This window comes from Streptomyces sp. NPDC037410, from assembly GCF_055602235.1.
The window spans coordinates 107,392-163,279 of the sequence record NZ_JBVJWR010000019.1; the positions used below are offsets into that span (position 1 = coordinate 107,392).

The 55,888-nt window shown below is 72.7% G+C and carries 52 protein-coding genes and 2 pseudogenes (2 of these 54 running past the window's edge); 21 read left to right on the forward strand and 33 right to left on the reverse strand.

Translation table 11 applies throughout. The features are described from left to right. The 5 genes from ACZ7HT_RS28190 to miaA form a co-directional block, all read right to left on the reverse strand. Positions 1-494 carry the 5' portion of a M1 family metallopeptidase gene (locus ACZ7HT_RS28190; RefSeq protein ID WP_471171069.1) on the reverse strand. Its footprint begins 997 nt before the window's first position, so the window shows 494 of its 1,491 coding nt (coding positions 1-494); it begins with the start codon at positions 492-494; its stop codon lies beyond the left edge, outside the window. 178 nt (positions 495-672) lie between these two features. Next, complete coding sequence (locus ACZ7HT_RS28195; RefSeq protein ID WP_471171071.1) at positions 673-2,826, reverse strand: RelA/SpoT family protein; 2,154 nt, start codon at positions 2,824-2,826, stop codon at positions 673-675. A gap of 175 nt (positions 2,827-3,001) precedes the next feature. Further along, positions 3,002-3,880, reverse strand: coding sequence for a diaminopimelate epimerase (dapF, locus tag ACZ7HT_RS28200; protein WP_471171073.1), 879 nt, complete (start codon positions 3,878-3,880; stop codon positions 3,002-3,004). A 205-nt stretch (positions 3,881-4,085) separates the two neighbouring features. Beyond that, a complete protein-coding gene (locus ACZ7HT_RS28205) occupies positions 4,086-4,598 on the reverse strand; it encodes a hypothetical protein (RefSeq protein WP_471171167.1) in 513 nt (170 codons plus the stop codon). Positions 4,599-4,706: 108 nt separating this feature from the next. Further along, positions 4,707-5,645, reverse strand: a complete 939-nt coding sequence (gene miaA, locus ACZ7HT_RS28210; protein WP_471171075.1) for a tRNA (adenosine(37)-N6)-dimethylallyltransferase MiaA — start codon at positions 5,643-5,645, stop codon at positions 4,707-4,709. A gap of 151 nt (positions 5,646-5,796) precedes the next feature. On the opposite strand from miaA, the gene ACZ7HT_RS28215 reads away from it, so the two are divergent. Together ACZ7HT_RS28215 and ACZ7HT_RS28220 are read left to right on the forward strand one after the other, a co-directional pair. Further along, positions 5,797-6,042 carry a hypothetical protein gene (locus ACZ7HT_RS28215; RefSeq protein WP_471171077.1) on the forward strand — a complete coding sequence of 82 codons (246 nt, stop codon included), beginning with the start codon at positions 5,797-5,799 and terminating at the stop codon, positions 6,040-6,042. A gap of 82 nt (positions 6,043-6,124) precedes the next feature. After that, positions 6,125-6,382 carry an antitoxin gene (locus ACZ7HT_RS28220; RefSeq protein ID WP_471171079.1) on the forward strand — a complete coding sequence of 86 codons (258 nt, stop codon included), beginning with the start codon at positions 6,125-6,127 and terminating at the stop codon, positions 6,380-6,382. 90 nt (positions 6,383-6,472) lie between these two features. Here the strand turns inward: ACZ7HT_RS28220 and ACZ7HT_RS28225 are convergent, their stop codons facing one another. The 5 genes from ACZ7HT_RS28225 to ACZ7HT_RS28245 all read right to left on the reverse strand — a co-directional run bounded on the left by ACZ7HT_RS28225 (position 6,473) and on the right by ACZ7HT_RS28245 (position 12,417). Further along, complete coding sequence (locus ACZ7HT_RS28225; protein WP_471171081.1) at positions 6,473-7,177, reverse strand: class III extradiol ring-cleavage dioxygenase family protein; 705 nt, start codon at positions 7,175-7,177, stop codon at positions 6,473-6,475. A gap of 147 nt (positions 7,178-7,324) precedes the next feature. Further along, positions 7,325-8,848 carry a tRNA (N6-isopentenyl adenosine(37)-C2)-methylthiotransferase MiaB gene (gene miaB / locus ACZ7HT_RS28230; RefSeq protein WP_471171083.1) on the reverse strand — a complete coding sequence of 508 codons (1,524 nt, stop codon included), beginning with the start codon at positions 8,846-8,848 and terminating at the stop codon, positions 7,325-7,327. 169 nt (positions 8,849-9,017) lie between these two features. Beyond that, a complete protein-coding gene (locus ACZ7HT_RS28235; protein WP_471171085.1) occupies positions 9,018-9,926 on the reverse strand; it encodes a polysaccharide deacetylase family protein in 909 nt (302 codons plus the stop codon). Next, positions 9,923-11,092 carry a maleate cis-trans isomerase family protein gene (locus ACZ7HT_RS28240; protein WP_471171087.1) on the reverse strand — a complete coding sequence of 390 codons (1,170 nt, stop codon included), beginning with the start codon at positions 11,090-11,092 and terminating at the stop codon, positions 9,923-9,925. The genes ACZ7HT_RS28235 and ACZ7HT_RS28240 overlap by 4 nt, the downstream gene beginning before the upstream one ends. Beyond that, on the reverse strand, positions 11,089-12,417 hold the full coding sequence (locus ACZ7HT_RS28245) for an MFS transporter (RefSeq protein ID WP_471171089.1): 1,329 nt from the start codon (positions 12,415-12,417) through the stop codon (positions 11,089-11,091). Before ACZ7HT_RS28245 ends, ACZ7HT_RS28240 begins: the two co-directional genes overlap by 4 nt. A 155-nt stretch (positions 12,418-12,572) precedes the next feature. Here ACZ7HT_RS28245 and ACZ7HT_RS28250 point away from each other — a divergent pair, with 155 nt between their 5' ends. The 3 genes and pseudogenes from ACZ7HT_RS28250 to ACZ7HT_RS28260 all read left to right on the forward strand — a co-directional run. After that, a complete protein-coding gene (locus ACZ7HT_RS28250) occupies positions 12,573-13,244 on the forward strand; it encodes a GntR family transcriptional regulator (protein WP_471171091.1) in 672 nt (223 codons plus the stop codon). A gap of 166 nt (positions 13,245-13,410) precedes the next feature. Then, a pseudogene (locus ACZ7HT_RS28255) lies at positions 13,411-13,784 on the forward strand (DedA family protein); the annotation flags it as partial. Continuing rightward, a pseudogene (locus tag ACZ7HT_RS28260) lies at positions 13,781-13,954 on the forward strand (LuxR C-terminal-related transcriptional regulator); the annotation flags it as partial. The pseudogenes ACZ7HT_RS28255 and ACZ7HT_RS28260, both read left to right, overlap by 4 nt. 75 nt (positions 13,955-14,029) lie before the next feature. Here the strand turns inward: ACZ7HT_RS28260 and ACZ7HT_RS28265 are convergent. The 6 genes from ACZ7HT_RS28265 to ACZ7HT_RS28290 form a co-directional block, all read right to left on the reverse strand. After that, positions 14,030-14,443: a tautomerase family protein gene (locus ACZ7HT_RS28265; RefSeq protein ID WP_471171093.1), complete on the reverse strand. Its 414-nt coding sequence runs from the start codon at positions 14,441-14,443 to the stop codon at positions 14,030-14,032. A 79-nt stretch (positions 14,444-14,522) separates the two neighbouring features. Beyond that, positions 14,523-15,470: a DMT family transporter gene (locus ACZ7HT_RS28270; RefSeq protein ID WP_471171095.1), complete on the reverse strand. Its 948-nt coding sequence runs from the start codon at positions 15,468-15,470 to the stop codon at positions 14,523-14,525. A gap of 157 nt (positions 15,471-15,627) precedes the next feature. After that, positions 15,628-16,539 carry a LysR family transcriptional regulator gene (locus ACZ7HT_RS28275; RefSeq protein ID WP_471171097.1) on the reverse strand — a complete coding sequence of 304 codons (912 nt, stop codon included), beginning with the start codon at positions 16,537-16,539 and terminating at the stop codon, positions 15,628-15,630. Between the two features lie 82 nt (positions 16,540-16,621). Further along, positions 16,622-17,995 (reverse strand): hypothetical protein, encoded by a 1,374-nt coding sequence (locus tag ACZ7HT_RS28280; protein WP_471171099.1) that lies wholly within the window; start codon positions 17,993-17,995, stop codon positions 16,622-16,624. Between the two features lie 17 nt (positions 17,996-18,012). Continuing rightward, a complete protein-coding gene (locus ACZ7HT_RS28285) occupies positions 18,013-18,963 on the reverse strand; it encodes a hypothetical protein (RefSeq protein ID WP_471171101.1) in 951 nt (316 codons plus the stop codon). Between the two features lie 51 nt (positions 18,964-19,014). Then, entirely contained in the window at positions 19,015-19,500 is a 486-nt protein-coding gene (locus ACZ7HT_RS28290) for a hypothetical protein (protein ID WP_471171103.1), read from the reverse strand. 665 nt (positions 19,501-20,165) lie between these two features. On the opposite strand from ACZ7HT_RS28290, the gene ACZ7HT_RS28295 reads away from it, so the two are divergent. The 4 genes from ACZ7HT_RS28295 (at position 20,166) to ACZ7HT_RS28310 (ending at position 24,877) form a co-directional block, all read left to right on the forward strand. Next, complete coding sequence (locus tag ACZ7HT_RS28295; protein WP_471171105.1) at positions 20,166-21,392, forward strand: RCC1-like domain-containing protein; 1,227 nt, start codon at positions 20,166-20,168, stop codon at positions 21,390-21,392. 14 nt (positions 21,393-21,406) lie between these two features. After that, positions 21,407-22,564 carry an RCC1 domain-containing protein gene (locus tag ACZ7HT_RS28300; RefSeq protein ID WP_471171108.1) on the forward strand — a complete coding sequence of 386 codons (1,158 nt, stop codon included), beginning with the start codon at positions 21,407-21,409 and terminating at the stop codon, positions 22,562-22,564. Positions 22,565-22,579: 15 nt separating this feature from the next. Further along, on the forward strand, positions 22,580-23,761 hold the full coding sequence (locus ACZ7HT_RS28305; protein ID WP_471171109.1) for an RCC1 domain-containing protein: 1,182 nt from the start codon (positions 22,580-22,582) through the stop codon (positions 23,759-23,761). 117 nt (positions 23,762-23,878) lie between these two features. Continuing rightward, positions 23,879-24,877 carry a TAXI family TRAP transporter solute-binding subunit gene (locus tag ACZ7HT_RS28310; protein WP_471171111.1) on the forward strand — a complete coding sequence of 333 codons (999 nt, stop codon included), beginning with the start codon at positions 23,879-23,881 and terminating at the stop codon, positions 24,875-24,877. Between the two features lie 41 nt (positions 24,878-24,918). Here ACZ7HT_RS28310 and ACZ7HT_RS28315 read toward each other — a convergent pair whose 3' ends face one another. Together ACZ7HT_RS28315 and ACZ7HT_RS28320 are read right to left on the reverse strand one after the other, a co-directional pair. Then, entirely contained in the window at positions 24,919-26,313 is a 1,395-nt protein-coding gene (locus ACZ7HT_RS28315) for a sensor histidine kinase (protein WP_471171113.1), read from the reverse strand. A gap of 18 nt (positions 26,314-26,331) precedes the next feature. Further along, the gene (locus tag ACZ7HT_RS28320) at positions 26,332-27,045 is read right to left on the reverse strand and encodes a response regulator transcription factor (protein ID WP_471171115.1); all 714 of its coding nucleotides are present in this window, start codon (positions 27,043-27,045) and stop codon (positions 26,332-26,334) included. A 294-nt stretch (positions 27,046-27,339) separates the two neighbouring features. On the opposite strand from ACZ7HT_RS28320, the gene ACZ7HT_RS28325 reads away from it, so the two are divergent. The 8 genes from ACZ7HT_RS28325 (at position 27,340) to ACZ7HT_RS28360 (ending at position 33,774) form a co-directional block, all read left to right on the forward strand. Then, on the forward strand, positions 27,340-28,125 hold the full coding sequence (locus ACZ7HT_RS28325) for an amino acid ABC transporter ATP-binding protein (RefSeq protein WP_471171117.1): 786 nt from the start codon (positions 27,340-27,342) through the stop codon (positions 28,123-28,125). Positions 28,126-28,180: 55 nt separating this feature from the next. After that, on the forward strand, positions 28,181-28,999 hold the full coding sequence (locus ACZ7HT_RS28330; protein WP_471171119.1) for a glutamate ABC transporter substrate-binding protein: 819 nt from the start codon (positions 28,181-28,183) through the stop codon (positions 28,997-28,999). A gap of 121 nt (positions 29,000-29,120) precedes the next feature. Next, positions 29,121-29,795, forward strand: coding sequence for an amino acid ABC transporter permease (locus ACZ7HT_RS28335; RefSeq protein ID WP_471171121.1), 675 nt, complete (start codon positions 29,121-29,123; stop codon positions 29,793-29,795). Beyond that, complete coding sequence (locus ACZ7HT_RS28340) at positions 29,792-30,682, forward strand: amino acid ABC transporter permease (RefSeq protein WP_471171123.1); 891 nt, start codon at positions 29,792-29,794, stop codon at positions 30,680-30,682. The genes ACZ7HT_RS28335 and ACZ7HT_RS28340 overlap by 4 nt, the downstream gene beginning before the upstream one ends. 220 nt (positions 30,683-30,902) lie before the next feature. Next, positions 30,903-32,576, forward strand: coding sequence for an FAD-dependent monooxygenase (locus ACZ7HT_RS28345; RefSeq protein WP_471171125.1), 1,674 nt, complete (start codon positions 30,903-30,905; stop codon positions 32,574-32,576). 47 nt (positions 32,577-32,623) lie between these two features. After that, a complete protein-coding gene (locus ACZ7HT_RS28350) occupies positions 32,624-32,695 on the forward strand; it encodes a putative leader peptide (protein ID WP_310851512.1) in 72 nt (23 codons plus the stop codon). 90 nt (positions 32,696-32,785) lie between these two features. Next, entirely contained in the window at positions 32,786-33,370 is a 585-nt protein-coding gene (locus ACZ7HT_RS28355) for a cupin domain-containing protein (protein WP_471171127.1), read from the forward strand. Continuing rightward, a complete protein-coding gene (locus ACZ7HT_RS28360; RefSeq protein ID WP_471171129.1) occupies positions 33,367-33,774 on the forward strand; it encodes a rhodanese-like domain-containing protein in 408 nt (135 codons plus the stop codon). Before ACZ7HT_RS28355 ends, ACZ7HT_RS28360 begins: the two co-directional genes overlap by 4 nt. Positions 33,775-33,822: 48 nt before the next feature. On the opposite strand, the gene recX is transcribed toward ACZ7HT_RS28360, so the two are convergent. From recX to ACZ7HT_RS28380, 4 genes are all read right to left on the reverse strand, one after another. Then, positions 33,823-34,389, reverse strand: coding sequence for a recombination regulator RecX (recX, locus tag ACZ7HT_RS28365; protein WP_471171131.1), 567 nt, complete (start codon positions 34,387-34,389; stop codon positions 33,823-33,825). 4 nt (positions 34,390-34,393) lie between these two features. Next, complete coding sequence (gene recA / locus ACZ7HT_RS28370; protein WP_471171133.1) at positions 34,394-35,527, reverse strand: recombinase RecA; 1,134 nt, start codon at positions 35,525-35,527, stop codon at positions 34,394-34,396. A gap of 228 nt (positions 35,528-35,755) precedes the next feature. Next, entirely contained in the window at positions 35,756-36,865 is a 1,110-nt protein-coding gene (locus ACZ7HT_RS28375; RefSeq protein ID WP_471171135.1) for an AI-2E family transporter, read from the reverse strand. Positions 36,866-37,151: 286 nt separating this feature from the next. After that, positions 37,152-37,346 carry a DUF3046 domain-containing protein gene (locus ACZ7HT_RS28380; RefSeq protein WP_471171137.1) on the reverse strand — a complete coding sequence of 65 codons (195 nt, stop codon included), beginning with the start codon at positions 37,344-37,346 and terminating at the stop codon, positions 37,152-37,154. 79 nt (positions 37,347-37,425) lie between these two features. Between ACZ7HT_RS28380 and ACZ7HT_RS28385 the strand changes: the two genes are divergently transcribed. After that, entirely contained in the window at positions 37,426-38,355 is a 930-nt protein-coding gene (locus ACZ7HT_RS28385) for a hypothetical protein (protein ID WP_471171139.1), read from the forward strand. Between the two features lie 55 nt (positions 38,356-38,410). Here the strand turns inward: ACZ7HT_RS28385 and ACZ7HT_RS28390 are convergent, their stop codons facing one another. From ACZ7HT_RS28390 to ACZ7HT_RS28400, 3 genes are read right to left on the reverse strand one after another with little or no spacing between them, the layout of a single operon-like run. Continuing rightward, positions 38,411-38,719, reverse strand: a complete 309-nt coding sequence (locus ACZ7HT_RS28390) for an AzlD domain-containing protein (RefSeq protein ID WP_471171141.1) — start codon at positions 38,717-38,719, stop codon at positions 38,411-38,413. Beyond that, positions 38,716-39,456: an AzlC family ABC transporter permease gene (locus ACZ7HT_RS28395; protein WP_471171143.1), complete on the reverse strand. Its 741-nt coding sequence runs from the start codon at positions 39,454-39,456 to the stop codon at positions 38,716-38,718. The genes ACZ7HT_RS28390 and ACZ7HT_RS28395 overlap by 4 nt, the downstream gene beginning before the upstream one ends. A 1-nt stretch (position 39,457) precedes the next feature. Next, on the reverse strand, positions 39,458-40,345 hold the full coding sequence (locus ACZ7HT_RS28400; protein ID WP_471171145.1) for an AraC family transcriptional regulator: 888 nt from the start codon (positions 40,343-40,345) through the stop codon (positions 39,458-39,460). A gap of 91 nt (positions 40,346-40,436) precedes the next feature. Between ACZ7HT_RS28400 and ACZ7HT_RS28405 the strand changes: the two genes are divergently transcribed. From ACZ7HT_RS28405 to ACZ7HT_RS28415, 3 genes are all read left to right on the forward strand, one after another. Next, positions 40,437-45,086, forward strand: coding sequence for an Lhr family ATP-dependent helicase (locus ACZ7HT_RS28405; protein ID WP_471171147.1), 4,650 nt, complete (start codon positions 40,437-40,439; stop codon positions 45,084-45,086). Between the two features lie 79 nt (positions 45,087-45,165). Further along, positions 45,166-45,981, forward strand: a complete 816-nt coding sequence (locus tag ACZ7HT_RS28410) for a DNA-formamidopyrimidine glycosylase family protein (RefSeq protein ID WP_471171149.1) — start codon at positions 45,166-45,168, stop codon at positions 45,979-45,981. Between the two features lie 32 nt (positions 45,982-46,013). Then, a complete protein-coding gene (locus ACZ7HT_RS28415; protein ID WP_471171150.1) occupies positions 46,014-46,793 on the forward strand; it encodes an SDR family NAD(P)-dependent oxidoreductase in 780 nt (259 codons plus the stop codon). A gap of 581 nt (positions 46,794-47,374) precedes the next feature. Here the strand turns inward: ACZ7HT_RS28415 and ACZ7HT_RS28420 are convergent. The 8 genes from ACZ7HT_RS28420 to ACZ7HT_RS28455 form a co-directional block, all read right to left on the reverse strand. Beyond that, a complete protein-coding gene (locus ACZ7HT_RS28420) occupies positions 47,375-47,758 on the reverse strand; it encodes a helix-turn-helix domain-containing protein (protein WP_471171151.1) in 384 nt (127 codons plus the stop codon). Positions 47,759-47,867: 109 nt separating this feature from the next. Next, positions 47,868-48,389, reverse strand: coding sequence for a CinA family protein (locus ACZ7HT_RS28425; RefSeq protein ID WP_471171152.1), 522 nt, complete (start codon positions 48,387-48,389; stop codon positions 47,868-47,870). Further along, entirely contained in the window at positions 48,386-49,057 is a 672-nt protein-coding gene (gene pgsA, locus ACZ7HT_RS28430; protein ID WP_471171154.1) for a CDP-diacylglycerol--glycerol-3-phosphate 3-phosphatidyltransferase, read from the reverse strand. The genes ACZ7HT_RS28425 and pgsA overlap by 4 nt, the downstream gene beginning before the upstream one ends. Next, entirely contained in the window at positions 49,054-50,535 is a 1,482-nt protein-coding gene (gene rimO / locus ACZ7HT_RS28435; RefSeq protein ID WP_471171155.1) for a 30S ribosomal protein S12 methylthiotransferase RimO, read from the reverse strand. Before rimO ends, pgsA begins: the two co-directional genes overlap by 4 nt. Before the next feature lie 100 nt (positions 50,536-50,635). Beyond that, complete coding sequence (locus ACZ7HT_RS28440; protein WP_471171157.1) at positions 50,636-51,463, reverse strand: helix-turn-helix domain-containing protein; 828 nt, start codon at positions 51,461-51,463, stop codon at positions 50,636-50,638. A gap of 311 nt (positions 51,464-51,774) precedes the next feature. After that, entirely contained in the window at positions 51,775-54,579 is a 2,805-nt protein-coding gene (locus ACZ7HT_RS28445) for a DNA translocase FtsK (RefSeq protein ID WP_471171158.1), read from the reverse strand. 138 nt (positions 54,580-54,717) lie between these two features. Then, positions 54,718-55,392, reverse strand: coding sequence for a response regulator (locus ACZ7HT_RS28450; protein ID WP_389236536.1), 675 nt, complete (start codon positions 55,390-55,392; stop codon positions 54,718-54,720). 292 nt (positions 55,393-55,684) lie between these two features. Then, positions 55,685-55,888, reverse strand: the 3' end of a protein-coding gene (locus tag ACZ7HT_RS28455) for a HAMP domain-containing protein (RefSeq protein ID WP_471171159.1). 5,274 nt of this gene lie beyond the right edge of the window; the window shows 204 of its 5,478 coding nt (coding positions 5,275-5,478); its start codon lies beyond the right edge, outside the window — the gene reads right to left on this strand; its stop codon occupies positions 55,685-55,687.

Consider the following 55,888-nt stretch of genomic DNA (forward strand, 5'->3'; position numbering starts at 1 on the left):
GCGGCGTCGGCCTGGTTGGCCATGGCGAGGCCGTCGCCGGTGCGGACCCAGCCGCCGGTGGCGGCGGGGCCGGTGGGGTCGCTGGTGTGGGTGACGGTGATCTCGACCTCCTCGCCCGCGTCGATCGGCACGACGGGGGTGACGACGAGGTCCTCGCCGCTGCTCGCGTACCGGGCGGGCACTCCGTCGACGGTGACGGCGGAGACCGTGCCGTGCGTGAAGTCGAGGTTGAGCCGCTCCAGCTCCTCGGTGGCGCGCGCGTCGATCCGGGTGACGGCGGCGAGCGGCTTGGTGTTGGCCCCCGGATAGGTGAGGTCGAGCGTGTACGCGAGGACGTCGTAGCCGGGGTTGCCGAGCTGGGGGAAGAGCGGGTCGCCGATGCCGAGCGGCGGGGGTGCGGGCAGTGCGGCGGCGACGAGCCCGGCCGAGGCGGCGACCAGGACGGCGGAGCGGAGCCACCGCGCGCGGGGCAGGGGCGTTCGGACGAGCGGCATGGGCCAGGGCCTTTCCGGAGGAATGGCCCTACGGCTACCAGGGCGGCCGCCCCACCCCGGGGCGGCGCGCGCACCGACCACCCGAAGGAGGTCACCCGAAGCCGGTCACCCCAAGGAGGTCACCCGAAGCCGGTCACCCGAAATCGGTCACCCGACGGGGGTCACCCGAGGCCTGTCGTCAGCTCACGCCCCGCGACGGGTGGGCGCGGCTGACGTCGTACACCCCCGGCACGTCCCGCATGGCGCGCATGAGGGCGGCGAGGCCGGTCACGTCGGGGAGGTGGAGGGTGTACGTGTGGCGGACCCGCTGCTCGCTGGGCGGCTCGACGTTCGCCGAGACGACGGCGGCGCCGAAGGTGGCGATGGCCTCGGTGAGGTCGGCGAGCAGCCCGGGCCGCCCGAAGGACTCGGCGACGAGGGTGACCCTGCCCTGCGGGGTGTCGCCCCAGCGGACGGTGACGGGTTCGCGGCCGAGGCCGCGCATGGCGTCGGCGGCCGAGCAGCGGGCGCGGTGGACGGTGACCGATCCGCCGCGGACGCGGAAGCCGGTGATCTCGTCGGGCGGTACGGGGGTGCAGCAGCCCGCGGGGCGGACGGCGGCGGGCTGCTCGCCGTCCAGGTCGGCGTGGAGCTCGGCGCCGGAGCGGCGGTCGGCGGGGACGCTGACCTGGGGGCGGGGGTCGGTGGGGGCGGGGGGCGCGGCGCTCTCGGGGTGGGCGCGGAGCCAGCCGGTGATCGCGATCCGGGCGGCGGGGGTGCGGGCGTGGTCGAGCCACTCCGGGGACGGCCCGGACACGGCGTCCTGGGCGAGCAGCAGCTGGACGGTGTCCCCGTCGCCGAGGACGGTGCTGAGCGGGGCGAGCCGGCCGTTGACGCGGGCGCCGAGGCAGGCGTGGGCTGCCTCGCCGTGCTGTGCGTACGCGGCGTCGACGCAGCTGGCGCCGGCGGGCAGGCTGATCGTGCCGGGGGCGCTGCCGTCGGCGCGGAAGACGGTGATCTCGTCGTCCTCGGCGAGGTCGGCGCGGAGCGAGGTCCAGAAGGTGTCGGGGTCGGGGGCGGACTGCTGCCAGTCGAGGAGGCGGGAGAGCCAGCCGGGGCGGGTGGGGTCGACGCGCTCGCCGTCGTCGGCCACCGGAAGGCCGGTGGCCGAGCCTGCGGTGTCCGGCTCCTGGCCGACATGGGGGTTGCCGAGGGCGACGACTCCGGCCTCGGCGACCTTGTGCATCCGGTGGGTCCGGATGAGGACCTCGGCGACGGCGCCGTCGGGGGCGGCGATCGCGGTGTGCAGGGACTGGTAGAGGTTGAACTTGGGGGCGGCGATGAAGTCCTTGAACTCGGAGATCACCGGGGTGAAACAGGTGTGGAGCTCGCCGAGGACCGCGTAGCAGTCGGCGTCCTCGGCGACGAGGACGAGGAGCCGGCCGAAGTCGCAGCCGCGCAGCTCGCCGCGCTTGAGGCGGGCCCGGTGGACGGAGACGAAGTGCCGGGGCCGGACGAGGACTTCGGCGCCGATGCCGGCCTCGCGCAGGACGGCGGTGACCTGTTCGGCGACGGCGCCGAGGGCGTCGCCGGCGCCGGGGTTGCCGGCGACGAGCGCGCGGGTGGTGTCGTACTCCTCGGGGTGGAGGATCGCGAAGACGAGGTCCTCGAGCTCGGTCTTGAGGGCCTGGACGCCGAGGCGCTCGGCGAGCGGGATGAGGACGTCGCGGGTGACCTTGGCGATCCTGGCCTGTTTCTCGGGGCGCATCACGCCGAGGGTGCGCATGTTGTGGAGGCGGTCGGCGAGCTTGATCGACATGACCCGGACGTCGCTGCCGGTGGCGACGAGCATCTTGCGGAAGGTCTCGGGCTCGGCCGCGGCGCCGTAGTCGATCTTCTCGACCTTGGTGACGCCGTCGACGAGGTAGGCGACCTCGTCGCCGAACTCGCGGCGCACCTGGTCGAGCGTCACCTCGGTGTCCTCGACGGTGTCGTGGAGGAGGGAGGCGGTCAGGGTGGTGGTCTCCGCGCCGAGTTCGGCGAGGATGAGGGTGACGGCGAGCGGGTGGGTGATGTAGGGCTCGCCGCTCTTGCGGAACTGGCCGCGGTGCGAGGACTCGGCGAGGACGTACGCCCGGCCGAGGACCGACAGGTCGGCCTCGGGATGCTGGGCGCGGTGCGCCTCCGCCACATGGCCGATGGCGTCGGGCAGGCGGTCACGGGGTGCCGGTCCCGCGGTGGCGTTCAGCAGGGCGGCGCGGCCGAGGCGGCGCAGGTCGATCCGGGCACGTCCGCGTCTGCGGACGGCCACGTCGGTGGGGGCGGCCTCGGGGTTGGTGGCCTCTGCGCTCATGGGGCACCTCCGGCAACATGGACCGGCGGTGGGCGGGCCAGGCGTGCCCGGGGGGCCGGTGCTTGATGCTACCGACCCCACCACGTGGCGCAGTCACGCTCTCGCTCAGCGTGAATCGGATCACCCATTCGAGCGATAAATGAGTCGTTGACAGTTTCGATTCCGTCGCGGTCGATCACGACGTCGGGCGGAGCCACTCCGGGTCGACGGTGCCCTCGGCGACGATGACCGCGGGTCCCGTCATGTCGATCCGGCCGTCGGGGTGCTCGGTGATGACCAGGGTCCCGCCGAGCACGTCGACGGTGTACGTGACGGGGGTGCCGCTCTCGGCGGGGTCGACGCCGTCCCGGCGGGCGGTGGCGACGGCGACGGCGCAGGCGCCGGTGCCGCAGGAGCGGGTCTCGGACGCCCCGCGCTCGTGGACGCGCATGGCGACGTGGCGGGGGCCGCGGTCGACGACGAACTCGATGTTCACCCCGTCCGGGTAGACGGCGGCCGGCTCGTAGGGCGGCTCGTCGTACAGGGTCCCGGCGTGGGCGAGGTCCTCGACGAAGGCGACCGCGTGCGGGTTGCCCATGTTCACGTTGCGGGCGGGCCAGCTGCGGCCGTCGACGGTGACGGTGACGCCGGCCTCGGGGAGCACGGCGCGGCCCATGGCGACGGTGACGGAGCCGTCCTTGTCGAGGTGGACGTACTTGACGCCGCCCCGGGTGGCGACCGCGACCTCGCCCGCGGTGACGTGCCCCGCGTGCTCCAGGTAGCGGGCGAAGACCCGGACGCCGTTCCCGCACATCTCGGCGACCGAGCCGTCGGCGTTGCGGTAGTCCATGAACCACTCGGCCTCGTCGGCCAGGTGGCGCGCGTCGGGGTGGGCGGCGCTGCGCACGACGTGCAGCAGCCCGTCGCCCCCGATGCCGGCCCGCCGGTCGCAGAGCCGCGCGACGACGGCGGGCGGCAGGTCGACGGCGTTCTCCGCGTCGGGGACGATCACGAAGTCGTTCTCGGTGCCGTGGCCCTTGAGGAAGGGGAGCGGCGAGGTCTGCGTGCTGGTCACACGATCAACTGTACGGGCCACCCCCGACACCCCGCCCACCCGTCCACAGCCCGGACCCCGCCGCCCAAGGCCCACCCGGCCCCCTCCACCCCGGGCCCATGCCCGCACAGGGCCGGGCCGGGCTTCCTGCGGGGCGGGGAGATCCGTACGGACCAAGGCGCCGATGGCGCGCTGACGGCGTCGGCCCCCGCGCGCGTCCCGCCGCTCAGCGCAGGCGCGCCACGCGCCAGACGGCCAGGGCGACCAGGGCCGCGATCGTCGTCAGGTACAGGGCGAGGACGCGCCAGTTCGGGCGCTCGCCCGAGCCGCGCTGCGGGAGCCCCGGCCAGGTGTAGCCGACCTTGCGGGCGGCCATCATGCCCCAGCCCGCCGCGCAGGAGCTGATCAGCAGTCCGAGCATGGCGACGACGGCGCCGCCGTCCCCCGAACCGAAGGCGAGCGGGAAGGCGAACATCAGCGAGCCGACGGCGGCCAGGCCCACGATCGGGGCGAGCTGCCAGATCCGCAGCCGGCGCTGGGGGCGCAGCTCGACCTCGACCTCGTCGGTGTCGACCTCGACGGCCGTGCCCACGGCGTCGTCGGGACCGTCCGGGGTCAGCCCCGGGGCCGCGACGGGTGCGTCGTCCGTCGGGTGGCCCGGCGTGTCGACCGACGGATCCGCCGTCGGGTCACCCAGGGCCGCCTCGTGCTGTTCTCTGTCGCGAGGGCCGGCCTCCATCGCCACGCGCCCTCCCCACTCGGACTTCACTTGGTCGATCGATGCTCGATGATGGCACGCTCATGACCGCCGAAATGACGGGCAGTGCGTCCCGATGCCATCACGTGATCAGGCTGTAACCGCTCGTTCGACCAACGACAGCGCCTCCCGCGGGAGTTCCCCGCGGTGATCGGCGGCTCCGCTGAGCCAGTGCACCCGCGGGTCCCGGCGGAACCACGAGTCCTGGCGGCGCGCGAAGCGCTTCGTGGCCCGCACGGTCTCCGCGCGCGCCTCGTCCTCGGTGCACTCCCCCGCGAGCGCCGCGAGGACCTGCTGGTAGCCCAGGGCGCGGGCCGCCGTGCGTCCCTCGCGCAGCCCCCGCGCCTCCAGGGCGCGCACCTCGTCGACGAGACCGGCCTCCCACATCCGGTCCACGCGCGTGGTGATCCGCTCGTCGAGCTCGGGGCGGGCCACGTCGACGCCGATCTGGACGGTGTCGTAGACGGAGTCGGGGCCAGGGAGGTTGGCCGTGAAGGGCTTGCCGGTGATCTCGATCACCTCGAGGGCCCGGACGATGCGGCGGCCGTTGCTGGGCAGGATCGCGCGGGCCGCCTCCGGGTCGGCCTCGGCGAGCCGGGCGTGCAGGACGCCGGATCCGCGCTCCTCCAGCTCGGCCTCGAGCCGGGCCCGGACGGCGGGGTCGGTGCCGGGGAACTCCAGGGCGTCGACGGCCCCCCGCACGTAAAGACCGGAACCGCCGACGAGGACCGGGGTGCGGCCCGCGGCGAGCAGCCGGTCGATCTCGGCGCGGGCGAGCCGCTGGTACTCGGCGACGCTGGCGGCCTCGGTCACGTCCCAGATGTCGAGGAGGTGGTGCGGGATGCCGCCACGCTCCTCGGGCGTCAGCTTGGCGGTCCCGATGTCCATCCCCCGGTAGAGCTGCATCGAGTCGGCGTTGACGACCTCGCCGCCGAGCTGCTGGGCCAGGAATACACCCAGATCGGACTTTCCGGCTGCCGTGGGGCCGACGACGGCGATGACCCGCGGGGCGGGAGCTGCGCTTCTCACCGTCCCAGTCTCGCAAACCTCGGGGGCGGTCCCCGAACGAGCTACGTGACGGGCCTGATCCGGCTTCGTTGCCAGTTGCGAGGTTCCGACCGTCGATCCCCCTGTCGATCGCCTCGGAGCCGCTCCCATCCGAGTACGCTATGGAGTGAATATGGGCGTTTTTGCAATGTTTCGCCGTAAGAAGCAGGAGACCTCCTCGGAGGAGGCCGGGACGAGGGCGGACGTGACGGCCGAAGCCGTGACGGCTTCGGCCGAGGACGGCGCGGACGGTGCCGCTGACGTCGAGGCGGACGAGGCGACGGGCGGAGCGGTCGTCGAGGCGGTCGTGGAGATCCCGAAGCAGCAGTCGGCCGAGGCCGCCGCCGACAACGAGGCGGGCGAAGGCGCCCACAGGTAGGCCCCCCGGGGTCCTGGGGGCAGCACACGGAACGCACGACACGGAACACGGACCCCCGAGGTCCCCGGAGGGAAGGTGCCCCATGGGTCTCCTGGATTCGCTCAAGGCCAAGCTCGCCCCGGCCAAGGACAAGGTCGCCGACCTCGCGCAGCAGCACGGCGAGAAGATCGACCACGGCCTGGACAAGGCCGGCAAGTTCGTCGACGTGAAGACCAAGGGCAAGTACAGCGACAAGATCCAGTCCGGTACGGGCAAGGCGAAGAACGCCATCGACCGGATCGGTCACAAGGACGACGGCACGCCCGGGAGCGGTGGCGCCACGCCACCGCCGGCCGCCTGACGACCGGCGTCACCCGACAGTCCCTCCGCACGGCGGACGGCCGCGGAGCATCGCGCTCCGCGGCCGTCCGCCGTTCGTCGTTCCTGTCTCCTACGACCAGGCCGCGACGAAGTACCCCACGCCGTACGGGGCGTCCTCGAACAGCAGCCGGCCGTCGAGGCCCGCGCCCCCGGCGGCGCCCGCGAGGACCTGCCAGGGGGCGCGGCCCGCCGCCTTCAGCTCGGCCGCGACCCCGGCGTCGAGCGCGAGCAGCGCGGCCGTGTCGGCCGCGCCCAGGGCGCGGGCCGCCTCCGCGTCGAAACCGGCGGCCCGCTCGTCCAGGTAGCCGGGGGCCTTCACGGTCCGGCACGCGCTGCCGTCGCCCATCACCAGGAGGGCGACGCGCTCGGCGGAACCGGCCAGTTCGCGGCCGAGCCCGGCGCAGACGTCGGGCGTCGCCGCCGCGTCGACGGCCCGGCCCTCGATCGGCGCGTCGGCCCAGTCGGCGCGGTCGAGGAGCCAGGCGGCGACGGCGAGGGGGGTGGGGAGGGGGCGGTCGGCCGGGCGCGGCCCCTCTCCCAGTCGTACGGAGAGGCCGACGCCGAAACCGGCGAAGGAGCCCTTGCTGCCGGCCGGGTACACACCGCCCTCCTCGGCGGGCCCGACGACGTACAGCCGGTCCGGGCGGGAGGCGGCGAGCAGCCCGACGGCGTCCGCGCAGGCCGCCCGCGCGGCGTCCAGCTCGGGTGCGGCGCCGGTCGCGACCTCGGGAACGAGGAGCGGGGGACTGGGGCAGACGGCTGCGGCGACAAGCATGATCAGCAGCCTACTGCGCCGACGCGGCGTCCGTTGTGGGCAGTCGTTCCGCGGGGGCGGTGCCCATCCCCGTTGTGGGCAGTCGTTCCGCAGGGGCGGGACGACTGCCCACACGGCGGGTGGGCGCCGCCCCGCCGGACGTGGGCGTCAGTGCGTGCCGCAGGCCGGGGCTTCCGTCGGGGGGAGGGGGGCCGGGGCGCCGATCTGCGGGAGGCCCAGCAGGACGCCGGACGGCTTCGGGGCCGCCGTGCGCTTCTCCCAGGCGTCGCCCGCGCGCGTCCGGCGGACGGCCGTGGTCGGGCCCTCGGCGAGGAGGTGGTGCGGGGCCGCGTACGTGATCTCGACGGTCACCACGTCACCGGGGCGGACGTCCTCGTCCGGCTTCGTGAAGTGGACGAGCCGGTTGTCGGGGGCGCGGCCGGAGAGGCGGTGGGTCTCGCCGTCCTTGCGGCCCTCGCCCTCCGCGACCATGACCTCCAGGGTGCGGCCGACCTGCTTCTTGTTCTCCTCCCAGGAGATCTCCTCCTGGAGGGCGACGAGACGCTCGTAGCGCGCCTGCACGACCTCCTTCGGGATCTGGCCCTCCATGGTCGCCGCCGGGGTTCCGGGGCGCTTGGAGTACTGGAAGGTGAACGCGTTCGCGAAGCGGGCCTCGCGGACGGTGTGCATCGTCTGCTCGAAGTCCTCCTCGGTCTCGCCGGGGAAGCCCACGATGATGTCGGTGGAGATGGCCGCGTGCGGGATGGACGCGCGGACCTTCTCGAGGATGCCGAGGAAACGCTCCTGCCGGTAGGAGCGGCGCATGGCCTTGAGGATCGAGTCCGAGCCGGACTGGAGCGGCATGTGCAGCTGCGGCATGACGTTCGGCGTCTCGGCCATGGCCGCGATGACGTCGTCCGTGAAGTCGCGCGGGTGGGGAGAGGTGAAGCGGACGCGCTCCAGGCCCTCGATCGTGCCGCAGGCGCGCAGCAGCTTGCTGAAGGCCTCGCGGTCGCCCAGGTCGGAGCCGTACGCGTTGACGTTCTGGCCGAGCAGGGTGATCTCGGAGACGCCCTCGGCGACGAGGGCCTCGATCTCGGCGAGGATGTCGCCGGGGCGGCGGTCCTCCTCCTTGCCGCGCAGGGCGGGGACGATACAGAACGTGCAGGTGTTGTTGCAGCCGACGGAGATCGACACCCAGGCGGCGTACGCGGACTCGCGGCGGGTCGGCAGCGTGGAGGGGAAGGCCTCCAGGGATTCGGCGATCTCGATCTGCGCCTCCTCCTGGACGCGGGCGCGCTCCAGGAGGACCGGCAGCTTGCCGATGTTGTGCGTGCCGAAGACCACGTCGACCCAGGGGGCCTTCTTGACGATGGTGTCGCGGTCCTTCTGGGCGAGGCAGCCGCCGACGGCGATCTGCATGCCGGGGCGCGTGGTCTTCATCGGGGCGAGCCGGCCGAGGTTGCCGTACAGCTTGTTGTCGGCGTTCTCGCGGACCGCGCAGGTGTTGAAGACGACGACGTCGGCGTCGCCGTCCGCGCCCTTGGGGGCCCGGACGTAACCCGCCTCCTCCAGCAGACCGGAGAGCCGCTCGGAGTCGTGGACGTTCATCTGGCACCCGTAGGTGCGGATCTCGTAGGTCTTGGTTCCTTGAACGTTCACTGCCGGGCTCCGGTCGCTGCTGAGGGTCATGGCTCAAGGGTAGGTGCTTCCGGAGGAGCGACGGCCCGGGTACCGCCCGCCCCCTGCCCCCCGGCGCACCGGCGGGGTGGGCGGCATGCCCGGGGGCTTCCCCGGGCACGACCCGCTCCATGACCCGCACCTGCCGGGCCTGAGCGACCACTGCTCCGCGCGCGTCAGCTCATCGCATGTCCGCGGGGCGGGCCTCGCCTTCGAAGGGGAAGCGGCGGCGGAAGTCGTCGGCGGCGTCCTCCAGGGTGCAGAAGCTGACGCCGGCGTGCCCCGACACGTACTCGATGAAGCGTTCCAGCATGAGGAGGACCTGCGGGCGGCCGCTCACGTCGGGGTGGAGGGTCACCGGGACGACCGCGTAGTCGAGCTCGCGGTACACCCAGTCGAACTGGTCGCGCCAGTCCTGCTCCAGGGCCCGGGGGCTGACGTAGCCGTGGCTGTTGTGGGCGTGCTTGTTGAACATCATGGGCGGCAGGTCGTCGACGTACCAGTTGCCGCAGAACTCCACGAGGTCGACCTCGTGGCCGTGGACCAGCGGCTTCATCCAGTCCTTGGCGTCCTTCGAGTAGTCGATCTTCGTCCAGCTGTCGCCGACGCGGGCGTAGAACGGGGTGAAGTCGCGGTAGTTCTGGCTGTGGTCGTAGGAGAAGCCGTACTTGTGGAGGAGGGCGGCCGTGTGCGGGGACATCTCCCACCAGGGCGCCACGTAGCCGCGCGGCTTGCGGCCGGTGTACTCCTCGATCAGCTCGACGGAGCGGGCGAGGACGTCCTCCTCCTGCTGGGGGCTCATCGCGATCGGGTTCTCGTGCGAGTAGCCGTGCGCGCCGACCTCGTGGCCCGCCTCGACGACCATCCGGGTCTGCTCGGGGAAGGTCTCGATGGAGTGGCCCGGGATGAACCAGCTGGTGCGGATCCCGTACCGCTCGAAGAGCCTGAGCAGGCGCGGGGTGCCGATCTCGCCCGCGAAGACGCCCCGCTGGATGTCGTTCGGGGAGTCCTCGCCGCCGTAGCTGCCGAGCCAGCCGGCGACGGCGTCGACGTCGACGCCCAGGGCGATCCTGATGTCCTTGGTGGTCATGCGGCGTGGGCCTTTCCGTACGTGTCGAGCAGGTGGTGCACATCGGCGATCGCGGCGGCCATCGCGGCCCGGCCGGTGGCGCTCCACTCGCGCTCCGCGAGGCTGTGGGCGGAGATCCAGCCGGTCATGTCGGTGTCGCGGACGACGGGTGCGAGCAGTTGCGCGCGGACGCCGTAGACGTCGATCAGGGCCTGCGGCGGCTTCGGGTCGTCCCGGAAGTGGGGCTGGACGAGCGGGATCCGGTGCTGCTCCAGCCACTCGACGGTGTTGAGCCGGCGCTGGTCGAGGCCCGCGTCGCGGCGGATGGAGCGGACGCCGGGGCCGAGGGCCTCCCCTGCCGTGAGGTCCACGTGGAGGCCGTGCCCGGGCAGGTCGAGCCGCAGGGTGGTGCGGTCGGCGCCGATGGCCGTGCGCAGCTCGGTGAGCACCCGCTGGAAGCCGGCGCGCAGGCTTCCGGAGCGCAGCAGGTCGCCGTGGCCGTCGAGGGCGGGGTGTGCGCCCGCCAGGTGGAGCGCCTTCCAGAGCGTGGTCGTCACGCTGTCGAAGACCGGTATACCAAGTGTGGTTTCGAGTGCGGCGGCGGCGCCCGCGCCGTACACGTTGGTGCACACGACGGCGACGGCGTGGGCGTCCGCGGCGGCGGCCTGCTCGATCTGCCGGGCCACGTCGGGCTCGGGGATGCGGGCGAACGCCTCGTTGTCGGCGACCCCGAACGGCTCGGCGAGCGCGCAGTCCAGGCCTTCGGCGGCGTACGTGGTGACGATCCGTTCGGCGACGTCCCGGGTGTAGGGGACGGCCAGGCCGAGCCGGGTCACGCCGTACGCGGCGCAGGCGTCGAGCAGTGCGAGCGTGGAGGTGGTGGCCGGGATGCCGGTCTCGGCAGCGATCGCGGCGGCCAGCCGCCGGTCGTGGTCGACGCCGAGCCAGGAGCCGGAGGTGCCGTTCCAGGCGATGACGTCGACGCGGGCGTCGGCGAGCTGCCGGGCGGCGGCGAGCATCGGTTCGGCGGCGAACTGGGCGTCGGAGCCGCCGTCGAGGGCGATCCGGGTGACGGGCACGCGCGCGAAGTGGGCGCTGGCGAGGTCCCGGGCCCCGTCGAGGAGGCGGTAGGTGACCGGCTCCAGACAGGTGTTGGAGGACGGGGTGAGCATGCCGATACGGATCATCGGACGGCGAGCCTCCTGCTGTAGTCGATGACGAGGGACGAGGCGGTGAAGAGGACACCCGCGCCGACGAAGTAGAGCAGCGCCCAGGTGTACGAGCCGGTGCCGCCGACGATGTAGCCGACCGCGATGGGGGTGACGATTCCGGCGATGTTTCCGGCGAGGTTCATGGCGCCGCCGACGATGCCGGCGTTGGACCGGCCGGCCAGGGTGGAGGGCAGCGACCAGTAGAGGCCCGCCCAGCGCAGGAAGAACATCACGACGGACAGGAGGACGACGGCGGTCGTCGGGTCCGGTACGAGGACGACGCCGAGCAGGCCCGCGACGACGGCCGCGCCCGCGACGCCCATCATGGTGCGCATGACGGCGTTGGCGCCCGCGCCGGCGGCCTTGCGGCGGTCGGAGATCCAGCCGCCGGTGAGCTCGCCGACGAAGCCGGCGCCGAAGATGACCAGGGTCGACCAGCCGATGGTCTTGATGTCGAAGCCCTTGGTCTCGGAGAGGTAGAGCGGGCCCCAGGTGAGCAGTCCGTAGAAGACGCCGTTGAAGCCCATCCAGCCCAGGCACATCGCCCAGAACGAGCGGTGCTTGAGGTACGGGCGCAGGCCGGTGCGCTCGTCGGCCGGGCCGGCCGCGTCCTCGGCGGCGTGCGCGCTCTCGATGTACGTGGCCTCGGCGTCGTTCACGCCCGGGTGCTCCCGCGGGGTGTCGCGGACGTACCAGGCGGCGAACACGCCGATGACGACGGTCAGCACGCCCGCGACGACGAAGCTGGTCCGCCAGCTGCCGGTCCAGGCGATGAGCGCGGAGATGAGGATGCCGCCGAGCGCGGCGCCGAGCGGGGCACCGCCGTCGAGCAGCACCGCGCCCCGGCCGCGTTCCTTCGCGGGCAGCCACTGGGCGTTGAGCTTGCCGCCGGCGGGCATGACGGGGGCCTCGACGGCGCCGAGGAGCAGGCGGTAGCCGAGCAGGGATCCGGCGCCGGTGGCGGCGGCGGTCAGGGCCTGGGCGACGCCCCAGCCGACGCAGGCGCCGGAGACCATCCTGCGGGGGCCGAAGCGGTCGGCGAGCCAGCCGCCGGGGATCTGCATCAGCGCGTACGTCCAGAAGAAGGCGCTGAGGACGAAGCCGGTGGTCTCCTTGGAGAGGCCCAGGTCCTCGGTGATCAGGGGCAGGGCGACGGAGACGGAGCCGCGGTCGATGTAGTTGAGCGCGACGACGCCGAGGAGCAGGACGAACATCTTCCAGCGGACCCGGCTGGGGCGGCCGCCGGCGGGGGCGGTGGCGGTCGCTGCGGGGACGGTCTTGCCGACCGGTGTGGTACTCACGGACAAACCCTCGATTCACAGATCGCACAGGGTGAGACGTCGAGCGCGGCGGGGCCCCGAGCCGCGTTTCGGTATACCAAAGCAGCGAGCCGAGGGGTCGTCAAGCGTTTGGTATACCGTGACCGCATCGATACGGATCGATACGGGGAGGGCACATGACCGAGACCGAAGGCGCCGCGACCATCTCCAGCGGCGGCGGCGGCTGGCTCCGCGACCAGGTCTGCGAGGGGCTGCGGGACCGCATCATCGACGGACGGCTGCGGCCGGGGGACCGGCTCGTCGAGCGCGATGTGGCCGAGGAGTTCGGGGTCTCCCGCGTCCCGGTGCGCGAGGCCATCCGCATCCTGCTCGGCGAGGGCTTCCTGCACGCCCTCTCGCCGCGCCGGATCGTCGTCCGGGAACTCTCAGGGCAGGACGTGGAAAACCTCTTCGACCTGCGCGAGGCCCTGGAGGTGCTTGCCGCCCGCAGGGCCGCCGAGCGCCGCACGGAGACCCAACTCGAAGAGCTCCGCGCCCTGTTGGAGGAAGCGCGCAAGGTGACGCTGTCCGGGCGTCCGGAGCGCGTCTCCCGCGCCAACGCCGCCTTCCACCACCACATCGTGGAACTCGCGGGCAACGACATGCTCGCCGCCACCCTGGAGTCCCTGGAGGGACGCCTCCGCTGGCTCTTCCAGCAGATCGACGACCCCGGCTCCCTCTGGGCGGAGCACCGCACGCTGTACGAGGCGATCGCCGCGGGCGACGCCGACGCGGCGGCCGCCTGCTCCCTCCGCCACATCCGCCACTACCGCGAGGTGGCGCTCGGGCTGCTCTTCGACGGGACGTGAGCGCGGGCGGGCCCGCCGCACCCTGCGGCTTTCCGCAGGGTGGCCGGGCGGAAAGCCTCGTACCGGCGGCGATCCGGGATTCCTAGCGTGAAGTGGTGCCGGGGCGAGGGGAGTTGACAGACACCCCTGGGCCCCGGGAAATCGCCTGCCACCCCGGAGACCCACCATGCCCGTCACCGCGCTCGTCACTCATCCGCCCCTCCCCCTGGCCCTGGCCGGGGAGCCCGCCGACGGATTCGCCGGCTGGGCCGCCGGGCTCGTCGACACGATGGGCGGACCCGGCGCGGGGCTCGCCATCGCGCTTGAGAACCTCTTCCCGCCGCTGCCCAGCGAGGTGATCCTGCCGCTGACCGGCTTCGCCGCCGGGCGGGGGGTGATCAGCCTGGTCTCGGCGCTGCTTGGACGACGCTCGGCTCGGTGACCGGGGCGGTCGCCCTCTACTGGATCGGCGCGCTCTTCGGGCAGCGGCGGATGCACGCGCTCTGGGCCCGGCTGCCGCTGGTGAGGGCGTCCGATCTGGAGCGCACCGAGCGGTGGTTCTGGAGGTGCTGGCCCAGGGCTACACGAACGCGGCCATCGCCCGCCGACTGCACCTCTCGCTGAGCGCGGTGGAGAAGTACCTGGGCGTCGTCTTCGACAAGCTGGAGCTGCACCGGACCGACGGCTACGGCCGCCGGATCCTGGCCGTGCTGCGCTACCTGGAGGCCTGAACCCACTCGCTCGGCACCTCCTCGGTGTGCCCGCCCGGAAGCGGGGCGCGGACCCGAGCACCGGACGGGGTGCGATCAGGAGGTCGCCTCGGCGACGAGTTCGTCGATCTTCGCGCGGCGGGTCAGTCCGCCGTTCACGGCCCAGTTCCCCTCCGGGATCTCGTTCACGACGAGCCAGACGACGGTGTCGGGGCCGGTCGACGCCCGCACGTGCCGGGTGACCTCGACCGCCAGCGCCTCGTTGCGTTCGGGCGTGAGGAAGCCCTCCAGGGGCGTGACGACGACGAGGACGCCCGGGGGGCGGCCGGCGCCGGTGGTGGCGAGCCCCTTGGCGGCCTCGCGGACGTACACCCAGGTGGCGGCGGCGAAGAACTCGGTGAGGGGCAGTCCCATGGCCGTCAGCACGGAATCGGCGACCTGCTGCCGCAGGACCTCCGCGGCGGCCTCGGACAGGGTGCCCTCGGGGACGGTTATCTCGACGAGCGGCATGACGATTCCCTTTCATCACGGGGTGGGGCGAGACGGACGGCCCGGTATGTCCGGGTCCTGCTGAAGACGCCGGGTCCGGCTAGTCAGCTGCTGCCGGAGCCGGTACGGGGGCAGCGGTCCCGGGGGCGGCGGTCCCGGGGGCCGGTTCGGCCGCCGGGCGGGGCTTGCGGCGGAGCAGGCCGGTGGCGGCGAGCACCGCCACCGCGCCCAGCCACGCGGTCCAGCCGAGCGGCTCGCGCAGCACGACGGCGCCGAGGACGACGGCCACCGCGGTCATCAGGTAGGTGACGGTGGAGGCGACCGTGGGCCCGTCCTTGATGATCAGCTCGAAGTTGAGCAGCGCGGCGAAGCCGGTGCAGACCACGCCGAGGACGAGGACCGAGACGACCGAGTCGGCGCGCCAGGTCACGGACTGGAGGCCGAGGAACGGGAAGGCGGCGAGGAGCAGCACGGTCGCGGCGCCGAGCTGCCCGCCGGCCAGCATCAGCGGCGGAACGCCCCTGCCCACGAGGAACCTGCCCATGTACGCGAAGCTGGCGCCGAAGCTGATCGAACCGAGGACGAAGCAGAGGATGCTCCAACCGGTGCCCGCCGAGGCGGCGTTCCAGGGGGAGGCGATGAGCGCGGTGCCTCCGAGGCCGAGGAGCACACCGCCGGCCTTGAAGGCGGACACCCGCTTCTCCTGGCCGAGGAGCAGAGCGGCCGCGAGGGTCCAGATGGGCGCGCTGCCGTTGACGACGGCGGCGACGCTGCTGGATCCGGCGATCTCGCCCTCGGCGTAGAGGGTCCAGGGGACGGCGTTGCCGAGGAGCGCGGCGACCGTCAGATGCCCCCAGGCGGCGGGCTCCTTGGGCAGCCTGAGGCCCTTCGCGTAGCCGATGGCGAGGATGACGACGGCGCCGAGGGCGAGCCGGATCAGCACCATCTGGACGGGCGAGAAGCCGTATCCGGCGATCTTGATCCACAGGAAGACGGAGCCCCAGACGAGGCTCAGCGCGGCCAGCCGCGCGTACGTGGCTCTGGACATGGGTGTACCTGCTCCAGGGGAGGGCAAGGGGAGAAGAGAGGGACGCGCGAAGTGGTCCGCGCTACGGGTTCGAGCCTGGCAGCGGCGGACGGGCGGGTCCAGCAACGGCTCGTGGACGGTACCTTCCACGAGCCGTTGCGCATGACGTTCCGCCTGGTCAGGCGGCGACGGCCGCCGTGGCCACGGTGCGGAGCGCGTCCAGGACGGCGGCGATCTCCGGGGAGGTCTGGCTGCCCTCCCGTACGACCGCGAAGACCGTGCGGGACGGGGCCCGCTCACTGAAGGCGCGGATCGTCACCTCGGGCCGCGGCGCCGGCCTGGCCGTCCGCGGGACGAGCGCGACGCCGAGGCCGAGCCGCACCGCCGCGAGCGTGGCGTCCCAGTCGCCGATGGCGTGCGAGGCCCGCGGGGTGAACCCGGCGGCCGTACAGGCGGCGACGCCGGTGTCGTGGCACATCCCGGTCGTCGCGAAGATCCAGGTCTCCTCGGCGAGGTCGGCGAGGAGCAGCCGGGGGCTGTCGAGGAGGCGGTGGCCCTCCGGCAGGGCGATGTCGAAGGGGTCGTCGCAGAGCGCGATCCGGTGGAAGCGCGGGTCGTCGCCGGCCGCCCCCGCGGTGTCCGCGAAGATGACGACGTCCGTCTCCCCCCGGTGCAGCAAGGAGAAGCTCTCCGGCGGGTCGACCTCGGCCAGCGAGGTCCGCAGCAGCGGCCGGCTCTCCCTCAGCCGGGCCACGGCGGGCAGGATCAGCGCCGAGAGCGTGGTGGAGAAGCCGGCCACCGCGACCTCGCCGCTCTCGCCGCTGCCGTGCGCGGCGAGTTCGGCGCGCATCTGCTCGACCTGGGTGAAGACGGCCTCGGCGTGCCGGAGCACGATCCGCGCCGCGCCGGTGAGGCGAAGCCGGCGCCCGGACGGTTCGGTGAGCGGGACGCCCAACTCCCGTCCCAGGGCGCTGATCTGCTGCGAGACGGCCTGCGGGGTGAGGTGGAGGGCCTGGGCGGCCGCGCTGACGGTGCCGCGCTCGCTGAGCTCCCTGAGCACGCGCAGCTTCCGCAGGTCCGGATCGGCCACGTCCCGCACCCCTCCCCCGCTCTCCGTCAGCCCTTCGTCATCGTACGCAGCCGGCGTCCACGTCGATGGCCTCCTTCCGTGGTCACTTCAGCGGCAGGCTCCGGGCCGAGGCGCGGACGCCCGGGGCGGTCGGCGCCGGGGCCTTGAGGAGGCCCTTGTCGCTGGAGCTCGCGGGCGCGGTCGCCCCCACCGGGGTGGTGGTCATCGGACGGGCGGCGGCGCAGCGCTGCTTCTCGGCCTCGGACATGGGTCCGGTGCGCTGGAGGAGCCGGTCGGGCACGGCGCGGGAGGGTCCGTCGACGACGGCGTGCAGCCGGTAGTCGTCCTTCTTGCTGACGAACCAGCCCTCGACGCGCTCGCGGCTCGGCTGCAGTTCGACCCAGCTGACCTCGCCGGGCTGGATCCGCTCCACCACCGTCCGCTGGTCGCTGCTGAACCACTGCCAGGGCCGCTGCCAGCCCTGCTCGTAGGCGAGGGCGAACTGGGTGGCCATCGGCCGCTCCTTGATCCGCTTCTCGTCCTCCTCCCGCACCCCGCTCGTGGGCAGCCGGGCCACCTCCGGGAGCGCGAGCCCGGCCTCGGCGTACGTCTGGGAGATGCTGTCGTGGCTGCGCTCGGCGTACGAGAGGAGCCGGCTGTGCTCCAGGGTGTTCCGGGTGCAGTTGACGAAGGCCTCGCCGACGACCCGCGCCTCGTCGTAGTAGCGGAACGAGGTCCGGGCGTCCGGCCGGAAGACGCAGGCGTTCTCGCCGTTGCAGGCGGCGGCCGCGTTGTGCAGGCTGCTCTCGCGTTCGTTGCCCTTGTACGCCTCCGAGGTGCCGAGGCGCGTCTTGTCGACGGTCTTGTCGAGGGCGGGCGGCACCTCGACGGCGCGGATGCGGGCGATCATCGGCGTACAGGTCACGTGGGTGCGGGAGTCGGTGACGCGTGACGTGAAGGTGAGCATCGGCTCGTTCTCGCCGGCCGTGAAGACGTAGGCGCGTCCCGTCCAACGTCCCTTGCCGGGCGTGCCCTTGACCCGGTCGGGGTCGCCTGCGGTGGTGACCTCCCGGACGGGGCCGCCGGAGCCTTCCACCGCGTACGGCTGGCCGTCGGCGACCTGTGGGCCGGTGCACTCCTTGGAGACGGCGGGGCTGTCCTCGTAGGTCACGGTGACCTCGGCCCCGGCGCGGACCCCGCGGAGCCGCTGGCGGAGGGTGTTGCCGTCCTTCTGGAGGGCGACGCCGTGGGAGGCGTCGGTGCGGCCCGAAGCGGTGGGCGAGTAGCGCTGGTTGAGGCCGGTCCAGAAGTCGATGCCGACGGTCGTGGGGCCGTCGCCCTTCATGACGGGGTCGGCGAAGTCGCCGTTGAGGACGGCCACGTCCTGCTCGGCGGGGGCGGCCGAGACGGGAAGGGCGGGCAGCAGCAGTCCGGCGGCCCCGAGGACGACGAGGGCGGAGAGCGTGGTGCGGTTCATGGTGTTCTCCTCCCGGATCAGGAAGCGTCGGCGGGCAGTTCGACGACGCGCTTCGGCTCGGCGCCCACGGGCACCGCCCGCGCGGCGGGGACCTCGGCGGCGGAGGGCGGACCGGACGCGGGGGCAGGGGCGGGGCCGGGGGCCGGGGTGGGGGCGGTGGGTCCGGTGGGCCGTGTGCCGTTGCAGAGGCCGGCGGGGGCGGCGTACGTCTGGGCGACGAACATGCTGCTGGAGACCGACGAGGGGCTGTCCACCGCGATGTTGAGGATCCGCTGCCCGTTCCTGCCGATGAGGCTGCCGACCACGCGCCGCATGGAGATGCTCGCGCCGAAGACGAGCATGTCGTGCGCGTTGACGGTGGACTTGTAGACGGTCGTCTCGGTGTTCTCGACGGTCCAGGACCGGGAGTACGTGGCCTTGAACGCGGCCTCGAAGGCGAGTTTGGCGCTCAGGGAGCCGGCCACCTTGCCGCCCGCGGCGACGCTGGTCTTCGTGCCGTTCGTCGAGGTCGGCCCGTCCTTGAGGTTGGGGGTCTTGTTCTCGCTGGTGATGTCGTTGGTGAGGTTCGTGGTGACCTCGCCGGAGGCGGAGACCGTGCCCTCGGCGGCGATCTTCCCGGAGATCTCGCCGCCGATGTTGTCGGTGCTGCTGATCCTCAGGTTGACCGTCCGCTCGACGGCCATGTCGTTCTGGGTGCAGTTGACCACCGCGTTGCCGAGCGACTTCACGGAGGTGACGTACTCACGGCCCAGCTTCGGGTCGATCTTGAACGTACAGGCGGAGCGCTGGGAGCCGCAGTACTTCAGCACGTCGCCGACCTCGGCCGGGCGCCCGTCGGCGGTGAGGGCGCGGGGGACGGGGACCTCGCCCGGCCCCGCGTCGTCGGCGACGGCGGGTGGGGCGAGCAGGGTGAGCGGCGCGGCGAGGACGAGCGCGGGCAGGACGGCGCGGGGACGGCGCGGAGGCATGGGGGAGGAACCCTTCGGAACGTGGGGCATGGGGGCGGATAGCGGACGGCGTCAGGAGCCGAGGAGGGAGCAGAGCTGATCGACCGGGAAGGGGGACTGTCCCGGGTCGCCGGAGCCCTGCGGCAGGGAGCCGGGGAAGTCCGTGCAGGTGGAGGTCACGGCGGACTGCGCGTTGTCGGCGGGCTCGGGCTCGAACGTGGAGATGGTCTCGGTCATGTCCTTGACGCCCTTCTCCTCGGCGGCGCCCTGGCCGGAGGTCAGCTTGCCCATGCAGGAATCGGAGCCGGGCGGGCACTCGTCGATCTTCTTGCCGACGTCCTTGATGTCCTTGTCGGCCTTGCCGGCCGCCTCCTGGGTCTTCTTCTGCTGTTCCTCGATCTCCTTCGCCTCCTTGGCGTTGGCCTCCTTGTCCAGGCAGGCCTGGTCGTCGGGCTTGCACTCCTCGCCGTACGCGACGGGGGCCAGGGGCAGGGCGAGAGCGGCGGCGAGGACGGCGGCGGACAGCACACGGCGTGCCGACACCTTCAGTGCGGGCATGGGAACTCCCTTGAGACAGAGGTGAGTTGACGAGCTCGGAAGGGGACGCCAGGGGCGGACAGGGGACTGTCCTCAAGATCACCGAGCGTGACTCGACGCTAACCGCCGGGGCCCCGGCGTCACCGCAGGACACACGGCGCGGCGCGCGCCGACGGGCCCGCTCACCACTTCGGCGGAGCGCATTCGAGGCCGCCTTGAGGGGCCGGACCAGGGACCTTCACGGGCCGGCCGGAGGGCCCGCCCGTCCATCCTTTCGCGGGGATTCCGGGGCGGGAACGTGAGGGCGGGCGGCCGTACGCGGCGGGGGCCTTCACTCCCCCGGACGCCGCCGTTCGGCGGCCCGCCGGAACCGGCCACCGGAGCCCTCCGCGAGCCGGTTCCGGGCCCGAATGCGCCCCTGGAACGGCGACCCCGAACGGGTGTCCGTCAGACGGGTGTTTCAGCGGCTCCGGCTCGCCGCGGTGATCGTTCTCGGCCAGTCTGATCTTGTGCCCGGCGGCCCGTCCCGGCCGCCGCACCCGGCCTTGGCACCCCATGCCCAAGGCACCGGCACGGCCTGTCCGCATGACCCGCGCCCGTCCGCGCGCACCTCCGCCTCCCCCGCGGAGCCGCCGGCCGACCGGGCGCAGCGCTCCCGTATGTCCCCATCGAAGGAGAGCAGAGCCATGTCCCGTACACGCCGCAGTCCCCTGCGTACCCCCTCCCGCGGCCTACCGTTCGCCGCCGCCGTCCTCACGGCCGCCGCGCTCGCCGCCGTCCCGGCGCTCGCCCCCGCCGCGAACGCCAACGAGGGCAACCCGACCGTGCTGAGCTGGGGCGCCGGCCGCACCGGTCAGCTCGGCAACGGCACCCTGTCCGACAGCCTCAGCCCGACCTCGGTCACCAGCCTCTTCCGCGGCGACGTCGACCAGATGTCGGCCGGCGGCACGTCCTCGGCCGACTCGTTCGTCCTCGCCAGGACCGACAAGACGGTCAAGTCCTGGGGCCACAACTCCTCCGGCCAGCTCGGCAACGGCGGCAACACCAACCAGGCCGTGCCCACCACCGTCCCGCGCCTGACCAACATCAAGGACATCGCGGCCGGCGGGAAGCACGCCCTGGCCCTCGACACCAACGGCCAGGTCTACTCCTGGGGCGACAACGCCTACGGCCAGCTCGGCAACAACCGCACCGGCGACAGCCGTACGGTCCCCGACCGCGTCCAGGGCATGCCGAAGGTCAAGCAGATCTCGGCCGGCTGCGACTTCAGCCTCGCCCTCCTGGAGAACGGCAAGGTGTACGCCTGGGGCCGCGGCATCCACGGCCAGCTCGGCACCGGCAACCGCGCCACCAGCTCCGTGCCCCGACAGGTGCAGGGCCTGGAGAACATCGTCGAGATCGACGCGGGCTGCTACCACGCGCTCGCGCTGACCGCCGACGACACGGTGAAGTCCTGGGGCTACAGCCTCTACGGCCAGCTCGGCAACTCCTCCACCAAGTCCTCCACGACCCCCGTCGACGTCGACTGGCTGGAGGGCGTCTCCGACATCGAGGCGGGCGCCTGGCACAACTACGCCAAGACGAGCGACAGCCACGTCTACGGCTGGGGCAACAACCAGTACGGCCAGCTCCTTGAGGGCGACGAGGCCTTCGGCGACAACATCTCCCGCACCAACCGCACCGCCCCCGTCGAGATCCCGCGCCTTGAGGGCGTCCAGCACCTCGCGGCCGGCGCCCGGCACGGCGTCGCCGTCACGGCCGACGACGTCTTCGCCTGGGGCCACAACGGCGAGGGCCAGCTCGGCAACGGCACGACGGTCCCCCGCTTCGAGTCGGTGAAGATCCTCAACGAGGGCTCGGCGATCAAGGACGTGGCCGTCTCGCTGGGCGGCAACACGACGTACGCGTACTGAGGCCGGTGACCGGCATGACGTACGCGTATCTACGCGGTGTCGTCGCGGCCCTCGCCCTGACCGCCCTCACCGCCGTCCCCGCCCACGCCGAACCCAGCGATCCGTGGGTACGGGCCTGGGGCGCGAACGCCGCAGGCCAGCTCGGCAACGGCACCACGCTCGTCCAGCAGACCCCGGCCGACGTCCAGGGCCTGGCCCGGGCCGACGTCCGCGAGCTGGCGGGCGGCGGCTGGACCGACAGCAGCGCCTTCGCGGTCGCCCTCCTGAACGACGGCACGGTCCAGGCCTGGGGCGGCAACTCCAAAGGCCAGCTCGGCGACGGCACCACGACGGACCGGTCCTTCCCGGCCGCTGTCGCCGGCCTCTCCGGGGTGTCCCAGGTAGCCGCCGGATACCACTTCGGATACGCCGTCCGCGGCGGACGGGTCCTCTCCTGGGGAGACAACACCTACGGGCAGCTCGGCGACGGCTCGACGACGGGCACCAACCGCCCTGTCGCCGTCCAGAGCCTGAACCGGGTCGCCGACATCGCCGCCGGCTGCTACCACGCCGTCGCCCTCCGCGAGGACGGCACGGTCTGGACCTGGGGGCAAAACAATTCCGGCCAGCTCGGCCTCGGTGCCAACGACAACCGGAACACACCTCAGCGGGTCCCCGGACTCACGGACGTGGTGGAGGTCGCCGCCGGCTGCAACCATTCGCTCGCCCGCTTGGCGGACGGCTCGGTGAAGGCCTGGGGCTACAACACCAACGGGCAGCTGGGGAACGACAGCACCGCGCACAGCTCCGTCCCCGTCGACGTCCCCCACCTCGACGACGTCGCCCGGATCTTCGCCTGCGCCTACCACAGCTTCGCCGTCCTCGACGACGGAGCCGTACGCGCCTGGGGCTGGAACGGCCGAGGCCAGCTGGGGGACGGCAGCACCGTCTCCCGCACCACCCCCGTCCCTGTCCCCGCCCTGACCGACGTCCTCGGCCTGGCCGGAGGCTACAGCCACACCATCGCCGTCCTCGCCGACGGCTCCGTCCTCGGCTGGGGCGAGAACGACACCGGCCAGCTCGGCGACGCCTCCACCACGGGCTCCACGACCCCCGTCGTCGCCCTGCCCCCGGGCAGCGGCGCGACCCGCGTCGCAGCCTCCACCGTCGGCAGGTCCAGCTACGCCTACTGACCTCGAAAGGTCCCCATGAAACTCCCCGCACGTATCACCTTGCTCACCGCCCTGACGGCGGCCACCGCCCTCGCCGCCCCCTGCCTGACGGCCCACGCCGCCGGCACCGACCCCTGGATCCGCGCCTGGGGCGAGAACGCCCAGGGGCAGCTCGGCAACGGCAGCGTCCTCGCCCAGCAGACCCCCGCCGCCGTCACCGGCATCACCCGTGACGACGTCCGCGAGCTCTCCGGCGGCGGAGGCGGCACCGGCACGACCGCCAACCCCTTCGCCGTCGCCCTCCTCAAGGACGGCACCGTCAAGACCTGGGGCTCCAACGCCACCGGCCAGCTCGGCAACGGCACCCTCACCGCCCAGTCCTTCCCCGCGACCGTCGCCGGCCTCTCCGGCGTCAGCGAGGTCTCCGCGGGCCTCAACCACGTCCTCGCCGTCAAGGGCGGCCGGGTCCTCGCCTGGGGCAGCAACGCCTCGAAGCAGCTGGGCACCGGCCAGGACACCACCAACCCGTACAAGGCCCCGATCCCCGTACAGAGCCTGGACAAGGTCAAGGACGTCGGCGCCGGGTGCGACTTCAGCGTGGCGCTCCGGCAGGACGGCACGGTCTGGACCTGGGGCAAGGGCGACAACGGACGCCTCGGCACCGGCAACAACACCACCCGCGAGACCCCGCAGAAGGTCCCGGACCTCGTCGACGTCGAGTCGATCGCCGTGGGCTGCGACCACGTCCTCGCGCTCACCGCCGACGGCATCGTGAAGGCCTGGGGCAAGGGCGCCGAGGGCCAGCTCGGCAACGACTCGACCACCGACAGCAACAAGCCGGTGGACGTCGCGTACCTCGACGCCGTGGCGAAGGTCTTCGCCACCTCCGCGTCCGGCTTCGCCGTCCTCGACGACGGCAGCCTGGCCGGCTGGGGCAAGAACACCGACAAGCAGCTCGGTGACGGCACGAACGCCAACCGCACCACGCCGGTCGTCCTGGACGCGATCAAGGGCGTCCAGAGCATCTCGGGCGGCGCCGACTTCACGGTGGCCGCGCTCGACGACGGCTCGGTGATCGGCTGGGGCGCGAACGCGGCCGCGCAGCTCGGCGACGGCACCACGACGGCGCCGCCGGGCACGACCGTGGCGCTGCCGCCCGGCAGCGGCATCACCCAGGTCGCCACGACGATGACGGGCAAGTCCGCCTTCGCCTACTGACGGGCTCCGCGGTCGGATCCCGGAGGCCCGTGCGCGCACCCGCACGGGCCTCCGGCACCGGCCCCGGCACAGGCGGTCCCTGGCCAGACGCACCGGCGACCTGGCAGGATCGCAGGCATGCCCGCCGCACTCTCCCGTACCGCCCGCCGCCGTGTCCTCGCGGTCGCGGCCGCGCTGCTCGCGCTGTGCGGGGTGCTGGTGTGGTGGCTGGTTCCGTTCGGCTCCCCCGCCCCGAGCGGCTCGGTCACGTTCAGTACGGGTGTCCCCACCGGCGTCTACCAGCAGTACGGGCAGCTCCTCAAGAGCGCCCTGGCGCAGGACCTGCCCAGGGTGTCGATAACGCTCAAGGACAGCGAGGGCTCCCAGCAGAACCTGGCCCGGGTCGCCACGGGCGAGGCCGACTTCACGGTCGCGACGGCCGACGCGGTGGCCCAGTACCAGCGCGAGCGCAGGCCCGGCTTCGAGCGGCTGCGCGGCTGCGCACGCCTCTACGACGACTACGTCCAGCTCGTCGTGCGCAAGGGCTCCTCGGTGCGGACGGTCAAGGACCTGCGCGGGCTCCGGGTCGGGGTCGGCCAGGCCGGCTCCGGCGTGCGGCTGATCGCCGACCGGGTCCTCGCGGCGGCGGGCCTGACCCCGGACCTGGACGTCCGGCCGGTCTCCGCGGGCATCGACACGATGCCGGGGCTCATGGAACGGGACGAGCTCGACGCCTTCTTCTGGTCCGGCGGACTGCCCACCGAGGCGGTGCAGAAGCTGTCCGAGCGCCTTCCGATCCGGCTGATCCCGCTGGAAGGGCCGCTGGTCGACCGGCTGCACGAGGCCGGCGACTCGACCCGCTACTACCGGTCGGGGGTGATCCCGGCGGACGCGTACGACAAGGCGCAGGACGGCCGGCCGATCGAGACCCTGGCGGTGGCGAACCTCCTGGTCACCACGGTGGACGCCGATGACGACCTGGTCGAGGGCTTCACCCGTACGGTGATCAGGAGCCGCGACGGGATCGGCCGCCAGGTCCACCCGGCCCAGCTGGTGGACCTGCGCACCGCCGTCTACACCGAGCCCCTGAAACTCCACGACGGCGCCCGCCGCTACTACCAGTCGGTGAAGCCCTAGGGGGTGTCCGGCGGCCCCGGCCATGATCCGCCAGACAGGCCCTAGCGTTCTGGTGCGTGGCGCGGGACCGTGACCGTCACCCGGAGCCCGTGCGGCTCGTTCGGGGCGAAGGTCACGCCTCCGCCGCCCGCCGTGAGCAGGACGCGCGCGATGGAGAGGCCGAGGCCCGAGCCCTTGATGTTCTGGTGATGGCCGGAGCGCCAGAAGCGGTCGCCGACGCGGCCGAGCTCCTCCTCGGTGAGGCCCGGCCCCTGGTCGGCGACGACGACGGCGACGGTCGACCGGTCCGAGGCGACCGTGACCGTGACCTCCTCCCCCGCGGGGGTGAACTTCAGCGCGTTGTCGATCACCGCGTCGAGGGCGCTGGAGAGCGCCACCGGGTCGGCCCAGGCGGTGACCGCCCCGCACTCCCCGGTCAGCGTGACGCCCTTGTCCTCGGCGACCGGGTGCCAGGACGCGACCCGCTCGGCGGTGAGCGCGCCGACGTCGGTGAGCCGCAGCTCGGCGGCCGCGTGCTCGGCGAGCGCGAGGTCGAGGAGGTCGTCGAGGACCTGGGCGAGGCGCTTGCCCTCGGTCCGTACGGAGGCGATCTCCTCGTTGCCCTCGGGGAGCTCCAGGGCGAGGAGCTCGATCCGCAGGAGCAGCGCGGCGAGCGGGTTGCGCAGCTGGTGGGAGGCGTCGGCGACGAAGGCCCGCTGCTGTTCGAGCGCGTCCTCGACGTTGTCGGCCATCTCGTTGAACGAGTGGGCGAGGCGCCGCAGTTCGGGCGGTCCGCCGGTGGCGGCGACGCGGGATTTCATCCGGCCGGTGGCGATGTCGTGGGTGACGGCGTCGAGGACCCGGACCGGTCGGAGGACCCAGCCGGTGAGCCGGAAGGCGGCGCCGACGGCGAGCAGCATCGCGGCGGCCTCGCCCGCGAAGATCAGCAGCCAGCCGCGCAGGATGCGGGAGCGGAGCTGTCCGGTGGGCGAGTCGGTGACGACGACGGCGACGACGTCCCCGTCGCGGACGACGGGGGAGGCGATGGTGAGCCGTGCGTGGCCCTGCCAGGGCCAGACCTGCAGCGGGTCGTGGCTGCGGCGGCCGAGCAGTGCCTCGTTGAAGGCGCGCCTGCCCTCTCCTGCGTACGGGACGGCCCAGTCCTCGGGGGCGGCGGTCATGGCGCGGTTGTCGCGGTAGAAGATCCCGGCGCGGATGCCGTACACGTCGTGGTAGCTGGCGAGTTCGCCGCTGAGCGTGGCGCGCCGCTCGTCGGTGCCGGGGCTGCTCTCGCTGACGAACTGGGCGAGGGCGGCGAAGCGCGCGGCGTCGTCGAGCCGGTCGACGACGACCCGCTGCTGCTCGGCCGCGGCGAGGCTGGCGGCCAGCGGGAAGCCGAGGGCGAGCAGCACGCCGGCCATCAGCACGATGAGCAGCGGAAGGAGTCGGGTGCGCACGTCGGGAGCCGTCCGGCGTTACGCCGCGGGAGCGACGAGGCGGTAGCCGACGCCCCGTACGGTCTCGATCAGGGCGGGCATGCGCAGCTTGGAGCGCAGGGAGGCGACGTGCACCTCCAGGGTGCGGCCGGTCCCCTCCCAACTGGTGTGCCAGACCTCGCTGATGATCTGCTCGCGGCGGAAGACGACGCCGGGCCGCTGGGCGAGGAGGGCGAGGAGGTCGAACTCCTTGCGGGTGAGCGGGACGCTCTCGCCGTCGACACTGACCCGGCGGGTGGGCAGTTCGACGGTGACGGAGCCGAGCCGCAGCACGGTTCCCTCGGCGGCGCCCGCGGTCCCCGCGGTCTCCTCGGCTCCGGCGCGGCGCCGGCTGACGGCGTGGATCCGGGCGAGGAGCTCGCCGGGGTCGTAGGGCTTGACGACGTAGTCGTCGGCGCCGAGGTTGAGCCCGTGGATCCGGGAGCGCACGTCTCCGCGCGCGGTCACCATGATCACCGGGGTGGCGGTGAGCTTCCGGATGCGGCCGCAGACCTGGTAGCCGTCCTGGTCGGGCAGTCCGAGGTCGAGCAGGATCACCCCGTACGAGGGACGCTCGCCCTGCGCGGTGGGCAGGACGGCGTGGAGGGCCTCCTCGCCGTTGCGGGCGTGGGTGACCGTGAAGCCGTGCTTCGCGAGGATCGCGGAGAGTGCGGCGGCGACGTGGTCGTCGTCCTCGACGAGCAGCAGTCGCATGCGTACCTCCTCCGTGAAGATTGCTTCGTGATCTTGGGGTGACTGTCGATGGCGGCTCTCTGTGTACCAGGTGCCACCAGGGCATGAACACCGAACATGGGTGTCACAGTCAAGTGTCCCCCTGTTACGCCGGGGTTTCCGTTATGGACCCGGTACGGCCCGGCCGTCACCCTTCACACTCTGTGCCCGATTGCGGCCGTATCGTTATCCTCAATTTCCGCTCAGATGTGATGACGGTCGTCACATCGGGTCTCTAGTGTCCTCCCCAACCGAGGAGGACGGAGCAAAAAGCCGATGAGCGGAGAGTCAGTGTCCAAGAGTCCCGAGGCCACCCCGCGTGCCGCGGACGACCTGGTCGTACTGTCCGACGTGAACAAGCACTTCGGCGCACTGCATGTCCTCCAGGACATCGATCTGACGATCACCCGCGGCGAGGTCGTGGTCGTCATCGGACCCTCCGGGTCCGGCAAGTCGACGCTGTGCCGCACGATCAACCGGCTGGAGAGCATCGACTCCGGCACCATCACCATCGACGGCAAGCCGCTGCCGCAGGAGGGCCGGGAGCTCGCCAGGCTGCGTTCCGACGTCGGCATGGTCTTCCAGTCGTTCAACCTCTTCGCGCACAAGACGGTGCTCGAGAACGTGATGCTGGGCCAGATCAAGGTCCGCAAGACGGAGAAGAAGGCCGCCGAGACCAAGGCCCGGGCCCTGCTCGACCGGGTCGGCGTCGGCACGCAGGCGGACAAGTACCCCGCCCAGCTCTCCGGCGGCCAGCAGCAGCGCGTGGCGATCGCCCGCGCGCTGGCCATGGGCCCGAAGGTCATGCTCTTCGACGAGCCGACCTCGGCCCTGGACCCGGAGATGATCAACGAGGTCCTGGAGGTCATGCAGCAGCTGGCCCGGGACGGCATGACGATGGTGGTCGTGACCCACGAGATGGGCTTCGCGCGCTCCGCCGCCAACCGCGTCGTCTTCATGGCCGACGGAAAGATCGTCGAGCAGGCGACACCCGAGGAGTTCTTCAGCAACCCGCGCAGTGACCGGGCCAAGGACTTCCTGTCCAAAATCCTTCACCACTGAGCGAGTTGACGACCTAGTCTTCCCCACTCACGCCTACTCAAGGGAACTTTCCTCCATGAAGCTTCGCAGCACCGCCGCCGCCGCGGCCGTCGTCGTCCTCGCCCTGACCGCCACGGCCTGCGGCAGCGGCTCCGACTCCGGCAGCAACGGCGACAAGATCACCATCGGCATCAAGTTCGACCAGCCGGGCCTGGGCCTGAAGACCCCGGACGGCACGTACGCCGGTTTCGACGTCGACGTCGCCAAGTACGTGGCGAAGGAGCTCGGTTACTCCGAGGACAAGATCGACTGGAAGCAGGCGCCGAGCGCCGAGCGCGAGAACCTGATCAAGAACGGTGACGTGAAGTTCGTCGTCGCCAGCTACTCGATCAACGACAAGCGCAAGAAGGAGGTCGACTTCGCGGGTCCGTACTTCCTGACCCACCAGGACCTCCTCGTCCGCGCCGACGACAAGTCGATCACCAAGGTCGAGGACCTCAACTCCAAGAAGCTCTGCTCGGTCACCGGCTCGACCTCCGCGCAGAACGTCAAGGAGAAGCTCGCCCCGAAGGCCGACCTCCAGCAGCTCGGCGGCTACTCCGAGTGCCTCACCGGCCTGGAGAACAAGGCCGTCGACGCCCTCACCACGGACGCCTCGATCCTCGCGGGCTACGCCTCGCAGAAGGAGCTCCAGGGCAAGTTCAAGCTCGTCGGCCTGAAGATGAGCGACGAGAACTACGGCATCGGCCTGAAGAAGGGCGACGACGAGCTGCGCGGCAAGATCAACAAGGCGCTGGAGAAGATGGTCTCCGACGGCACCTGGGAGAAGCTCGTCAAGGCGAACTTCGGCCCCTCCGGCTACAAGTACGAGGCCGCGCCGAAGGTCCAGAACTGACCCACCCCGCACGACGCCGTGACGGCCGCCCCGCACTCGGGCGGCCGTCGCACCGGCACCGGCCGCCGCCCACGCGGCGGCCTCCACACCGACCGACCACCAGGGGAGAGCGCGGGGCATCGTGTTCGACTTTCTTGATTCCGGGCAGTACGACCTGCTCGGCGCCTTCTGGGTGACGGCTCAGCTCGCCCTCTACTCGGCGATCGGCTCGCTGGTCTGGGGCACCGCCCTGGTCGCCATGCGGGTCAGCCCGGTCCCGCTGATGCGGGGCTTCGCCACCGCGTACGTCAACATCGTCCGGAACACTCCGCTGACGGTGGTCCTCGTCGCCTGCCTGCTGGGCCTCAACCAGACCCTGCGCATCACGCTCGGCGCGGAAAGCTTCGAGGACATCGGCTTCCGCCTCGCCGTCCTCGGGCTCGTCGCCTATACCGGCACCTTCGTCTGCGAGGCGGTGCGCTCGGGCATCAACACCGTGCCGCCGGGCCAGGCCGAGGCCGCCCGCGCGCTGGGCCTGAGCTTCACCCAGGTCCTCCGGCTCGTGATCCTCCCGCAGGCCTTCCGCGCCTCGGTGACCCCCCTCGCCAACGTCCTGATCGCCCTCACCAAGAACACCACGGTGGCGGCCGCGATCGGCGCCGCCGATGCCTCGCTCCTGATGAAGACGATGCTCGAGAACGAGACCGACGCGCTCTTCACCGTCTTCGCGATCTTCGCCTTCGGCTTCATCGTCCTCACCCTCCCCACCGGCCTGGTCCTCGGCTGGGCGGCCAAGCGACTGGCGGTGAAGCGATGAGCTCCGTCCTGTACGACACCCCCGGCCCGCGCGCGAAGCGGCGCAACGTCGTCTACACGATCGTCTTCCTCGCGGTCCTCGCCCTGGTGGGCTGGTGGGTGCTCGACGCCCTGAACGCCAAACACCAGCTGGACGCGGACAAGTGGAGCCCGTTCGTCACCGACTCCAAGGTCTGGACGACGTACCTGCTACCCGGCCTCACCGAGACCCTCAAGGCCGCCGCGCTCTCCATCGTCATCGCGCTGCCGCTCGGCGCGGCCCTCGGCATCGGCCGGCTCTCCGACCACCGCTGGGTACGCGTGCCCGTCGGCGCGGTCGTGGAGTTCTTCCGCGCCATCCCGGTCCTGCTCCTGATGATGTTCGCCCACCAGGTCTACCGGGAGTTCACGACCGTCAGCTCCGACTTCCGCCCGCTGTACGCGGTCGTCACCGGCCTGGTGCTCTACAACGCCTCCGTCATCGCCGAGGTCGTCCGGGCCGGCGTGCTCACCCTGCCCCGCGGCCAGGGCGACGCGGCCGTCGCGCTCGGCATGCGCAAGGGCCAGACCATGCTGTACGTCCTGCTGCCGCAGGCCGTGACCGTCATGCTCCCGGCCCTGGTCAGCCAGCTCGTCGTCATCGTCAAGGACACCGCGCTCGGCGGCGCCCTGCTCGGCTTCGGAGAGCTGCTCAGCCAGAACCGGCAGATCACGGCCAACTACGGCGCGAACACGATCGCCACCCTCGTGGTCATCGCGCTCCTCTACATCGCCCTCAACTTCCTCCTCACCACCCTCGCGAGCCGTCTCGAGAAGCGGCTGCGGCAGGGCAGGAAGTCCCCCTCGGTGACCCTCCCCGCCCAGGCGGGAGCCGCCGACGTGAAGTCGGAAGCCGTCAGCGGCGCCTGACGACCAGAAGGTCCGCGGGCCGGAGCTGCCAGAAATGGTCAGACAAGCCCCTCGGGGTGGGCCGGAGCGGTACTGATCCCAGGTCAGCCGCACCGCGCCCACCCCGTCGCTTGACGCGGGCACCCTCAGTGGGTTGCATACGGTCTGTGATCAACCACCGGGCCCGTGCCACACTCAGCTGTGCTGCCCCCATGACCGTCCGGCCTACAGGAGCCGCGCCGTGGACCCGGTGATCATCGTGGGCGCGGGGCCGGTCGGCCTCGCGCTCTCCCTCGCGCTCGCCGCGCAGGGCGTGCCCAGCGTCGTCCTCGACGAGGGCACCGGCAAGGAGGAGCCCCGCCCGGCGCGGAGCGTCGTCCTGCGGGCCGACATGGCCGCGATGGTCGAGCGGCTCGGCTGCACGACCCTCCGTGACGAGGGTGTCCGCTGGATCGGCTGGCGCGGCATGCGCCGCCGCCAGGAGGTGCGCCGGCTCACCCTCGACCTGGGGCTCGGCGGCACGGAGGAATGGTCCGAGGACCCCGACGCGCCCGCCTCCCCGGCCGCCCCGCTGCACATCCCCCAGCACGCCCTGGCCCGCGGACTGCGCGACGCCATCTCCCGGCAGAAGCTGATCCGGCTCGTCACCGAGTCCCGGCTCGACACCATCGAGCAGGACCGGGACGGCGTCGTCGCCCACACCCGCGGCCCCGAGGGCACCTGGTGGCGCGGCAGCCACCTCGTCGGCTGCGACGGCGCCCGCTCGACGGTACGCAAGCTGCTCGGCATCCGTTTCCCCGGCCGCACGGCGGTCGAGCGGCACGCGGTCGCGGCGCTGCGCACCGAACTCCCGTGGCCCGGCGAGGCCCTGCTGCACCGTCAGCCCCCGTGGCGCGGCGCCGCCGAGGAGATCACCGCCCGCCCGCTGCCCGACGGGGTGTGGCGGATCGACTGGCTGCTGCCGCCCCGCGGCGACCTGGTCACGCCGGACGCGCTGGTCGCGCGCATCCGCGAGACCCTGGCCGGCTGGTGCGACGGCATGACGCCCCCGTACGAACTCATCGACACCGGCGTCCACACCCTGCACCACCGGCTCGCCCGCCGCTGGCGGGTCGACCGGGTCCTCCTCGCCGGGGACGCGGCACACCTGCTCGGCGCGGTCGGCACCCAGGGCCTCGACGAGGGCCTGCGGGACGTGGACAACCTCGCCTGGAAACTCGCCCACACCTGGCACCACGGCGGCTCGGACCGGCTGCTCGACAGCTACCAGAGCGAGCGGCGGACGGCCGTCGCGACCCGGCTGCGCGCCGCGGACCAGTCGCTGCCGGTGCTGCGCGGCGGCGGGGGCCTGCGGACGTACCTCCCCGGGGCCGGCCGCGGCCATGACGCCCTGCTGACCGACGGCCACGTGGGGCGCGGCCCGCTCGGCGCGCCCCCGGCGTACCCCCACTCCCCCCTCGCGCCCCCGTACACCGAGGGACAGACGCCCGTGGGCACCCCGGCGGGCGCCCCGGTCGAGGACGTCCGGGTGACCGCCCCCGACGGCACGACCGTACGGCTCAGGGACCGGCTCGGCCAGGGCCGCCTCCTGGTCCTCCTGGTCGCCCCCGGCACCGGCGTGTGGGACCGGCGCCACTGGCGCACCGCGGGGGTGATGCCCCGGCTCGAAGAGGCGGTCGAGGCGCTCCCGGTGAAGGCCGAGGTGCTGGTGACGGAGGCCTATCCGGGGGCCCCGGCCCACGCCGTCCTGCTCGTACGGCCCGACGGGCACCTCGTCGCCGCCTTCTCCGGGGTCCGCCCGGAGGAGCTGTACGCGGCGGCGGACGCGGCCCGCGGCGGCGCGGCCGCGGAGGATCCCGCCGAGGAGGCCGCGGAGGCGCCCGTGGCGAGCGACCACACGGCGGACATGCATTGATTCACGCAGGCGCGCATGGTGTACTCCGGAGCGTGACCGACACCGATGTGCGCCTGTGGCGGAGGGTCCATATGGACCTGCTCCGCTATGCGGGCTGCGTGTGTCGCCCGTCCTGCTGATCTCGCCCTGCCCCCGCGCGCCCCGCCACTGACGCACGCCCGTGCGCCGTGCGCCGTCGCGCGCTCTTTCGCGATCTCAGGACGGTCACCGTGCCTCAACACGTCACCACCCCGCTCCCCTCCTCCCTCTCCTCCTCCTCCGCCTCCTCCGCCTCCTCCGCCTCCTCCGCCTCCTCCGCCTCCGGCCCGACCTCGTCCGAACTCCTCGACTTCGTGCGGCGTACGGCGGCCGACCGGGAACTCGTCGACTCCCTGCCGCTCGACCCCGAAGGCCGTACCTGGGTGCGGCTCGACGGCCCCGGCGGCAGCGAGGCCTGGCTCATCGGCTGGCCTCCCGGCACCGGCACCGGCTGGCACGACCACGCCGAGTCGCTGGGCGCCTTCGCGACCGCGCGTGGCACCCTGACCGAGAACGCGCTCGCGGTCCGCCTGCCGGCGAGCGGCTGGAAGACCCTGGAACTGGCCGACGGACTCGACCGCTCCCGGCGCCTGTCGGAGGGCACCGGCCGCGCCTTCGGCCAGCACCATGTGCACGAGGTGCTCAACGAGTCCACGGACACCCACGCGGTGTCGGTGCACGCCTACCATCCGCCGCTCCCGCTGATCCGGCGGTTCAGCCGGACGGGCGCGGTGCTCCGTCTGGAGCAGGTCGAGCGTCCGGAGGAGTGGCAGTGAGCGAAGAGCACGTGGGCATCGACGAACTCCTGGAACGGGTCAGGTCGGGCCTCGACCGGATCGAGCCCCGGGCCGCGTACGAGGCGTACGAGGCGGGTGACGCACTCCTGGTGGACACGCGCTACGCGGCCCTGCGGGAGCGGGACGGCCTGATCCCGGGCGCGCTGGTCGTGGAGCGCAACGAACTGGAGTGGCGGCTCGACCCCCAGGGCAGCCACCGCGCGCCGGAGGCCGCCGACCACGACGTACGTGTGGTGGTCTTCTGCAACGAGGGCTACGCCTCCTCCCTCGCGGCCGAGTCCCTCCGCCGCCTGGGCCTGCACCGGGCGACGGACCTCGTCGGCGGCTTCCAGGCCTGGAGGTCGGCCGGCCTCCCGGTCCTGCCCCCACCCACCGACGTCTGACCCCGACCGGACGAGTCCTTCTGTCCCCCCGCGGCAGAAGGACTCGTCTCAGAAGGGCTCGTCCAGGCCGTCCGTCTCCTCGCCCTCGGCCTCCAGGGCCTGGCGGACGACTCTGAGGGCCATGCCCTCCGGGTACCCCTTGCGGGCGAGCATCCCCGCGAGCCGTCTCAGGCGACGGTCGCGGTCGAGGCCACGGGTGGCGCGCAGCTTGCGGTCCACGAGCTCGCGCGCCGTGGCCTCCTCCCGCTCGGAGTCGAGCTGCTCCACCGCCTCCTGGATGAGCGTCGGCTCGACGCCCTTGGTGCGCAGCTCCCGGGCGAGTGCCCGGCGGGCGAGGCCCCGGCCGTGGTGGCGGGACTCCACCCAGGCCCCGGCGAAGGCGGCGTCGTCGATGAGGCCGACGTCCTCGAAGCGGGAGAGGACCTCCTCCGCCACCTCATCGGGGATCTCCCGCTTGCGCAGCGCGTCGGCGAGCTGCTTGCGCGTGCGGGGGCTTCCGGTGAGCAGGCGCAGGCAGATCGCGCGCGCCCGCTCGGCCGGATCCTGGGGTGACAGCTCCTTCTCGGCCCTCGACGAGTCGGAGCTGTCACCCGGCCATTCGGTGCGCCCGGTCACCGGGTCAGCTCTTGACCGCGGTGGCCTTGGTCGCCTTCGCGGTCTTGCTCGCGGGAGCCGGGACGCTCTTCGCGGCGTCGTCCGCACCGGCCGCGTCGGCGGCGCCCGCCGCGTCCGCACCCGGCTCGGCCGACGTCGAGGGCCGGACGCCGACGCCCAGCTTCTCCTTGATCTTCTTCTCGATCTCGTTGGCGAGGTCGGGGTTGTCCTTGAGGAAGTTGCGGGCGTTCTCCTTGCCCTGGCCGAGCTGGTCGCCCTCGTACGTGTACCAGGCGCCGGCCTTGCGCACGAAGCCGTGCTCCACGCCCATGTCGATCAGGCCGCCCTCGCGGCTGATGCCCTGGCCGTAGAGGATGTCGAACTCGGCCTGCTTGAAGGGCGGCGCGACCTTGTTCTTGACGACCTTGACGCGGGTGCGGTTGCCGACCGCCTCCGTGCCGTCCTTGAGGGTCTCGATGCGACGGATGTCGAGGCGCACCGAGGCGTAGAACTTGAGGGCGCGGCCACCGGTCGTGGTCTCCGGCGAGCCGAACATCACACCGATCTTCTCGCGGAGCTGGTTGATGAAGATCGCGGTGGTCTTGGACTGGTTGAGCGCGCTGGTGATCTTCCGGAGGGCCTGGCTCATCAGGCGGGCCTGGAGACCCACGTGCGAGTCGCCCATCTCGCCCTCGATCTCCGCACGCGGGACGAGCGCGGCGACGGAGTCGATGACGATCAGGTCGAGGGCGCCGGAGCGGACCAGCATGTCGACGATCTCGAGGGCCTGCTCGCCGTTGTCCGGCTGGGACAGGATGAGGTTGTCGATGTCGACGCCGAGCTTCTTGGCGTACTCGGGGTCGAGGGCGTGCTCGGCGTCCACGAAGGCGACCTGGCCGCCGGCCTTCTGGGCGTTGGCCACGGCGTGCAGGGTCAGGGTCGTCTTACCGGAGGACTCCGGTCCGTAGATCTCCACGACACGGCCGCGCGGCAGGCCGCCGACGCCGAGCGCGACGTCGAGGGCGGTCGATCCGGTCGAGATCACCTCGATCGGCTCCTGGGTGCGGTCGCCCATGCGCATCACGGCGCCCTTGCCGAATTGGCGTTCAATCTGTGCGAGCGCGGCGTCGAGCGCCTTCTCGCGGTCGGTTCCTGCCATGGGTTCCACCCGGTTTGCTTGAGTCGATCGCTTCATGTGAAAGACGCTAACCCCTGCCACTGACAATGGGCCCCGACGTCCCCTCCGACCTGTGGACAACTCGGCGACAAGCCCGTGATTCCAAGGGTCGGGCTTCCATGAGAATGGATGTTCGATTTTAGTGTCAAGCGCGCCACGCGGTCTCCGGAGGAGCCCCCGGGACCGCCGGCGGGGCACGGCGGAGCGAACCTACTTCTTGTGCTGCAGGGCCTTCTGCAGCCGCGCCACGACCGCCTCGCCGTACCTCCGGTGGCCGTGGACGCGCGGGTCGTCGGTCACGTCGTAGCGCTTCACGTAGGCACCCAGGAAGGCCTGGAGGGTGGCGACGGCCGGGATGGCGATCAGCGCGCCGACGGCCCCGAGCAGCGCCGTCCCGGCGATGACCGAGCCGAAGGCCACCGCCGGGTGGATGTCGACGGTCTTCGAGGTGAGCTTCGGCTGCAGCATGTAGTTCTCGAACTGCTGGTAGATCACGACGAAGCCGAGCACCCACAGCGCGTACCAGGGGTTGACCGTGAAGGCGATCAGCATCGGCAGGGCCCCGGCGAGATAGGTGCCGATCGTCGGGATGAACTGCGAGACCAGGCCGACCCAGACGGCGAGCGCCGGGGCGTACGGCACGCCCAGGATCTCGAAGAGCACGAAGTGCGCGACGCCCGAGACGAGGGCCATCAGGCCGCGCGAGTAGAGATAGCCACCGGTCTTGTCGACCGCGATCTCCCACGCCCGCAGGACCTCGGTCTGCCGGGCCGGCGGCAGGACGGAGCAGAGCGCGCGCCGCAGCCGGGGCCCGTCGGCCGCGAAGTAGAACGAGAACAGGAAGATCGTGAGCAGCCGGAAGAGCCCGCCGAGGACGGTGGCGGAGACGTCGAGGACGCCGGACGCGCTGTTCTGCACGTACTTCTGCAGCCAGTCGGAGCTCAGCACGCTGTCCTGGACCTCCACGCGCGAGAGGTCCGTGTGGAAGTTCCCGTTGATCCAGTTGATCAGCGAGTCGAGGTACTTCGGGAAGTTCTCGACCATGTCCACGATCTGGCCGGCCAGCATCGAGCCGAGGAGGACCATGAAGCCGATGCCGAAGACCGCCACGCCGAAGAAGACGAGGAACGTGGCGAGGCCGCGCCGCATCCCCCGGGCCGCCATGCGCCCGACCGCCGGCTCGATGGCCAGGGCGAGGAAGAAGGCCAGCAGGATGTTGACGAGGAGGCCGACGAGCTGGTGGAAGGCCCAGTTGCCCAGCAGGAACACCGCGTAGAGCGCGAGGGCGAGCACGAGCGCGCGGGGCAGCCAGCGCGGCATCCGCGCGGCCCCTGCGACGGACCCGGGAACGGCTGGCGCGGGAACGGCGGCCCCGGGGGCGGCAGGCGCGGGAACGGCGGGCGCGGGAGCCTCGGGCACGGGGGCCGTCGCCGGCTCCGGGGCCGGGTCGGCGGAAGCGGTCACTTCGGGCACGTCGGGCACATCATTCGGTTCGGTCCTGTCGGTGTCGTCAGTCGGGGCCACCCCGCCAGTCTCGCGCACCGTACGGACATTCCACCCGGGACCCCACACATCCCCGCCAGTCACCCCGCGGTTCGGCTTCCGGTCACCTCTTGTCGGCCGGTACGCCGACGGCCGCGCAGACGGCACGCCACACGTCCTTCGCCTCCCAGCCGGCGTCCAGCGCCTCTCGTACCGTCCGGCCGCCGAGCTCCGCCATCACGTGGTCGCTCGCGAAGGACTCGGCGTAGGTCCCACCGAAGTGGTCGGCCATCCGCTCCCAGAAAATCGTCAACCGCATGACACCAGTATCCCGCTCCCAAGAGTGCAGCCCGCTCCGCAGGCCTTGTCACCGCGCTTTTCCGCCCTACGGTCGGAGCATGGCCGAAAATCCCCTCTCCTCCCCGCCCTCGACTCCCCTGGCGCGCGCCGAGCGTTTCATCTGGCTGACGGCCCGCGTCCTCGAACAGCGCCGGTTCGCCTACCACTTCCTGCGCGGTGGCCCGGACCAGGTCGAGACGGCCCTCATGGCGTACCTCAACGAGGACGGCGGCTACGGACACGCGCTCGAACCGGATCTGCGCGGCCCGGTGAGCCAGCCGCTGCACACCGCGCACGGGCTGCGGGTCCTGGACTCCGTCGGCCGCTGCGGCGGGCTGCGCGTGGAGCGGATCTGCCGGTACCTCACGGAGGTGTCGACGCACGACGGGGCGCTCCCGGCGATCCACCCGTCCCAGCGCGGCTACCCCTCGGCGCCCTTCCTCCCGGTCGTCGACTCCCCGCCGAGCGCGCTGCTGTCGACCGGCCCGGTCGTCGGTGTGCTGCACCGCAACCAGGTGTGGCACGCGTGGCTGTTCCGGGCCACCGAGTTCTGCTGGGCGGCCGTGGAGTCGCTCGACAAGGCCCGGCCGTACGAGATCGAGGCGGCCGTCGCCTTCCTGGACGGGGCACCCGACCGCCCGCGCGCGGAGGCGGCGGCCGACCGGCTCGGACGGCTCGTCCGTGAGCAGCGGCTGGCCGTCCTGGACCCCGGCCGTCCCGAGGAGGACCGGATCGCGGACGGGTTCGCGCCCGGCGAGCTCCCGTACCCGCACGACTACGCGCGCGTGCCGGACTCGCTGGCCGCGCGCTGGTTCACGGAAACGGAGATGGCCCGGTCGCTCGACCGGCTCGCAGCCGACCAGCGGGAGGACGGCGGCTGGCCTGTCCGCCGGGGCGCCTGGGCGCCCGGCTCGGCCCTGGAGGCACGCCCGATCGCCACCGTCGAGGCACTGCGCACCCTCCGGGCACACGGCCGCGCGATCGGCTGACGGGGCGGAAGGGTCTGTACGGGGCCGGTGTGCGTGCACCGGCCCCGTACGGGCGTCACCAGCCCAGCGCCCGGAGTCCCGCGGTGACGACGACGGCGGCGCCCACGACGACCAGGAACGGGGCGCGCAGGACGAGCGCGACGGCGGCCGCGGCGAGTCCGGCGGCCCGGGCGTCCAGGACGAGGTCGCCGCCCGCGCTGAAGGTCTGCTGGGCCGTGAGCGCGGCGAGCAGCGCGACGGGGAGGAGGGCGGCGAGCCGCTGGACGAGCGGGCGTTCCAGGGCTCCGGCGGGCACGAGCAGGCCGGCCAGTTTGACGAGGTAGCACCCGGCGACGGTGAGGGCGATCGCGATCCAGACGTTCATCGGGAGTCCTTCTCTCGTCCGGTGGAGGCCGTGCGCCGGCCCTGGGCCCAGAGCACGGCGGGCGCGGCGAGGGCGGCGGCGAGCACCGGGACGCCGGCGGGCAGGACGGGCAGCAGGCCGAGGCCGAGCAGGACGGCGATCCCGGCGGTGGCGCGTTCGGTGGCGGACTTAAGCATGGGGGCGAGCAGAGCGAGGAAGACGGCGGGTCCGGCGGCGTCGAGCCCCCAGGCCGCGGTGTCGCCGATCGCCTCGGCGCCGAGCGCCCCGAGGAGCGTGGTCACGTTCCACAGGACGTACAGCGTGAGGCCCGTGACGGTGAAGCCGATCCGGGCGGCCCGGCGGGACGGCTGGGCGAGCGAGACGGCCGTGGTCTCGTCGATCACCCAGTGCGCGGCGAAGGGCCTGACGGCCTTCGGCAGGGCGAGGAGCTGGGAGAGCCGCAGTCCGTAGAAGGCGTTGCGGGTGCCCAGGAAGAAGGCCCCGGCCGCGGCCGTGAAGGGGTTGCCGCCGGCGGCGAGCGCGCCGACCAGGGCGAACTGCGAGGCGCCGGTGAAGACGAGCAGGCTGAGGACGCAGGTCTGGAGGACGCTGAGGCCGGAGCCCGCCGAGGTCACGCCGAAGGCGAACCCGGAGAGCCCGACGGCGACGCCGACCCCGAGCGCGTCGCGGACGACGGCCGCGTCGGGCTTGGCCGGGGAGCCGTCGCGTATGACGGGAGGAGCTGTCTGTTCTGCCACGTCAGGAACGGTACGGCGCGACTTCCGGGCCGGTCTTGTACGTTCTTGCACCCCGCGCGCGTTGGTACGCCCCCGGCGGTACCCCCACGCTGCGGGTGAAGTGGCGGCTGAGGTGCGACTGGTCGGTGAAGCCGACGGCGGCCGCCGCCTCCGCCGGCGGTGTGCCCGCGTCGAGGAGCTGCCGGGCCCGTCGTACGCGCGCGTCGGTGAGCCAGGTGTGCGGAGGCATCCCGTACGTCTCGCGGAAGGCGCGGAGCAGGGCGAACGGGCTGGTGCCGAGGTCGGAGGCGAGCCGCTCCAGGGTCGGCGGCGCGATCATCCCGGCCTCCAGGACCTCCCGCGCGCGTGCCGCGTTCCGGGCGCCCGCCGAGCGGGGCGGGAGCGGGGTGACGAGCCCGCCGTGGCTGCGCAGGAGCCGCGCGGTGACCAGGCGCAGCAGGCTGTCCGCGGCGAGCGCGTTGCCCTCCTCGGCGGCCCGGTGGACGCCGACGACGAGCTGCGCGGCGTACGGGTCGTCGACGACGGGCGAGGTGAAGCCGGCCTCGCCGCGCAGCGCGAGGGTGTCGGCGGCGATCGACCTGACGATCTCCGCGTCGGGGTAGATCGTCCGGTAGGTCCAGCCCTCGGGCACGCCCGCGTGCCCGGTGTGCGGGGTGTCCGGGTTGACGAGGGCGATCTGCCCGGGCCCGGCGTGGACGAGCTCGTCGCGGGAGTGGAAGGCCTCGACGCCCTCGGTGATCGCGGCGAAGACGAAGCTCTCGTGGGTGTGCCGGGCGAAGGCCTTGTGGATGTAGTGGGCGTGCAGCAGGTCGACCCCGGGCAGCTCGGCGTACTGCCAGTACCGTGCCCGTTCCCCGCTCGCGCCGCCCTGCTCCGTACCCCTGGCCATTCCCCCATTCTGCGCCCCGCCGGCGCCCGGCGACGATCGGGATCCGCCCAGGTCCGGACGGTTGTCAGTGGTCGGGTGCACGATGGGGGGCATGGTCAGGTCCGCGCTCGACGAGTTCTCCCCCGCGACCCGTGGTTGGTTCACCGGGGCCTTCACCGCGCCCACGGCGGCGCAGGAGGGCGCCTGGAAGGCCATCGGGGCGGGTTCCGACGTGCTCGTCGTCGCGCCGACGGGCTCGGGCAAGACGCTGGCGGCGTTCCTGGCCTCTCTGGACCGGCTCGCGTCCGCGCCGCCGCCCGCAGAGGCGAAGAAGCGCTGCCGTGTGCTGTACGTGTCGCCGCTGAAGGCCCTCGCCGTGGACGTCGAGCGGAACCTGCGCTCGCCGCTGACCGGCATCCGCCAGGAGTCGGTGCGGCTCGGGCTGCCCGAGCCGGACGTCCGGGTGGGGATCCGGTCCGGGGACACCCCGGCGGCCGAGCGCCGGGCGCTCGCGACCCGGCCGCCGGACATCCTGATCACCACGCCCGAGTCCCTGTTCCTGATGCTGACGTCCGCCACGCGCGAGGCCCTGACGGGCGTGGAGACGGTGATCCTGGACGAGGTCCACGCGGTCGCGGGCACGAAGCGGGGCGCGCACCTGGCGCTCTCCCTGGAGCGGCTCGACGAGCTGCTGCCGCGTCCGGCGCGCCGGATCGGCCTGTCGGCCACGGTCCGGCCGGTCGACGAGGTGGCGCGCTATCTCTCCCCGGGGCGCGCGGTGGAGATCGTGCAGCCGCCGTCGGGCAAGGAGTTCGACCTGTCCGTCGTGGTCCCCGTCGAGGACATGGGCGAGTTGGGCGGCTCCCCCGCGTCCGAGGGGAAGGACGGTGGGGACAAGCCGTCGATCTGGCCGCACGTCGAGGAGCGGATCGCCGATCTCGTCCAGTCCCATCGCTCCACGATCGTCTTCGCGAACTCCCGCCGGCTCGCGGAGCGCCTGTGCAACCGGCTCAACGAGATCGCGTACGAGCGGGCGACCGGAGAGCCGCTCCCCGAGGGGGCTCCCCCGGCGCAGGTCATGGCGCAGTCGGGGGCGGCGCAGGGCGCCCCGCCGCTGCTCGCGCGGGCCCACCACGGTTCGGTGTCGAAGGAGCAGCGCGCCCAGGTCGAGGAGGACCTGAAGGCGGGCCGGCTGCCCGCCGTGGTGGCCACCTCCAGCCTGGAGCTGGGCATCGACATGGGCGCGGTCGACCTGGTGGTGCAGGTCGAGTCGCCGCCCTCGGTCGCCTCCGGACTGCAGCGCGTGGGCCGCGCGGGCCACCAGGTGGGGGCGGTCTCCACGGGCGTGGTCTTCCCGAAGTACCGGGGCGACCTGGTGCAGGCGGCCGTGGTCACCGAGCGGATGCGGTCCGGCGCGATCGAGTCCATGCGGATCCCCGCCAATCCGCTGGACGTCCTGGCGCAGCAGCTGGTCGCGATGGTCGCGCTCGACACCTGGCAGGTGGACGACCTGCTGGCGGTGGTGCGCCGGTCGGCCCCGTTCGCGTCGCTGCCGGAGTCGGCGTTCACGGGCGTCCTGGACATGCTGGCCGGCCGCTACCCCTCGGACGCCTTCGCGGAGCTGCGCCCGCGCGTGGTGTGGGACCGGGTGGCCGGGACGGTCACGGGACGGCCGGGTGCGCAGCGGCTCGCCGTCACCTCGGGCGGCACGATCCCGGACCGCGGCCTGTTCGGCGTCTTCCTGGCGGGCTCGGACCCGAAGAAGGGCGGGGGCCGGGTCGGCGAGCTCGACGAGGAGATGGTGTACGAGTCGCGGGTCGGCGACGTGTTCACGCTCGGCACGACCTCCTGGCGGATCGAGGACATCACCCGGGACCGGGTGCTCGTCTCGCCCGCGCCCGGGGTGCCGGGCCGGCTGCCGTTCTGGAAGGGCGACCAGCTGGGCCGCCCGCTCGAACTGGGGCGGGCGGTGGGCGCGTTCCTCCGCGAGGTCGGCGCCCTCGGGGACGAGGACGCGCGCCTGCGGCTGCTCGCCGCGGGCCTGGACGGCTGGGCCGCGGAGAACGTCCTGGCGTACCTCAAGGAGCAGCGCGAGGCCTGCGGGCACGTGCCGGACGATCGGACGATCCTGGTCGAGCGCTTCCGCGACGAGCTCGGGGACTGGCGGGTCGTCATCCACTCGCCGTTCGGGGCGCAGGTGCACGCCCCGTGGGCGCTGGCGCTCGGCGCGCGGCTCGCCGAGCGGTACGGCATGGACGCGCAGGTGATGCACGCGGACGACGGCATCGTGCTGCGCCTGCCGGACGCCGACCTGATGGGCCTGGACATGGGCCTGGACCTCCTGGACCACGAGCCGGTCGACCCGGGCCGGCACCTGGACACGACGTACGACCCGGACAAGGCGCCCGTGGGCGCGGCCGACGCCCTCTTCGACCGGGGTGAGATCGGGCAGATCGTCACCGACCAGGTGGGCGGCTCCGCGCTGTTCGCCTCCCGCTTCCGCGAGTGCGCCGCCCGCGCCCTGCTGCTGCCCAAGCGCAATCCCGGCAAGCGCACCCCGCTCTGGCAGCAGCGCCAGCGCGCGGCCCAGCTCCTCCAAGTGGCGAGCGAGTTCGGCTCGTTCCCGATCGTCCTGGAGGCCGTCCGCGAGTGCCTCCAGGACGTCTTCGACCTCCCGGGCCTCGAAGAGCTGATGGGGGACATCGAGTCCCGCCGCGTCCGCCTCGTCGAGGTCACCACCCCGGAACCCTCCCCCTTCGCCCGCTCGCTCCTCTTCGGGTACGTGGCGCAGTTCCTGTACGAGGGCGACTCACCGCTCGCCGAGCGGCGGGCGGCCGCGCTCTCCCTGGACTCCCGGCTGCTCGCGGAGCTCCTCGGCCAGGCGGAGCTGCGGGAACTGCTCGACCCCGAGGTCCTGGCGGAGCTGGAGCGGGAGCTCCAGTGGCTGACGGAGGACCGCAGGATCAAGGACGTGGAGGGCGTCGCCGACCTGTTGCGGGTGCTGGGCCCGCTGACGGACGAGGAGCTGGCCGAGCGGGGCGCCGAGGCGGGGTGGGCGCCGGAGCTCGGGGCGGCCCGCCGCGCGATCCGGGTGCGGATCGGCGGCCGGGACCACTGGGCGGCGATCGAGGACGCGGGCCGGCTGCGGGACGCCCTGGGCACGGCCCTGCCGGTCGGCGTGCCCGAGGCCTTCACCGAGCCGGTCAAGGACCCGCTGGGCGACCTGCTCGCGCGCCACGCGCGCACGCACGGCCCGTTCACCTCCTCGCAGGCCGCCGCCCGCTTCGGCCTCGGCGCGGCCGTCACCGACGGCGCGCTCCAGCGTCTCGCCGCCTCGGGCAGGGTCGTCCAGGGCGAGTTCCACCCCTCCGGCATCGGCCAGGAGTGGTGCGACGCGACGGTCCTGCGGCGGCTGCGGCGCCGCTCCCTTGCGGCCCTGCGCCACGAGCTGGAGCCGGTGCCGCCGGCGGCCCTCGCCACGTTCCTGCCGCAGTGGCAGCACCTGGGGAGCAACAGCCTGCGCGGCATCGACGGCCTCGCACGCGCGATCGAGCAGCTCCAGGGCGCGCCGGTCCCGGCCTCGGCCCTGGAGAAGCTGATCCTGCCGTCCCGCGTCCGGGACTACTCCCCGGCGCTGCTCGACGAGCTGACGACGACCGGCGAGGTCGTGTGGGCGGGCGCGGGCTCACTGCCGGGCAAGGACGGCTGGGTCTCGCTCTACCTCGCGGACGCGGCCCCGCTGCTCCTCCCGGCCGCGCACCCGCTGGAGCTGTCGGCCCTCCACGAGTCGGTGCTGACGGCCCTCTCCGGCGGATACGGCCTGTTCTTCCGGCAGATCGCCGACCAGATCCGGGCCACCACCCACCCGGACGCCACCGATCCGCAGCTCGCCGACGCCCTCTGGGACCTGGCCTGGTCGGGCCGGCTCACCAACGACACCCTCGCCCCGCTGCGCGCGCTCCTCGGTTCGGGCCGCACGGCGGGCTCCACGGCGCACCGCGCGCGGCGCACGATCCCGCGCGGCCGGTACGGCACGCTGACCGCCGCGGCCCGCCCCGCCTCCCGGACAGGTCCGCCGACGGTCTCGGGCCGCTGGTCGACGCTGCCCCCGATCGAGCCGGAGCCGACGCACCGGGCGCACGCCCTGGCCCGCACCCTCCTGGACCGGCACGGCGTGGTCACGCGGGGCGCGGTGGCAGCCGAGGGTGTGGAGGGCGGGTTCTCGGCCACGTACCGGATCCTGGCCGCCTTCGAGGACAGCGGGCAGGCCCGCCGCGGCTACGTCGTGGAGGGGCTCGGCGCGGCCCAGTTCGCGATGGACGGGGCGGTGGACCGGTTGCGGGCGGCGGCGACGGCCCGCGACCGGGGCGCCGAGGCGGCGGCGGGCCCGCGCGCCCTGGTCCTGGCGGCGGCCGACCCGGCGAACGCGTACGGTGCGGCGCTGTCCTGGCCCGAGCCGCCGACGGGCGCCGGACACAAGCCGGGCCGCAAGGCGGGCGCGATGGTCGTCCTGGTCGACGGCGAGCTCACGCTCTACATGGAGCGCGGCGGCAAGACGCTCCTCTCCTGGCCGACGGACCCGGAGGACCCGTCCCTGAGGGCGGCGGCGGAGGCGCTGGCGGAGGCGGCGAGGGCGGGCACGCTGGGCACGGTGACGGTGGAGCGGATCAACGGCACGACATCCCTGACGTCCCCCCTCTCCCGCCCCCTGGAATCCGCCGGCTTCCTGGCCACCCCCAGAGGCCTCCGCCTGCGCCCCTGACCGCGAAGAACCTCCGCCCCTGACCTCGAAGAACCTGCACCCCCGACCGCGAAGACGGCCTGACCCCCACAATGGACCCGTGCCCGAAGGAGACACCGTCTGGCAGGCCGCGCGGCGCCTGCACACCGCGCTCGCCGGTCAGGTCCTGACCCGTGCGGATCTCCGTGTGCCCCGGTTCGCGACCGCCGATCTCACCGGGCGCGCGGTCCTCGACGTCACCCCGCGCGGCAAGCACCTGCTGGCGCGGATCGAGGGCGGGCTCACCCTCCACTCGCATCTGCGGATGGACGGCGCCTGGCGGGTGTACGCCACCGGGGAGCGCCCGCGCGGCGGCCCGGAGCACCAGATCCGGGCGATCCTCGGGAACGCCGCGTTCACCGCGTACGGCTACCGCCTCCCCGTCCTGGAGCTGATCCGTACCGCAGAGGAGTCCCGTGCCGTCGGCCACCTCGGCCCGGACCTGCTCGGCCCGGACTGGGATCCGGAGGAGGCCGTGCGGCGGCTCGGCGCCGACCCGGAGCGTCCCCTCGGCGAGGCCCTCCTCGACCAGCGCAACCTCGCGGGCATCGGCAACGTGTACAAGTCGGAGCTGGCCTTCCTCGCCGCCGTCACCCCCTGGCTCCCGGTCGGCGAGCTCGCCCCGGAGGTCCCGGCCCGCCTGGTCGCCACGGCCCATCGCCTGCTCGACGCGAACAAGGACCGTCCGGACCGGCGCACCACGACCACGCGCCGCCCCGGCACCCCGCTGCACGTCTACGGCCGCGAGGGCCGGCCCTGCCTCCGCTGCGGCGCCCCGATCCGCAGGGCGGAGCTCGGCGACCGCGTCACGTACTGGTGTCCCGGCTGTCAGCGGGGCCCCGACGGAAGCTCCGACGAAGGCGCCACCAACAATTGACGACCCGTCAGATCCAGTCGTACGGTCCGGACATGACGTCGACGACGAGCACCCTCCCGGCATACGACCTGACCGGCCGCACCGCGTTCGTCACGGGCGCCGCGAGCGGCATCGGCCGTGCCACCGCGGTCCTCCTCGCGAGGGCCGGCGCCACCGTCCACTGCGCCGACCGCGACGAGAAGGGCCTCGACGAGACCGCGGCCCTGATCGCCCGACAGGGCGGCACCGCGCACACCCACCCCCTGGACGTCACCGACCGCCCCACCCTCGCCGCGGCCGTCCACGCGGCCGGCCCGCTCCACGTCATGGCCGCGATCGCCGGGATCATGCACACGAGCACCGTCCTCGACACCCGTGACGAGGACCTCGACCGCGTCCTCGCCGTCAACTTCAAGGGCGTGCTGTACGCGTGCCAGGAGGCGGCCCGTTCGATGATCGCCTCCGGCGTTCCCGGCTCGATCGTGACGATGGCCTCGGGCGCGATGGACACCGCGAGCCCGGGCCTGCTCTGCTACAGCGTCACCAAGGCGGCCGTCGTCCAGTTGACGAAGACCCTGGCGACGGAGGCGGGCCCGCACGGCATCCGGGTCAACGCGGTCGCCCCGGGCTGGATCCGCACTCCGATGACGGACCGCCACGAGCCGGCCGCCCAACTGCAGGCCGAGGCCGCGATGGTCCGTCACTCTCCGCTGGGGCGGGTCGGCGAGGCCGAGGACATCGCGCACGCGGTCCTGCATCTGGCCTCCGACGCCTCCGCGTTCACGACCGGCCAGATCCTCCGCCCCAACGGCGGCGTCGCGATGCCCTGGTGACCGCCCGGCCGTCGAGCACCCCGGCCCGCCCTACGGACGCCGAAGAGTCCGCCGAATCCCGCCGCCCCGCAGACACCGGAGCGGCCCCCGACCGAGAAGGCTCCCGCCGCCCCGCAGACACCGCGGCGACCCCCGGCCGAGAAGGCTCCCGCCGCCCCGACGACGCCGCCACGTGCACCGGAAGCAGGCTCAGTCCCCAGCCGCCCGCGGCCACTGCCCCCTCGACCGGCCCGGTCTCGCCCGGCAGCAGCAGCAGGCGCAGCACCGCCCACCACCAGAGCCCTCCGGCCGCGAGGCCGCACGCCAGCAGCGCGAGCGTCACCAGCGGAACCCGTCGCCGTACCATGGCCGCCTCCTGCGGTCGACGCTAGACCGGCAGGATCACCCTGCGGGAGGGCGCACCGGTGGCAGAACCGGCGCACACGGCCCAGTCGGACGTCCCTCCCACCATGGCACGCCACCCCGGAACCCGGCATCTCAGAGAAGCACCGAGGAATCGGCCAAAGCCCACCGGAAACGAGAAAAGCCCCGGTCAGCGCCCCGCGAACAGGGCACCGACCGGGGCTTCGCCCCACTTCGGTTCAGGCAGCGACGACGTCCACCGCTTCCGCGGGCGCCTTGATGGTCACGCGCTCGGTGGTCACACCGGCCACCGACGTCACCGACACCGAATTGAGCATCGGGCGTACCGGTGTCGGCACCGGTTCGCTCGCCGCTGCCGACGCAGCCAGTTCGGCGAGCGACAGTTCGTCGCTCACTTCGCGCATGAGCTCGGACATCCGTACGTCCAACGCGTCGCAGATCGCGGAGAGCAGCTCGGAGGAAGCCTCCTTCTGCCCCCGCTCCACCTCGGAGAGATAGCCGAGCGAGACTCGGGCGGACGAGGAGACTTCGCGCAGAGTACGGCCCTGGCGCTGGCGCTGCCGACGCAGCACGTCACCCAGCAGGCGACGGAGCAGAATCATCGGTGGCTCCCTCCTCGGACCGCGTAGCCGCATCCTTCACGCCCCACCGTACCGCCTCGCGCTGCGGCCGTGCGGGGAGCGATGTCGTGTTCACTCAGGGCTGCAAACATCAATTCCCCCCGTTGTGTTCCGTATCCTGTGCCCGCGCATTTCCCGAGAGTTCCTCATGGAGCAGTTCCAGCACGCTCCGTACGCTCTCTCTACGGATTTCCCCGCGGTCGCCGTTCAACCTCAACGACACCACTTTCCCGGCGCGGGCGCTCGTCGCGACCGGCCCCGCGACCGCCACGTAGACGGTGCCGACGGGCTGCCCGTCCTGCTCCGAGGGCCCCGCGACCCCGGTCGTCGAGATCCCCCAGTCGGCGCCGAGCCGGTCCCGTACACCCGCCGCCATCTGCAGCGCGACCTCGGGGTCGACCGCTCCCCGCTCCGCGAGCAGTCCCGCGTCGACGCCCAGGAGCTCGTGCTTGAGAGTCGTCGCGTAGGCGGTGACCGACCCCAGGAAGGACACCGAGGAACCGGGCGTTCCGGTGATCTCGGCGGCCACGAGACCGCCCGTGAGGGACTCCGCGGCGGCCAGCGTCTGATCACGCTCCGCGAGCAGCGCCAGCACCCGGGCGGCCTGGGTCATCGCGTCGCCGTCTCCGACCCCGCCGCCCGCTCCGCCGCGAGCCCCTTGCGCCGCAGGACGATCGCCTGGCGTACGTAGTCCAGACCGGTGACGACCGTCAGCACGACGGCCACCGCCATCACCCAGAAGCGGAGGGTGGCAAGCGCCCCGGTCAGCATCAGGACGTACATGCCCACGGCGGTGCCCTGGGCGAGCGTCTTGATCTTGCCGCCGCGGCTGGCGGGGATCACCCCGTGCCGGATGACCCAGAACCGCATCAAGGTGATGCCGAGCTCACGGGCCAGGATGACCCCGGTCACCCACCAGGGCAGGTCCCCGAGCAGGGACAGCGAGATGAGCCCGGCGGCCATGATCGCCTTGTCGGCGATCGGGTCGGCGATCTTCCCGAAGTCGGTGACCAGGTTGTACGACCGGGCGAGGTGCCCGTCGAAGACGTCCGTGATCATGGCCACCGCGAACGCCGCCCAGGCCCAGGCCCGCCACGCCGGGTCGTGCCCGCCGTCCTGGAACAGCAGGATCACGAAGCCCGGCACGAGGACGAGCCGGATCATGGTGAGGATGTTGGCGATGTTCCACAGGCTGGCCTGGTTGACGGCCGCCGCGCCCAGCTTGCCGCGGGGCGCCGGCCTTCCGGTCCCGCCCGTCGCGGATGCCGGGACTCCGGTCATCTGCCCGCCTCCTCGAAAAGACACTCGGCCACCAGGTCGACGCCCTCCGTGCCGACGACCTTGGCACTGACCATACGGCCCGGGGCCAGGTCGGGGCTCGTACCGTCGGACGTGGTGAGGACCACCTGCCCGTCGGTCTCGGGCGCCTGGTGGGCGGCACGGCCGATCCAGCCGTCCTCCTCGTCGAAGGACTCGACGAGTACGTCCAGGGTCTCTCCGATGCGCTCCTCCGCGCGCTGCGCGGTGAGCTCCTCGGCGAGCCGGGAGAGGTGGGCGAGCCGCTCGTCGACGACGTCCTGGTCGAGCTTGTGCTCGTACGTGGCGGCCTCGGTGCCGTCCTCGTCGGAGTAGCCGAAGACGCCGATGGCGTCGAGGCGCGCGTGGGTGATGAAGCGTTCCAGCTCGGCGAAGTCCGCCTCGGTCTCGCCGGGGAAGCCGACGATGAAGTTGGACCGGGCACCGGCCGTGGGGGCCTTGGAGCGGATGGTCTCCAGGAGCTCCAGGAAGCGGTCGGTGTCGCCGAAGCGGCGCATGGCCCGCAGCACGTCCGGGGCGCTGTGCTGGAAGGACAGGTCGAAGTAGGGCACGACCTTCTCGGTCGACGTGAGGACGTCGATCAGGCCGGGGCGCATCTCGGCGGGCTGGAGGTAGCTGACGCGGACGCGCTCGATGCCGTCGACGGAGGCCAGCTCGGGCAGCAGGCCCTCCAGGAGCCGGATGTCGCCGAGGTCCTTGCCGTAGGAGGTGTTGTTCTCGGAGACCAGCATGATCTCCTTCACGCCCTGCTCGGCGAGCCAGCGCGTCTCGTTCAGCACGTCCGAGGGACGGCGGGAGACGAAGGAGCCGCGGAAGGAGGGGATGGCGCAGAAGGAGCAGCGGCGGTCGCAGCCGGAGGCCAGCTTCACGGAGGCGACGGGGCTGGTGTCCAGACGGCGCCGCAGGGGGGCGCGGGGGCCGGAGGCCGGTGCGATCCCCTCGGGGAGGTCGGCGGGGGCCTCGGCGGTGTCGCCGTGTCCCGGGAGGGCCACGGCCGCGGCGGCCTCCTGGCGCTCCACGGGCGACAGCGGCAGCAGCTTGCGCCGGTCACGCGGGGTGTGGGCCTCGACACTGCCACCGCTGAGGATGGTCTGGAGGCGGTTGGAGATGTCGGCGTAGTCGTCGAAGCCGAGGACGCCGTCGGCCTCCGGGAGGGCCTCGGCGAGCTCCTTGCCGTAGCGCTCGGCCATGCAGCCGACGGCGACGACGGCCTGGGTCTTGCCGTGGTCCTTCAGATCATTGGCTTCGAGGAGGGCGTCGACGGAGTCCTTCTTGGCGGCCTCGACGAATCCACAGGTGTTGACGACGGCGACATCCGCGTCCTCGGCGTTCTCGACGAGCTCCCAGCCGTCCGCTGCCAAGCGGCCTGCGAGCTCCTCCGAGTCCACCTCGTTACGGGCGCAGCCAAGAGTGACAAGGGCGACGGTACGGCGTTCGGGCATGGACTCAAGACTACTTCGTCCCGGCCGTTCCCCCGTCGCGCAGGGTTCACCTGCGCGACAGAGGTCACATCACGGCCGGGAGATCGCCGGACGGCGGGCCTCAGCCGGCCTCGGGGTCGCCCTTGGTGTAGCTGAGCCGCTCGACCTGGCCGGATTCGAACTTGTCGGCGAGCTTCTTGCCGTTCACGTAGAGCTCGATCGCGCCGGCGTTGCCGAGGACCAGGTCCACGCGCTCGTCGTCCTGGAAGGTCTTGGACTCGCCCTTGAGGAGGAGCCCGTCGAAGAGGAGCTTGCCGTCGTGCGCCTTGGCCGAGATCCAGCTCTTGTCGTCGATCGCGGAGAGCTTGACCGTGACCTTGTCCTGCGGGACCGCGGCGATCGCGCTCTCGGTGGGCTTGGGCGCGGCGGGCTTGGCCGGCTTCGGCTTGACCGCGGACGTCGCCTTCTCCGGGGCGGGGGCCGGGCCGCCGTCGGCCACGGTGGTCCCGTTCGTGGCGTCGTTCCCGTTGAACATCGTGAAGCCGACGAAACCGACGACGGCGACGATGGCCGCGACCATCGCGGCGGTCCAGTTGGGCCGGCGCGGCTCGGGGCGGATGCGTTCCGCCTCGAAGAGCGGGGCGGCGGGGGTGGGCGCGGGACGGCCACCGTGCTCGGCGTCGTACTGCTCGATCAGCGCGGCCGGATCGAGGCCGACGGCGCGCGCGAGGGTACGGATGTGGCCGCGGGCGTAGACGTCGCCGCCACAGCGCGAGAAGTCGTCCTCCTCGATCGCGTGCACGATCGGAATCCGGACACGGGTGGAGGCACTGACCTCTTCGACGGTGAGACCGGCGGCGATTCGGGCCTGCTGGAGAGCGCGACCGATCGAGTCCCGGTCGTCTGCCGGGAAGGTCCGGTCGTCTTCGGGGGAGTTGCCGATGGACACGAGAGCGCCTTTCGAGCGTGTAGCCACCTGCTGGACGTTCAGTCTATGGGTGGTACGAAAGGGTGGGGCAACCGGGCGGGTGCTGTTTGTACGCCATGAGGCTGGGACATCCTTCTGTCCCTCCCTCCAACTTGACGTACGGCCAGGGGAAACGGTTGCCCACCGTTCCCTTACGAGTGAGTCTCGGCCAGGTCTCGAACCGGCACCCGGCCCTGCCCCGGACCGGCACCCGCGCCGGTCGACCGGGCACCCGGCCCTGTCTCGACCGGGTACCCGACCCGGTCCTGACCGGGTACCCGGACCCGTCCTCGCTACTCCCCCGACTCCCCCCGGATCACGGCGAGCACCCCGTCCAGCTCGTCCGGCTTCACGAGCACGTCCCGCGCCTTCGACCCCTCGCTCGGTCCGACGATGTTCCGCGACTCCATCAGGTCCATCAGCCGGCCGGCCTTGGCGAAGCCCACGCGGAGCTTGCGCTGGAGCATCGAGGTGGAGCCGAACTGGGTGGAGACGACCAGTTCGGCGGCCTGGCACAGCAGGTCGAGGTCGTCGCCGATGTCCTCGTCGATCTCCTTCTTCTGCTTGGCGCCGACGGTGACGTCGTCCCGGAAGACCGGCGTCATCTGGTCCTTGCAGTGCTGCACGACGGACGCGACCTCGGCCTCGGTGACGAACGCGCCCTGCATGCGGATGGGCTTGTTCGCGCCCATCGGCAGGAAGAGGCCGTCGCCCTTGCCGATGAGTTTCTCGGCGCCGGGCTGGTCGAGGATGACCCGGCTGTCGGCGAGCGAGGAGGTGGCGAAGGCGAGCCGCGAGGGCACGTTCGCCTTGATCAGACCGGTCACGACGTCCACGGACGGCCGCTGGGTGGCGAGCACGAGGTGGATGCCGGCGGCGCGGGCCAACTGGGTGATGCGGACGATCGAGTCCTCGACGTCGCGCGGGGCGACCATCATCAGGTCGGCGAGCTCGTCGACGATCACCAGGAGGTACGGGTACGGGTTGAGCTCCCGCTCGCTGCCCGCGGGCAGTTTGATCTTGCCGTCCCGGATGGCCTGGTTGAAGTCGTCGATGTGCCGGAAGCCGAAGGCCGCCAGGTCGTCGTAGCGCAGGTCCATCTCGCGCACCACCCACTGGAGGGCCTCGGCGGCCTTCTTGGGGTTGGTGATGATCGGGGTGATCAGGTGCGGGATGCCCTCGTAGGCGGTGAGCTCGACCCGCTTGGGGTCGACGAGCACCATCCGGACGTCCTCGGGGGTCGCTCTTATCATCACCGAGGTGATGAGGCAGTTGATGCACGAGGACTTTCCGGAGCCGGTGGCACCGGCGACCAGGATGTGCGGCATCTTCGCCAGGTTGGCCATCACGTAGCCGCCCTCGACGTCCTTGCCGAGCGCGACCAGCATCGGATGGTCGTCGTCGCCGTCCGCGAGCCGCAGCACGTCGCCGAGGTTGACCATCTCGCGGTCGCTGTTCGGGATCTCGATGCCGACCGCGGACTTGCCGGGGATCGGCGAGATGATCCGCACGTCGGGCGAGGCCACGGCGTAGGCGATGTTCTTGGCCAGTGCCGTGATCTTCTCGACCTTCACGGCGGGCCCGAGCTCGACCTCGTACCGCGTGACCGTCGGGCCGCGGGTGAAGCCCGTGACGTCGGCGTCCACCTTGAACTCGGTGAAGACGTTCGTCAGCGCCGCCGCGACGGCGTCGTTGACCGCACTGCGGGTCTTGCCGGGACCGCCGCGCTCCAGGTGGTCGAGCGAGGGCAGGGAGTACGTGATGTCGCCCGCGAGCTGGAGCTGCTCGGCCCGGGGCGGCAGGTCGGTCGGCTCGGGCGCCGGCTTCGTCAGATCGGGTACGGCCCCGCCGGGGCGGCCTCCGCCGCGGGCCGGCGGCACGGGCGCGGCCTTCTCGGGAACTTCGGGAACCGACGCCGCCAGGGCCGCGTTCCGCTCGGCCGTGACGTCCTTGGTCAGGTCGGCGACGATCGGCGAGGGCGGCATCCCGTTCAGCACGGCGCCGTCGAGCGCGGCGGCGGCCGCCGCGGCCACGTCCACCGGGTCGAGGCCGGAGTCGAAGTCGACCCGCCCGGGGCTCCGGCGGGCCGAACGGCCGCGCCGCTCCAGGATCTCCGCCTCGGCGCGGTCCACGTCGTACGGCTCCGAGGGCCCGGCCGGGCGGCGCCGGACCGGCCGCGCGGGTCGCGGTGCCGCGTCCCGCCACTCCTCGTCGTACCCCTCGTGGCCCGGGTGCCCCCCGTACTCCTCGGCCTCCGCCGGGTCGTACGGGAGCTCGACGATGCCCAGCTTCGCGCCGAGCAGCCGCAGCCGCTGCGGGATCGCGTTGACCGGGGTGGCGGTGACCACGAGCAGCCCGAAGACGGTGAGCAGCACCAGCATCGGGACGGCGAGGACCTCGCCCATCATGAAGACGAGCGGCTGGGACGCGGCCCAGCCGATGAGCCCGCCGGCGTCCTGCATGGCCGCGCTGCCGTCGCCGCGCCCCGGGGAACCGCAGGCGATGTGCACCTGGCCGAGGACGCCGATGACGAGCGCGGAGAGGCCGATGCTGATCCGGCCGTTGGCCTCGGGCTTCTCCGGGTAGAGGATGAGCCGGATGCCGATCCCGCCGAGGAGCAGCGGGACGAGCAGGTCGAGCCGGCCGAAGGATCCGGTCACGAGCATCTCGACGAGGTCGCCGACCGGGCCGCGCAGGTTGGACCAGGTGCCGGCGGCGACGATCAGCGCGAGGCCGAGGAGGAGCAGCGCGAGCCCGTCCTTGCGGTGGGCGGGGTCGAGCCCCTTGGCGCCGCGCCCTATCCCCCGGAACATCGCCCCGATGCCGTGGGCGAGGCCGAGCCAGGCGCCGCGCGCGAGCCGGTAGACGCCCCCGGTCGGGGACGGCGCGGGGCGGGGCGGGGCCTTCTTCGCGGCGGTCTTCCGCGCGGGCGCGCGCTTGGCGGGTGCGGCCTTCTTGGCCGGTGCCTTCTTCGCGGGCGGCTTGGCGGGGGACTTCGCGGGCGCCGCTTTCTTCGCGGCGCCCGTCGTCCGGCCGGCGCGCGGTTTTGCGGTGCCCGCCGTGCCCTGGGAACCCTTGCCGGACGTACGTGAAGCCATGACGCCGAGGTTACCGGTGTGGACAGGGGTGTGGGGAGCGCCTGTCCGCCTCACCCGTTCGTGTCGTCCCGGCCATGGCGCGATGCTGACGCCGCATCACGGCGATTCCCGCCACGACGGAGGCGCGATGACGGTGTGTCAGCTCTGGGCGGGCAGGGTCGGCGTGGCGCCCGTACCCGGCTCCAGGGCGTCGAGCGCCCTGCGCAGCCCGGTGAGCTTGCGCTCCAGGTGCGCGGCGGTGGCGACGGCCGCCGCGTCGGCGGAGTCGTCGTCGAGCTGCTTGGACAGGGCCTCGGCCTGCTCCTCGACGGCCGCGAGCCGGGCGGAGAGCTCGGCGAGCAGTCCCGCGGACTCCTTGCCGTGACCGCCCTCGCCGCCGCCCTCCAACTGCAGCCGCAGCAGGGCGGCCTGCTCGCGCAGCTTGCAGTTCTTCATGTAGAGCTCGACGAAGACGGAGACCTTGGCGCGCAGCACCCACGGGTCGAAGGGCTTGGAGATGTAGTCGACCGCCCCGGCCGCGTACCCCCGGAAGGTGTGGTGGGGGCCGTGGTTGATGGCGGTGAGGAAGATGATCGGGATGTCCCGGGTCCGCTCGCGCCGCTTGATGTGGGCGGCGGTCTCGAAACCGTCCATGCCCGGCATCTGGACGTCGAGCAGGATGACCGCGAAGTCGTCCGTCAACAGCGCCTTGAGCGCTTCCTCCCCGGACGATGCCCGCACCAGCGTCTGATCGAGCGCGGAGAGAATGGCCTCCAGCGCCAGCAGATTCTCCGGCCTGTCATCGACCAGGAGGATCTTGGCCTTCTGCACCATGCCCCGTCCTCCTCGTCCCGGCAACGGCTCTCCCCGGTCCCCCGAACCGGGGGAAGCACCGGGCGCCGCCCCAGAAGACGACTCCCTAGCGCCGTCCGTCCTTGTGCCGGTCATCGTAGCCGCACCCCGCCCGTCGCCACACCCTGTCACCGCGATGTCACTGTGCACAGACGAGAAACGCGGTGGGAGACCAGAAGGTTCCCCGAATACCGCCCTCTCACACGCCTTCGGCGACAGTCCGCCGACGGTCGGGGGCGGAGCCCGGAGCTCCGCCCCCGCCCGGGCCCCGGAGTCACTCCCCCCGCATCCACTGCTCCATGACGGTCAGCAGGTGATCGGGGTCGACCGGCTTCGTCACGTAGTCCGAGGCACCGGACTCGATCGCCTTCTCCCGGTCGCCCTTCATCGCCTTCGCCGTCAGCGCGATGATCGGCAGCCCCGCGAACTGCGGCATGCGCCGGATCGCGGTCGTCGTCGCGTACCCGTCCATCTCCGG

What these genes read in the sequence shown, in the direction of transcription:
- ACZ7HT_RS28195 (WP_471171071.1), bottom strand. Translation starts at nt 2,826, where the DNA reads ATGAGCGCAGAGGCCACCAACCCCGAGGCCGCCCCCACCGACGTGGCC.
- ACZ7HT_RS28205 (WP_471171167.1), bottom strand. Translation starts at nt 4,598, where the DNA reads ATGGAGGCCGGCCCTCGCGACAGAGAACAGCACGAGGCGGCCCTGGGT.
- ACZ7HT_RS28215 (WP_471171077.1), top strand. Translation starts at nt 5,797, where the DNA reads ATGGGCGTTTTTGCAATGTTTCGCCGTAAGAAGCAGGAGACCTCCTCG.
- ACZ7HT_RS28220 (WP_471171079.1), top strand. Translation starts at nt 6,125, where the DNA reads ATGGGTCTCCTGGATTCGCTCAAGGCCAAGCTCGCCCCGGCCAAGGAC.
- ACZ7HT_RS28225 (WP_471171081.1), bottom strand. Translation starts at nt 7,177, where the DNA reads ATGCTTGTCGCCGCAGCCGTCTGCCCCAGTCCCCCGCTCCTCGTTCCC.
- miaB (WP_471171083.1), bottom strand. Translation starts at nt 8,848, where the DNA reads ATGACCCTCAGCAGCGACCGGAGCCCGGCAGTGAACGTTCAAGGAACC.
- ACZ7HT_RS28235 (WP_471171085.1), bottom strand. Translation starts at nt 9,926, where the DNA reads ATGACCACCAAGGACATCAGGATCGCCCTGGGCGTCGACGTCGACGCC.
- ACZ7HT_RS28240 (WP_471171087.1), bottom strand. Translation starts at nt 11,092, where the DNA reads ATGATCCGTATCGGCATGCTCACCCCGTCCTCCAACACCTGTCTGGAG.
- ACZ7HT_RS28250 (WP_471171091.1), top strand. Translation starts at nt 12,573, where the DNA reads ATGACCGAGACCGAAGGCGCCGCGACCATCTCCAGCGGCGGCGGCGGC.
- ACZ7HT_RS28265 (WP_471171093.1), bottom strand. Translation starts at nt 14,443, where the DNA reads ATGCCGCTCGTCGAGATAACCGTCCCCGAGGGCACCCTGTCCGAGGCC.
- ACZ7HT_RS28270 (WP_471171095.1), bottom strand. Translation starts at nt 15,470, where the DNA reads ATGTCCAGAGCCACGTACGCGCGGCTGGCCGCGCTGAGCCTCGTCTGG.
- ACZ7HT_RS28280 (WP_471171099.1), bottom strand. Translation starts at nt 17,995, where the DNA reads ATGAACCGCACCACGCTCTCCGCCCTCGTCGTCCTCGGGGCCGCCGGA.
- ACZ7HT_RS28285 (WP_471171101.1), bottom strand. Translation starts at nt 18,963, where the DNA reads ATGCCTCCGCGCCGTCCCCGCGCCGTCCTGCCCGCGCTCGTCCTCGCC.
- ACZ7HT_RS28290 (WP_471171103.1), bottom strand. Translation starts at nt 19,500, where the DNA reads ATGCCCGCACTGAAGGTGTCGGCACGCCGTGTGCTGTCCGCCGCCGTC.
- ACZ7HT_RS28295 (WP_471171105.1), top strand. Translation starts at nt 20,166, where the DNA reads ATGTCCCGTACACGCCGCAGTCCCCTGCGTACCCCCTCCCGCGGCCTA.
- ACZ7HT_RS28300 (WP_471171108.1), top strand. Translation starts at nt 21,407, where the DNA reads ATGACGTACGCGTATCTACGCGGTGTCGTCGCGGCCCTCGCCCTGACC.
- ACZ7HT_RS28305 (WP_471171109.1), top strand. Translation starts at nt 22,580, where the DNA reads ATGAAACTCCCCGCACGTATCACCTTGCTCACCGCCCTGACGGCGGCC.
- ACZ7HT_RS28310 (WP_471171111.1), top strand. Translation starts at nt 23,879, where the DNA reads ATGCCCGCCGCACTCTCCCGTACCGCCCGCCGCCGTGTCCTCGCGGTC.
- ACZ7HT_RS28320 (WP_471171115.1), bottom strand. Translation starts at nt 27,045, where the DNA reads ATGCGACTGCTGCTCGTCGAGGACGACGACCACGTCGCCGCCGCACTC.
- ACZ7HT_RS28325 (WP_471171117.1), top strand. Translation starts at nt 27,340, where the DNA reads ATGAGCGGAGAGTCAGTGTCCAAGAGTCCCGAGGCCACCCCGCGTGCC.
- ACZ7HT_RS28330 (WP_471171119.1), top strand. Translation starts at nt 28,181, where the DNA reads ATGAAGCTTCGCAGCACCGCCGCCGCCGCGGCCGTCGTCGTCCTCGCC.
- ACZ7HT_RS28340 (WP_471171123.1), top strand. Translation starts at nt 29,792, where the DNA reads ATGAGCTCCGTCCTGTACGACACCCCCGGCCCGCGCGCGAAGCGGCGC.
- recA (WP_471171133.1), bottom strand. Translation starts at nt 35,527, where the DNA reads ATGGCAGGAACCGACCGCGAGAAGGCGCTCGACGCCGCGCTCGCACAG.
- ACZ7HT_RS28375 (WP_471171135.1), bottom strand. Translation starts at nt 36,865, where the DNA reads ATGCCGCGCTGGCTGCCCCGCGCGCTCGTGCTCGCCCTCGCGCTCTAC.
- ACZ7HT_RS28380 (WP_471171137.1), bottom strand. Translation starts at nt 37,346, where the DNA reads ATGCGGTTGACGATTTTCTGGGAGCGGATGGCCGACCACTTCGGTGGG.
- ACZ7HT_RS28385 (WP_471171139.1), top strand. Translation starts at nt 37,426, where the DNA reads ATGGCCGAAAATCCCCTCTCCTCCCCGCCCTCGACTCCCCTGGCGCGC.
- ACZ7HT_RS28390 (WP_471171141.1), bottom strand. Translation starts at nt 38,719, where the DNA reads ATGAACGTCTGGATCGCGATCGCCCTCACCGTCGCCGGGTGCTACCTC.
- ACZ7HT_RS28400 (WP_471171145.1), bottom strand. Translation starts at nt 40,345, where the DNA reads ATGGCCAGGGGTACGGAGCAGGGCGGCGCGAGCGGGGAACGGGCACGG.
- ACZ7HT_RS28405 (WP_471171147.1), top strand. Translation starts at nt 40,437, where the DNA reads ATGGTCAGGTCCGCGCTCGACGAGTTCTCCCCCGCGACCCGTGGTTGG.
- ACZ7HT_RS28415 (WP_471171150.1), top strand. Translation starts at nt 46,014, where the DNA reads ATGACGTCGACGACGAGCACCCTCCCGGCATACGACCTGACCGGCCGC.
- ACZ7HT_RS28420 (WP_471171151.1), bottom strand. Translation starts at nt 47,758, where the DNA reads ATGATTCTGCTCCGTCGCCTGCTGGGTGACGTGCTGCGTCGGCAGCGC.
- ACZ7HT_RS28425 (WP_471171152.1), bottom strand. Translation starts at nt 48,389, where the DNA reads ATGACCCAGGCCGCCCGGGTGCTGGCGCTGCTCGCGGAGCGTGATCAG.
- pgsA (WP_471171154.1), bottom strand. Translation starts at nt 49,057, where the DNA reads ATGACCGGAGTCCCGGCATCCGCGACGGGCGGGACCGGAAGGCCGGCG.
- rimO (WP_471171155.1), bottom strand. Translation starts at nt 50,535, where the DNA reads ATGCCCGAACGCCGTACCGTCGCCCTTGTCACTCTTGGCTGCGCCCGT.
- ACZ7HT_RS28445 (WP_471171158.1), bottom strand. Translation starts at nt 54,579, where the DNA reads ATGGCTTCACGTACGTCCGGCAAGGGTTCCCAGGGCACGGCGGGCACC.
- ACZ7HT_RS28450 (WP_389236536.1), bottom strand. Translation starts at nt 55,392, where the DNA reads ATGGTGCAGAAGGCCAAGATCCTCCTGGTCGATGACAGGCCGGAGAAT.